Origin of the sequence: Mesorhizobium sp. WSM4884, assembly GCF_029625675.1 — a bacterium.
Lineage (GTDB): Bacteria > Pseudomonadota > Alphaproteobacteria > Rhizobiales > Rhizobiaceae > Mesorhizobium.
In genome coordinates this window covers 1-57,671 of the sequence record NZ_JARTVO010000008.1, presented here as the reverse complement: position 1 = coordinate 57,671, position 57,671 = coordinate 1, and the positions used below count along the sequence as shown (strand labels likewise).

Annotated in this window: 48 protein-coding genes and 1 tRNA gene (1 of these 49 running past the window's edge); 25 read left to right on the top strand and 24 right to left on the bottom strand. The window is 64.3% G+C overall.

Annotated elements, in window-relative coordinates; translation table 11 throughout:
• A protein-coding gene (locus tag P9236_RS14685; RefSeq protein WP_278075353.1) for an AsmA family protein crosses the window boundary here: on the bottom strand, positions 1-316 show its start. The gene continues 1,592 nt to the left of window position 1, outside the view; the window shows 316 of its 1,908 coding nt (coding positions 1-316); the start codon lies at positions 314-316; the stop codon falls past the left edge of the window.
• 264 nt (positions 317-580) lie between these two features.
• Between P9236_RS14685 and P9236_RS14680 the strand changes: the two genes are divergently transcribed.
• Positions 581-2,539, top strand: a complete 1,959-nt coding sequence (locus P9236_RS14680; RefSeq protein WP_278075352.1) for an acetoacetate--CoA ligase — start codon at positions 581-583, stop codon at positions 2,537-2,539.
• Between the two features lie 388 nt (positions 2,540-2,927).
• Here the strand turns inward: P9236_RS14680 and P9236_RS14675 are convergent, their stop codons facing one another.
• Positions 2,928-6,809 carry a PAS domain S-box protein gene (locus tag P9236_RS14675; RefSeq protein WP_278075351.1) on the bottom strand — a complete coding sequence of 1,294 codons (3,882 nt, stop codon included), beginning with the start codon at positions 6,807-6,809 and terminating at the stop codon, positions 2,928-2,930.
• Positions 6,810-7,055: 246 nt separating this feature from the next.
• Here P9236_RS14675 and P9236_RS14670 point away from each other — a divergent pair, with 246 nt between their 5' ends.
• Complete coding sequence (locus tag P9236_RS14670) at positions 7,056-7,517, top strand: phasin (protein WP_278075350.1); 462 nt, start codon at positions 7,056-7,058, stop codon at positions 7,515-7,517.
• Between the two features lie 336 nt (positions 7,518-7,853).
• Positions 7,854-7,930 (top strand) — tRNA-His (locus P9236_RS14665).
• Positions 7,931-7,996: 66 nt separating this feature from the next.
• Here the strand turns inward: P9236_RS14665 and P9236_RS14660 are convergent.
• The 6 genes from P9236_RS14660 to P9236_RS14635 all read right to left on the bottom strand — a co-directional run bounded on the left by P9236_RS14660 (position 7,997) and on the right by P9236_RS14635 (position 14,590).
• Positions 7,997-8,746, bottom strand: coding sequence for a ribonuclease activity regulator RraA (locus P9236_RS14660; RefSeq protein WP_278075349.1), 750 nt, complete (start codon positions 8,744-8,746; stop codon positions 7,997-7,999).
• 24 nt (positions 8,747-8,770) lie between these two features.
• Entirely contained in the window at positions 8,771-9,934 is a 1,164-nt protein-coding gene (locus P9236_RS14655; protein ID WP_278075348.1) for a mandelate racemase/muconate lactonizing enzyme family protein, read from the bottom strand.
• Positions 9,935-9,958: 24 nt separating this feature from the next.
• Positions 9,959-11,056: an ABC transporter ATP-binding protein gene (locus P9236_RS14650; protein ID WP_278075347.1), complete on the bottom strand. Its 1,098-nt coding sequence runs from the start codon at positions 11,054-11,056 to the stop codon at positions 9,959-9,961.
• 127 nt (positions 11,057-11,183) lie between these two features.
• Positions 11,184-12,074, bottom strand: coding sequence for a carbohydrate ABC transporter permease (locus tag P9236_RS14645; RefSeq protein WP_278075346.1), 891 nt, complete (start codon positions 12,072-12,074; stop codon positions 11,184-11,186).
• Positions 12,071-13,030, bottom strand: coding sequence for a sugar ABC transporter permease (locus P9236_RS14640; protein WP_278075345.1), 960 nt, complete (start codon positions 13,028-13,030; stop codon positions 12,071-12,073). The genes P9236_RS14645 and P9236_RS14640 overlap by 4 nt, the downstream gene beginning before the upstream one ends.
• Positions 13,031-13,108: 78 nt before the next feature.
• Positions 13,109-14,590, bottom strand: a complete 1,482-nt coding sequence (locus P9236_RS14635) for a sugar ABC transporter substrate-binding protein (RefSeq protein ID WP_278075344.1) — start codon at positions 14,588-14,590, stop codon at positions 13,109-13,111.
• A 213-nt stretch (positions 14,591-14,803) separates the two neighbouring features.
• Here P9236_RS14635 and P9236_RS14630 point away from each other — a divergent pair, with 213 nt between their 5' ends.
• From P9236_RS14630 to P9236_RS14580, 11 genes are all read left to right on the top strand, one after another.
• A complete protein-coding gene (locus P9236_RS14630) occupies positions 14,804-15,514 on the top strand; it encodes a GntR family transcriptional regulator (RefSeq protein ID WP_278075343.1) in 711 nt (236 codons plus the stop codon).
• Positions 15,515-15,539: 25 nt separating this feature from the next.
• On the top strand, positions 15,540-16,706 hold the full coding sequence (locus P9236_RS14625) for a mandelate racemase/muconate lactonizing enzyme family protein (protein WP_278075342.1): 1,167 nt from the start codon (positions 15,540-15,542) through the stop codon (positions 16,704-16,706).
• Positions 16,707-16,766: 60 nt separating this feature from the next.
• Complete coding sequence (locus tag P9236_RS14620) at positions 16,767-18,125, top strand: mandelate racemase/muconate lactonizing enzyme family protein (protein WP_278075341.1); 1,359 nt, start codon at positions 16,767-16,769, stop codon at positions 18,123-18,125.
• 100 nt (positions 18,126-18,225) lie between these two features.
• Positions 18,226-18,552, top strand: a complete 327-nt coding sequence (locus tag P9236_RS14615; protein WP_278075340.1) for an NIPSNAP family protein — start codon at positions 18,226-18,228, stop codon at positions 18,550-18,552.
• 9 nt (positions 18,553-18,561) lie between these two features.
• The gene (locus P9236_RS14610; protein WP_278075339.1) at positions 18,562-19,761 is read left to right on the top strand and encodes a mandelate racemase/muconate lactonizing enzyme family protein; all 1,200 of its coding nucleotides are present in this window, start codon (positions 18,562-18,564) and stop codon (positions 19,759-19,761) included.
• Between the two features lie 320 nt (positions 19,762-20,081).
• Positions 20,082-20,327, top strand: a complete 246-nt coding sequence (locus P9236_RS14605; protein WP_066997751.1) for an acyl carrier protein — start codon at positions 20,082-20,084, stop codon at positions 20,325-20,327.
• Positions 20,328-20,397: 70 nt separating this feature from the next.
• On the top strand, positions 20,398-21,537 hold the full coding sequence (locus P9236_RS14600; RefSeq protein ID WP_278075583.1) for an acyl-CoA dehydrogenase family protein: 1,140 nt from the start codon (positions 20,398-20,400) through the stop codon (positions 21,535-21,537).
• A gap of 1 nt (position 21,538) precedes the next feature.
• Positions 21,539-22,462, top strand: a complete 924-nt coding sequence (locus tag P9236_RS14595) for an amino acid--[acyl-carrier-protein] ligase (protein ID WP_278075338.1) — start codon at positions 21,539-21,541, stop codon at positions 22,460-22,462.
• Position 22,463: 1 nt separating this feature from the next.
• Positions 22,464-23,477: a DUF1839 family protein gene (locus P9236_RS14590; protein WP_278075337.1), complete on the top strand. Its 1,014-nt coding sequence runs from the start codon at positions 22,464-22,466 to the stop codon at positions 23,475-23,477.
• Positions 23,478-23,514: 37 nt separating this feature from the next.
• Entirely contained in the window at positions 23,515-26,055 is a 2,541-nt protein-coding gene (locus P9236_RS14585) for a glycoside hydrolase family 2 protein (protein ID WP_278075336.1), read from the top strand.
• Entirely contained in the window at positions 26,052-27,836 is a 1,785-nt protein-coding gene (locus P9236_RS14580) for an alpha/beta fold hydrolase (protein ID WP_278075335.1), read from the top strand. The genes P9236_RS14585 and P9236_RS14580 overlap by 4 nt, the downstream gene beginning before the upstream one ends.
• A gap of 58 nt (positions 27,837-27,894) precedes the next feature.
• On the opposite strand, the gene P9236_RS14575 is transcribed toward P9236_RS14580, so the two are convergent.
• The 3 genes from P9236_RS14575 to P9236_RS14565 form a co-directional block, all read right to left on the bottom strand.
• Positions 27,895-29,787, bottom strand: coding sequence for an ABC transporter ATP-binding protein (locus P9236_RS14575; RefSeq protein ID WP_278075334.1), 1,893 nt, complete (start codon positions 29,785-29,787; stop codon positions 27,895-27,897).
• Positions 29,787-31,637, bottom strand: coding sequence for an ABC transporter ATP-binding protein (locus tag P9236_RS14570; protein ID WP_278075333.1), 1,851 nt, complete (start codon positions 31,635-31,637; stop codon positions 29,787-29,789). Before P9236_RS14570 ends, P9236_RS14575 begins: the two co-directional genes overlap by 1 nt.
• 231 nt (positions 31,638-31,868) lie before the next feature.
• Entirely contained in the window at positions 31,869-32,210 is a 342-nt protein-coding gene (locus P9236_RS14565) for a hypothetical protein (RefSeq protein WP_278075332.1), read from the bottom strand.
• Between P9236_RS14565 and P9236_RS14560 the strand changes: the two genes are divergently transcribed.
• Positions 32,199-32,453, top strand: a complete 255-nt coding sequence (locus P9236_RS14560) for a hypothetical protein (protein ID WP_278075331.1) — start codon at positions 32,199-32,201, stop codon at positions 32,451-32,453. The two genes, P9236_RS14565 and P9236_RS14560, sit on opposite strands and share 12 nt — an antisense overlap.
• A 56-nt stretch (positions 32,454-32,509) precedes the next feature.
• On the opposite strand, the gene P9236_RS14555 is transcribed toward P9236_RS14560, so the two are convergent.
• Both P9236_RS14555 and xseA read right to left on the bottom strand, forming a co-directional pair.
• Positions 32,510-33,628 (bottom strand): P1 family peptidase, encoded by a 1,119-nt coding sequence (locus P9236_RS14555; RefSeq protein ID WP_278075330.1) that lies wholly within the window; start codon positions 33,626-33,628, stop codon positions 32,510-32,512.
• A 7-nt stretch (positions 33,629-33,635) separates the two neighbouring features.
• The gene (gene xseA / locus P9236_RS14550) at positions 33,636-35,201 is read right to left on the bottom strand and encodes an exodeoxyribonuclease VII large subunit (protein ID WP_278075329.1); all 1,566 of its coding nucleotides are present in this window, start codon (positions 35,199-35,201) and stop codon (positions 33,636-33,638) included.
• 121 nt (positions 35,202-35,322) lie between these two features.
• On the opposite strand from xseA, the gene P9236_RS14545 reads away from it, so the two are divergent.
• The gene (locus P9236_RS14545; protein WP_278075328.1) at positions 35,323-37,551 is read left to right on the top strand and encodes an EAL domain-containing protein; all 2,229 of its coding nucleotides are present in this window, start codon (positions 35,323-35,325) and stop codon (positions 37,549-37,551) included.
• 2 nt (positions 37,552-37,553) lie between these two features.
• Here the strand turns inward: P9236_RS14545 and P9236_RS14540 are convergent, their stop codons facing one another.
• On the bottom strand, positions 37,554-38,510 hold the full coding sequence (locus P9236_RS14540) for a LysR substrate-binding domain-containing protein (protein ID WP_278075327.1): 957 nt from the start codon (positions 38,508-38,510) through the stop codon (positions 37,554-37,556).
• Positions 38,511-38,690: 180 nt separating this feature from the next.
• Between P9236_RS14540 and P9236_RS14535 the strand changes: the two genes are divergently transcribed.
• Positions 38,691-38,954, top strand: coding sequence for a DUF1127 domain-containing protein (locus tag P9236_RS14535; RefSeq protein ID WP_278075326.1), 264 nt, complete (start codon positions 38,691-38,693; stop codon positions 38,952-38,954).
• Between the two features lie 264 nt (positions 38,955-39,218).
• On the opposite strand, the gene P9236_RS14530 is transcribed toward P9236_RS14535, so the two are convergent.
• The 5 genes from P9236_RS14530 to P9236_RS14510 all read right to left on the bottom strand — a co-directional run bounded on the left by P9236_RS14530 (position 39,219) and on the right by P9236_RS14510 (position 43,923).
• On the bottom strand, positions 39,219-39,569 hold the full coding sequence (locus P9236_RS14530; RefSeq protein ID WP_278075325.1) for a hypothetical protein: 351 nt from the start codon (positions 39,567-39,569) through the stop codon (positions 39,219-39,221).
• 141 nt (positions 39,570-39,710) lie between these two features.
• Positions 39,711-40,727, bottom strand: a complete 1,017-nt coding sequence (locus P9236_RS14525) for a DUF937 domain-containing protein (protein WP_278075324.1) — start codon at positions 40,725-40,727, stop codon at positions 39,711-39,713.
• A 98-nt stretch (positions 40,728-40,825) separates the two neighbouring features.
• Positions 40,826-42,199: a glutamate--cysteine ligase gene (locus P9236_RS14520; RefSeq protein ID WP_278075323.1), complete on the bottom strand. Its 1,374-nt coding sequence runs from the start codon at positions 42,197-42,199 to the stop codon at positions 40,826-40,828.
• A gap of 208 nt (positions 42,200-42,407) precedes the next feature.
• Positions 42,408-43,142: a 16S rRNA (uracil(1498)-N(3))-methyltransferase gene (locus P9236_RS14515; RefSeq protein ID WP_278075322.1), complete on the bottom strand. Its 735-nt coding sequence runs from the start codon at positions 43,140-43,142 to the stop codon at positions 42,408-42,410.
• 133 nt (positions 43,143-43,275) lie between these two features.
• Complete coding sequence (locus P9236_RS14510; protein WP_278075321.1) at positions 43,276-43,923, bottom strand: hypothetical protein; 648 nt, start codon at positions 43,921-43,923, stop codon at positions 43,276-43,278.
• An 87-nt stretch (positions 43,924-44,010) separates the two neighbouring features.
• On the opposite strand from P9236_RS14510, the gene P9236_RS14505 reads away from it, so the two are divergent.
• Together P9236_RS14505 and P9236_RS14500 are read left to right on the top strand one after the other, a co-directional pair.
• Positions 44,011-44,709: a type 1 glutamine amidotransferase gene (locus P9236_RS14505; protein ID WP_278075320.1), complete on the top strand. Its 699-nt coding sequence runs from the start codon at positions 44,011-44,013 to the stop codon at positions 44,707-44,709.
• A 295-nt stretch (positions 44,710-45,004) separates the two neighbouring features.
• Positions 45,005-45,136, top strand: a complete 132-nt coding sequence (locus P9236_RS14500; protein ID WP_275955501.1) for a hypothetical protein — start codon at positions 45,005-45,007, stop codon at positions 45,134-45,136.
• A gap of 46 nt (positions 45,137-45,182) precedes the next feature.
• On the opposite strand, the gene P9236_RS14495 is transcribed toward P9236_RS14500, so the two are convergent.
• Genes P9236_RS14495 through P9236_RS14485 form a run of 3 tightly spaced genes read right to left on the bottom strand, consistent with a single transcriptional unit; the run spans position 45,183 to position 47,976 of the window.
• Positions 45,183-45,953: a metallophosphoesterase gene (locus P9236_RS14495; RefSeq protein WP_278075319.1), complete on the bottom strand. Its 771-nt coding sequence runs from the start codon at positions 45,951-45,953 to the stop codon at positions 45,183-45,185.
• A 59-nt stretch (positions 45,954-46,012) separates the two neighbouring features.
• Positions 46,013-47,149 carry an alpha-hydroxy acid oxidase gene (locus P9236_RS14490; RefSeq protein ID WP_278075318.1) on the bottom strand — a complete coding sequence of 379 codons (1,137 nt, stop codon included), beginning with the start codon at positions 47,147-47,149 and terminating at the stop codon, positions 46,013-46,015.
• 23 nt (positions 47,150-47,172) lie between these two features.
• Entirely contained in the window at positions 47,173-47,976 is an 804-nt protein-coding gene (locus P9236_RS14485) for an FCD domain-containing protein (RefSeq protein ID WP_278075317.1), read from the bottom strand.
• A gap of 210 nt (positions 47,977-48,186) precedes the next feature.
• On the opposite strand from P9236_RS14485, the gene P9236_RS14480 reads away from it, so the two are divergent.
• The 5 genes from P9236_RS14480 (at position 48,187) to glcF (ending at position 54,391) form a co-directional block, all read left to right on the top strand.
• Positions 48,187-49,509, top strand: a complete 1,323-nt coding sequence (locus tag P9236_RS14480) for a DUF3422 family protein (protein WP_278075316.1) — start codon at positions 48,187-48,189, stop codon at positions 49,507-49,509.
• A 160-nt stretch (positions 49,510-49,669) separates the two neighbouring features.
• Positions 49,670-51,166, top strand: a complete 1,497-nt coding sequence (locus P9236_RS14475) for an FAD-linked oxidase C-terminal domain-containing protein (protein ID WP_278075315.1) — start codon at positions 49,670-49,672, stop codon at positions 51,164-51,166.
• A gap of 235 nt (positions 51,167-51,401) precedes the next feature.
• Positions 51,402-52,670: a glycolate oxidase subunit GlcE gene (gene glcE / locus P9236_RS14470; protein WP_278075314.1), complete on the top strand. Its 1,269-nt coding sequence runs from the start codon at positions 51,402-51,404 to the stop codon at positions 52,668-52,670.
• Positions 52,667-53,056, top strand: coding sequence for a DUF4870 domain-containing protein (locus P9236_RS14465; RefSeq protein ID WP_278075313.1), 390 nt, complete (start codon positions 52,667-52,669; stop codon positions 53,054-53,056). Before glcE ends, P9236_RS14465 begins: the two co-directional genes overlap by 4 nt.
• A gap of 9 nt (positions 53,057-53,065) precedes the next feature.
• On the top strand, positions 53,066-54,391 hold the full coding sequence (glcF, locus tag P9236_RS14460) for a glycolate oxidase subunit GlcF (protein ID WP_278075312.1): 1,326 nt from the start codon (positions 53,066-53,068) through the stop codon (positions 54,389-54,391).
• A 159-nt stretch (positions 54,392-54,550) separates the two neighbouring features.
• On the opposite strand, the gene P9236_RS14455 is transcribed toward glcF, so the two are convergent.
• Together P9236_RS14455 and P9236_RS14450 are read right to left on the bottom strand one after the other, a co-directional pair.
• Positions 54,551-55,471: a bifunctional 5,10-methylenetetrahydrofolate dehydrogenase/5,10-methenyltetrahydrofolate cyclohydrolase gene (locus P9236_RS14455; protein ID WP_278075311.1), complete on the bottom strand. Its 921-nt coding sequence runs from the start codon at positions 55,469-55,471 to the stop codon at positions 54,551-54,553.
• 336 nt (positions 55,472-55,807) lie between these two features.
• Positions 55,808-56,548, bottom strand: coding sequence for a L,D-transpeptidase (locus tag P9236_RS14450; RefSeq protein ID WP_278075310.1), 741 nt, complete (start codon positions 56,546-56,548; stop codon positions 55,808-55,810).
• A gap of 213 nt (positions 56,549-56,761) precedes the next feature.
• Between P9236_RS14450 and P9236_RS14445 the strand changes: the two genes are divergently transcribed.
• Entirely contained in the window at positions 56,762-57,400 is a 639-nt protein-coding gene (locus tag P9236_RS14445) for a DNA-3-methyladenine glycosylase I (protein ID WP_278075309.1), read from the top strand.
• The last annotated feature ends 271 nt before the right edge of the window (positions 57,401-57,671 follow it).

The window sequence follows — 57,671 nt, the reverse complement described above, 5'->3', positions numbered from 1 at the left end:
CGTCGCCCTGCAAGGCGGCCATGGCGGAGAGGTCGACCTCGACGCGCTCGGCTTCGACCACCGGCGGCGCGTCGGTCTCGGTCCATTGCGACAGCGTCACGTCGCTGAGGATTGCCCGGAATTTCGGCCACACCTCGATGCGCGGCGAGCCGTCTATGGTGACGCGAAAACCGCTCCAGGCGCTCAATTCCCAGGCGATGCGATCGCGCACGATGCGCGTCGAGGCAATCAGCGGCAGGGTGGCGACGGCAAGCGCGATGACCAGCACCGCAACGCCGATCACCCACACCCCGCGCCGGATCAAAGATGATGGCATTGCGCCCCGTATGCTTCCATTGCCGACAAATCGCCCGACGGGTGTAACCGAGAGCTGACGCTTTTCAAGTCTTTATGGCCCCGCGATGGCGTTTACGCCCTGTCCTTTGTCGGCCATTCCAACAAAATCTTGCTCCGCTGCGCCGCGGTATGCATAAGCGATGAACCCGTCCGGCCCGCAAACGCGACGCCGGTTTTGGGACAACGACGCGAGCGCGTTCAGGCTTAACTGCCGCAATCGCGACGCGCTTTGGGAGCAACGATGATGGCCGCCGACACCCCCTTGTGGACGCCGACGCAGAACCGGATCGCCTCCGCGCCCATGACCGCCTTCATGAAGGCCGCGGCGGCGAAATCAGCAGAGGCTTTCTCCAGCTACGCCGAACTGCACCGCTGGTCGATCGACGACCGCGAGGCGTTCTGGAGCCTGATCTGGGATTTTTGCGGGCTTGTCGGCGACAAGGGCGAGCGGGCGCTGGTCGATGGCGAGAAGATGCCGGGCGCTGTCTTCTTTCCGGACGCGAAGCTCAATTTCGCCGAGAACCTTCTGAAGAAGACAGGCGGCGGTCTGGCCATCGTCTTCCGCGGTGAGGACAAGGTCGAGCGCCGGCTGTCCTGGAACGAGCTTCATGCGCTCACCTCTCGCCTGCAGCAGCTTTTGCTCTCGCTTGGGGTCAAGCAGGGCGACCGCATCGCCGCCATGATGCCCAACATGCCCGAGACCGTCGCCGCCATGCTGGCGGCAAGCTCGATCGGCGCGGTCTGGTCTTCCTGTTCGCCCGATTTCGGCGAACAGGGCGTGCTCGACCGTTTCGGCCAGATCGAGCCGGTCGTCTTCATCGCGCCCGATGGCTATTGGTACAACGGCAAGGCGATCGAGGTCGCCGACAAGGTTCGTGCCGTGGTCGAGAAGCTCGCGAGCGTGCGCAAGGTGCTGATCGTCGACTATCTCGGCACATCCTCCGATGTCGCCGCCACCATCGACAAGGCAGCGGCGCTGGAAGACGCGCTCTCGCCCTTCGCCGCCAAGCCGCTCGCCTTCGAGCGACTGCCGTTCTCGCATCCGCTCTACATCCTCTTCTCCTCCGGCACGACCGGCATTCCGAAATGCATCGTGCACTCGGCCGGCGGCACGCTGATCCAGCACGTCAAGGAGCAGCGGCTCCATGCCGGCCTGCTTGACGGCGACCTTTTCTTCTACTTCACCACCTGCGGCTGGATGATGTGGAACTGGCTGGTTTCCGGTCTCGCCTCGGGCGCGACCTTGCTGCTCTACGACGGCTCGCCTTTCTATCCCGACGGCAATGTGCTGTTCGATTTCGCCGACGCCGAGAAGATGACCTATTTCGGCACCTCGGCGAAGTTCATCGATTCCGTGCGCAAGGCGGGGTTGAAGCCCATCAAGAGCCACGACCTCGGCAGCGTGCGCACCATCTCCTCCACCGGCTCGCCGCTGTCGCCGGAGGATTTCCGCTTCGTCTATGAGGGCATCAAGAAGGACGTGCACCTGGCCTCGATTTCCGGCGGCACCGACATCGTCTCCTGCTTCGTGCTCGGCGTTCCGACCGAGCCGGTCTGGAGCGGCGAGATCCAGGGACCGGGCCTTGGCCTGGCGGTCGACGTCTGGGACGACGACGGCAAGCCGGTCACGCAGGAGAAGGGCGAGCTCGTCTGCACCAAGGCATTCCCGTCGATGCCGATCGGCTTCTGGAACGACCCGGAAGGCAAGAAATATCGCGCCGCCTATTTCGAGCGCTTCGACAACGTCTGGTGCCATGGCGACTTCGCCGAGTGGACGGCGCATGGCGGCATGATCATCCATGGTCGCTCCGATGCCACGCTCAATCCGGGCGGGGTGAGGATCGGCACCGCCGAAATCTACAACCAGGTCGAGCAGATGCCGGAGATACTGGAGGCGCTCTGCATCGGCCAGGATTTCGACAATGACGTGCGCGTCGTGCTGTTCGTGCGGCTGGCCGCCGGGGTGAGCCTCGACGAGGATCTGGAAAAGCGCATCCGCGCTAGGATTCGCGCAGGCGCCAGCCCCCGCCACGTACCGGCCAAGATCGTTGCCGTCACCGATATCCCGCGCACCAAATCGGGCAAGATCACCGAGCTCGCCGTGCGTGACGTGGTCCATGGCCGTGCCGTCAAGAACAAGGAAGCGCTCGCCAACCCCGAGGCGCTGGAGCTGTTCAGGGACCTGCCGCAGCTGGCCGATTGATGCGTGCCGCCCAAAACTGTGCAGCGGTTTTGGGACACGGAATGCATCCCCAAAATGGCGCTGCGGCACGGTTAAAAAATTCTGTCGGTCGAATTTACCTAGATTTCACGAGTGGTACACATTCGTAAATTTTTTCGGCGCCCGGTAAGGACTTGTTAAGGGACGGCGCCGATAGTCGCGTGTAACTTGAGGGAGAGATCCCGTTCCTCGTCCCCCTGAGGATCAGATTCGCTCAAGTCCCCGTTGTGACAGCAATCCCATTTCAAGGCGTCCATTGGACGCCTTTTTTCTTTCCTGGCCGGGATCGCTGAGTAGTTTGGTTTTACGCAATTCCGGAAGGAAAACCGCTACGTACTTTTCCTGGAATTGCTCTGGCTGAAAAACGCGATTATTCGGCCAGCACGCGCGTCGAAGGGAAGGCGATCTCGACCAGTGTGCCTTCGCCGGGCGTCGAGGTGATGGTGAAGCGGGCGCGGTTCGCCTCCACCATCGCCTTGGTCAGCGGCAGTCCAAGGCCTGTGCCGTCGCCGCGGCCGCGTTTCAGCGCATTGATCTGCTTGAATGGCTTCAGCGCCTGCTCGATTTCGGCCTGCGTCATGCCGATGCCGGTGTCGCGCACCCGCATGACGACGTCGCCGGAGGCCTCGTAAGCGGTGGAGACGATCACTTGTCCGCCGGCCTGCGTGTAGCGGATGGCGTTGGACAGGATGTTGAGGGCAATCTGGCGCACGCTTCTCAGGTCCGCCACCACTTCCGGCAGCCGCGAGGCGAAGCTGGAGCGGATGATGACGCGCTCGCGGTTGGCCTGCGGCTGCATCATCGCCACCGTTTCGGCCAGCGTGTCGTTGAGCGACACCGCTTCGTACGCCATCTCCTGCTGGCCGGCCTCGATCTTGGAGATATCCAAGAGATCGTTGACTAGGTCGAGCACGTGATTGCCGGAACGGTTGATGTCGCGCAGATAGTCGCGGTAGCGGTCGTTGGCGACCGGACCGAACTTCTCGTCCACCATCAGTTCCGAAAAGCCGATGATGGCGTTGAGCGGCGTGCGGATCTCGTGGCTGATGCGGGCGAGGAAATCCGTCTTCTGCGAGGAGGCGCGCTCTGCCACGGCGCGCGCCTGGGTCAGGTCCTCCTCGGCACGCTTCCACTGGGTGATGTCGCGCACGACGGCGCAGAAACCGCTGTCGTTGGGCAGCCTGCCGATGGTCATGAACAGCGGGATGAAGCGCCCCTGCGCCTCGCGGCCGATGACCTCGCGCCCGTCGTTGAGCAGACTGGCCACACCCGGCTCGGAAAGGCCGGCGAGATAGTCGCGCGCCGCGCGCTGGCTCTCGATGGCGAACAGCGAAGCGAAGGGCTTGCCGGCGATCTCGTCGCTGTCGAAGCCGAACAGGGCTTCGGCCGGACGGCTGATCGAGCGGATATTGCCGTCGCGGCCGATCAGCACCACGCCGTCGGTGGCGGTGTCGATGATGGTGCGCATTTCGGCGATGCGCGACTTGAGCTCGGAAACGTCGGGCTGTTGGCTCGGCTCGTCGTTCGCCGCGCCGAAGTGCGCCGCCGGCGCTTCGTCCTCGCCGGAGCGGCGCACCACCAGCATCAGCGCCTTGCCGTCGCGCCACGGCACGGAGCGCAGGAGCGCATCGATCGGGAATTCCTGGCCCTGGCGGGTCGTGAGCTTCAGCGAACGGTCGCTTTCGGCGGCCTCGCCGTCGTTGGCGTAGTGGTCGGCGAACAGCGCGCCAAGCCCGCCGGCATCGGTAAGGTCCTCAAGCGCGTCATAGCCGGTGAGCTCGAGGAAGGCATCATTGGCGTAATGCAGCACATCGCCGGAATGGATGAGCAGCGGCACCGGCAGCCTGGCGACGATGGACGTGTCGGGCGCCCTCGCTTCCTCTCCGGTGGAGAAGGCCGACGGCACGAAGCCTTCGAGCTTGAGCGGCGGCACCGTGAGGCGCGGCCGCTCCGGAGGCGTCGCTTTCGCTTTGCCGGGCTGTTCAGCCGCGGGCAGGGCGCCGTCGGGTCCGGCCCAGTCCTCGCTGTCTTCCGCATCGCGAAAATCGTCGGCCGTCATGCTGTCGTCGTCAGCGCCGGCGTTAGAGGCCTCGGCCGGCCGTTCAGCCCTTGGCTCAGCCGCCTTTTCCGTCGCGGCGGTCTGGCGGGTTTCGGAACCCGGCGCTTCATCGGCGGCTTTCTCGCGTCCGGCATAGTCGAGCAGCGAACCGGACGCGGGTGAGGCTTCCTCGCCGGTTGCCTCGGAAGCATCGTCGGCGCCGTCGAGCCGAGCCAGATCCTTTTGATCTTCCGCTTCGGACTGTGCCTCGGCCGCCTCATCGGCATCGGCCTCTGGCGGGTTGTCTTCCTGCGCGGCGGGCTCATGGCTGGTCGCGACAGGCGCTGCCAGATCGGATTCGCCGGTCTTCCTCTCACCAGTCTTCGGTTGTTCGGCCGCTGGGCCGGCGGTGGTTGCATCGGGCCGCTTTTCAACTTCAGCCGTCAGCGGCTCGGCCGGGCCGGCACTGTCCTTCCGCAGCCGCTCGCCGATCTCGCGAAAGGCGCTGCGCTCGAGGATCGACAGGCCCCTCTCATGTCCCGGCTTGTCGCTTCCTGGCTTGTCAGGTCCTGGCTGCTTGTCGTTGGCCGGCTGCCTGTGCTCGGCCAGCCGGATCACCTTGTCGGCATAGCGCCGCTCCGGCTTCGGCACGATGGCCAGCGCGGGCACCTCACCCCGGAACGGATCGGCAGACTTCGGCGGCTCTGCCGCCGATGGCTCGGCGGCAGGTTCGGCTTCGGCTGGCGCGGCGCCATTGGGCACAAGCGCCATGCCCAGCGCTTCCGGATCGACGACGGCGTCGGCGCTGCGCGCGACGCCGAAGCCGCGGAAGCCCTCGAAGGCGCGGCTGCGGCCATAGACCGGCAGCGCCGCGAGATCGACGGGGATCTTCAGGTCCGTGCCCGCCACCGGCCAAAGCACCGAGCGTCCCGACCAGGTATCACGCCGCTCGAGCAGGGTGGCGATCTCGCCCGATGCGTCGAGCCCGAAAGTGGTGGCGACATCCTTGAAGCGGCGGCCGATCACATCCGCGGCCGGCTTGCCGACGATATCGGCGAATTCCGGCGACAGCGCGCTGAATTTGCCCTCGGCGTCGGTGCGCCAGACGAAACGCAGCGGCGACGCCGAACGGTCGATGTTGCGAGCCGCGGGCGGCCCTGCCTGAGCGGCGGTTTCGGCGGCATCCTGGCGGCTTTCGGCGACGGTATCCGTCGGTTCGACCCGCGCCGGCGCTTCCTGCTCAGGCACATCGTCGCCGCCGGCGTTGAAATACCAGTGGTCGTGCTGCGCGGGGCCGGCATCGACAGTCCGTTTGCCTGCCTTGGTGGCATCCGGCGCGTCGGCCGTGGTCTCTTGCGTTGGCTGGGCGTGATCAGCAGGCCCCGCCAGGGTTGCAACCGCCTCTCCACCCGAGGTCGCAGCCGGGGGCGAGATATCGTGCTCTCGGACCGACTCGGCTTCGGCGGCGATGCTCTTGTCTTCAGGGACGGCGGACGCGCTTTCCGGCGCTGCCGCCTGATCGCCGCCAGGCCGGTCGTCCTGCTGGCCGTCGAGCTGCTCCTCGTCGATCACCACCAGGAGATGGCGCTGGTCGGTAAGCCGCGCGAAGCCGGCCGGGTAGGAGGTGCTTGCGCCGGGAACAAGGCGCTTGACGACGCGGTCTCCGGCACTTGCCACGTCCGCGACAAGGGCAGCCAGGGTCTCCGGCTTGATGCCGAGCGCCGCAAAGCCTTCCGAAGCCGCCTCGACACGGCCGCGGGCGTCGACGAAGGCGATGAAATGTCCGGCCTCGGTGAAGCCGCCGATGGCGCGGCTGGCGATTTCGGCAATACTGCGCGAACCGGTCTGTGCCGCCGGTATCGCCAGCAGGATCGCCTTTTCGCCGTCCGGCATCGTCACCGTGCTGGCGAGCAAGCCGATGGCGCGGCTCACCATGCCGGTCGCCAGCCTGACGGTGATGGTGCGGTCGCTGCCGATGTCCGGAAAGCCGCTGGTCGCCATGATCTGCCGCCTGGCTATCAGCGGCAGCCGTGCCGAGGCGCCGATGATGGCTTCGATATCAGGATAGCCGAACACCGCGGCGCCGGGACCATTGGCCCAGATCACCTGCTCGAGGTCGGCAGACAATATGGCAAGCGCGTCTCCGGCAGCGAAGCGCTGGCGCACCGCATCGAGCACGGCGACATCGAGGAAGGAGTAGTTTTCAGGCGGCATGCGCTGGCGAACCCTCCGCAAGCGGGCATTTCGGTTAACGCTTTGTTAATAAAAGCGTACGGGGCGAAGGTCCACAAGCCATGCCGTGTATCGGCCGAAATCTCTGGGCGCGTGGTTAATGGTATGGCGATTTTTATGGTGCGCTGCAACAAAGATATTGCAATGCACAAAAGTTGCCTTTATATTGCCATCATACATGAACGAGACGGCTTTCTGTCAAAGCCGCTACCCCTGAAAGGTTGGAAAATGTCCAAGACTGGCAAGACCGCTGAGACCATCGAAAACGTTGAATTCCCGAGCTTTGACGCTTCCAAGGCCACCGACCAGATCCGCGCCTTCGCCGAGAAGGGCGTTGAGCAGTCGAAAGAGGCCTATGCCAAGTTGAAGAATGGCGCCGAGGAGACCCAGAAGGTTCTGGAGTCGACCTACGAGACCGCCAAGACCGTTTCCAGCGACCTATCGCTCAAGTCCATCGCCATCCTGCGCGCCAACGCCGAGGCCAGCTTCTCGCATCTCGAAGCCCTGGTCGGCGCCAAGACGCTTTCCGAGGTCGTCGAGCTGCAGACCTCCTTCCTGCGCAAGCGCGTCGAGATGGCCATCGAGCAGGCCAAGGACTTCCAGACCGTTGCCTCCAAGGCCGTCGAGGACGTCTCCAAGCCGGTCAAGACCGCTTTCGAGAAGGCGATCAAGGACGTCAAGGCGGCCTGATACGTGCTACGAACTGCATCAAAACGTCGCATTTTGTCAGACAAATAGATGTGCGATGGATTGAGCAGATGAATACCCGGAGAGGGAAACCTCCTCCCTTCGCTCTCCGGGGTGACCAGCCAGCTCCTCCTCCCGCTGGCTCGTAACAGGAAAAGGCCGGCACCTCCTCCCGCCGGCCTTTTCTTTTGCCCGGCTAAAACGGGTGCCGGTTCGCTGAACCGATCTTTGCCTTATCAAAGGCCTTGAATTAGACTCTGTTAGCCCGTAAGGGACGCATCGCCGACGACAGAGCGGACGCGGAGAATGATTTCTTCTCGATTGCGCTCAAGCGGACGTGCCGTTGTAGCTCAGTTGGTTAGAGCACCAGATTGTGGATCTGGGGGTCGCTGGTTCGAGCCCAGCCAACGGTACCACCGCCTTTTCGCGCAAACGGCTGATTTTCCTGGATCGCGCCACCCGCCGCAGGTGATCCCTGCGCGCTACCTTGGCTTCTCCAAGCGGTTTGTCTTGCGCCATGCCTCGTACTCCCCGCGGGCATCGTCATGCAGCGGATAGTAGCGCTGCAACGGCGCGCCCTGCATCAGCTTCTCCCGCGAAAACTCTTCCCAATCGTGATGCTTCTGTGCCTCTTCGATCACCTGCGGGGCCATTGAGACTGGAACCACCACCGCCCCGTCATCGTCGGCGACGATGATGTCGCCGGGGATCACCGTGACGCCGCCGCAGGCAATCGGAACGTTGACGGCGTTGGGATAGATGCTGGTTTGCACATGGTAGTTGGGCGTCCAGCCGCGCAACCAGAGGGGCAGATCGAGCTTTTCGACATTGGGCCGGTCGCGCATGCATCCGTCGATGACGATGCCCGCGCCGCCTCTGCCCTTGAAATAGGTCGACATCATATCGCCAAAGACGCCCGACCTCATGTCGCCGCGCGCGTCGACCACGACGACGTCGCCCTCCTGTGCATGATAGAGTACATGCCGGTGCAGCTGCGTTTCCGGATCCGCATATTCTCCCTCGTTGAACAGGTCCGGCCGCTGCGGCAGAAACTGCAGCGTCAGCGCCGGCCCAACGATCGACTTGCCATGGTTCTGCGCCACCGGACCGACCATGTGCGGACTGCGGAAACCCATATGGCCAAGCGTGCCGGCAACCGTCGCGGCGCCGATCTCCTTCAGCGCGTCGATCAGGTCCTTGGGCGGCCGCGTGATGTCGGGGATATGCGTCATTATCGGACTCCGATTGAGATGGAACTACCAGTTAGTGACGGAACCGTCGCGGCGCTTCAGATGAGGCGCTTCCCAGAAGCGGAAGCTCTGCGCCTGGATCGCCTTCTCATTGACCTCGACGCCGAGCCCCGGCAGATCGCCGACCGGATAGTCTGTGCCGTCGAGCCGTGGCTGCACGGGGAAGAACTCTGAATTGTCGAAGCCCAGCTTCCTTTCGGGCGCCCTTGTCTCCAGCCAGGCGAAGTTCGGCACCGCGGCGGCGAGGTGCATGGTCGCGGCCGTGCACACTGGGCCAAGCGGATTGTGCGGCATCAGGTCCACGTAATGCGCCTCGCTCCAGCCCGCGACCTTCATCGCCTCCGTAAGTCCGCCGACATTGCAGACATCGAGCCGGTTGAACTGATGGATGCCGCGCTCGATATAGGGCATGAACTGCCACTTGCTGGCGAATTCCTCGCCGATGGCAAAGGGAATGTCGGTCATCGTACGAAGAGATTCGTACGCCTCCGGCGTCTCGTCGCGTATCGGCTCCTCGAGGAAATCGAGCACGCCGCGGCCGAGCTTGTTGCAGAAGCTCGCCGCCTCGGCCACCGACAGCCGATGATGATAGTCGATGCCGAGGACGGCGTCGTCGCCAAGCGCTTCGCGCGCCTTGTTCAGCATACCCGCCGTGGCGCCTATCGACTCGCGCGGCTCGAAGATGTCCCTGCTGCTCTGCCCGATCGGGAAGAAGCGGATCGCCTTCCACCCCTGTTCGCGCAGTTCGCGGGCCCGTTCGATGGCAACATCGCCCTCGGCCTCGTCTCCGGTCGAGGCGAAGGTCGGGATGCGGTCGCGCTGCTTGCCGCCCAGCAGCTCGTAGACCGGCACCCCCAGCGCCTTGCCCTTGATGTCGTGAAGGGCGATGTCGATGGCCGAAATCGCAGCTTGCAGGACCCGCCCGCCTTCGAAATACTGGCTGCGATAGACTTCCTGCCAGATCCGGCCGATTTGCATGGCGTCACGGTCGATGAGAAACTCGCGATAGTGCTCGATCGCGCCGGCCACGGCCTTCTCGCGGCCGCTCAAGCCGCTCTCGCCCCAGCCGAAGATGCCCTGATCGGTCTCGACCTTAACGAGCATCTGGTTGCGGGTTCCCACCCACACCGGATAGGGCTTGATCGCGGTGATCTTAAGCTTTGTCGTCATCCACGCACACGTATCCGCCCCGTCTCAGTGGGCACCGAGAGCCATTTCAGTTTCGCCGTCGAAAAGGTGCATGCGCTCCTGATCGAACTCGAGCCAGATCTGCTCGTCAGGTGTGACGGTGATGTTGGGTGACACACTGATATTGACGATGGCGCCGGAGAGGAACGCTTGCACGAAGGTTAGGTCTCCGGTTGGTTCCACCGTATAGGCCTTGGCCGGAATGGCGCCGGGGACCGCGCTCTTGTGCAGCTTGATCGTCGAATGGCGCGCACCCAGCACGACCTTCCTGGTGGTCGCCGCCTGGACCTTGCGCGCATTGGGTTGCGACAGCGCGAGGCTCCAGCCCTCCGCGCTCGTTAGAACGGTATCGCCGTTCGCCGTCGACGCCTCCAGCGGAATGAGGCTCATCGCGGGGCTGCCGACGAAGCTAGCGACGAACATGTTTACGGGATGGGCGAAAACCTGCGCGGGCGAATCGTATTGCTGCAGGTAGCCGCCATTCATCACGGCCATCCTGTCCGCCATGGTCACGGCCTCGAGCTGGTCGTGCGTCACATAGATGATCGTCGCCTTCAGGTCCTGATGGAACCGTTTGATCTCGGACCGCATCTGCACGCGCAGCTTCGCGTCGAGATTGGAGAGCGGTTCGTCCATCAGGAATACCGCCGGATCCCGAACGAGAGCGCGGCCGAGCGCCACGCGCTGCTGCTGCCCGCCTGAAAGTTCGCGCGGCTTGCGCTCGAGCAGTTGCGTCATGTCGAGAACGCGCGCCGCTTCCCTGACCTTCTTGTCAATCTCGTCCCTGGGCAGCTTGCGCATCTGCAGCGGGAAGGCGAGGTTCATATAGACCGATTTTTGCGGATAGAGCGCGTAGTTCTGGAACACCATTGCGATGTCCCGGTCCTTCGGGTCGAGGTCGTTGACCACCCGGTCGCCGATGAAGATGTCGCCCGATGTGATCGGGGTCAGGCCCGCGACGAGATTAAGCGTGGTTGTCTTGCCGCAGCCCGAAGGGCCGACGAGCGCAACGAACTCGCCGTCATTGACCGTCAGCGAAACCTCGTTGACGGCTTTGAAGCCGCCATAGGTCTTGACGAGATCTTTGAGGACCACGTGGGCCATCTGCAAAAACTCCCTAGAGCATGATGCCGAAAAGTGTGAAGCGGTTTTCGGACGACATCATGCTCTATCTCCTTGATTTAGAGCCGGATTCAGATTTCAGGTCGTTTCGACGTGAAATCATCCGGCTCTAGTGCTTGACCGCGCCTTCTGTAAGGGCGCGTACGAAGTATCGTTGCAGGACGAGGAACAGCACCACGACGGGTACGCTCATCATGAAGCTGGCCGCCATCAGGCCCGGAAAGTCCGTCGTATTTTCCGAGAAGAAGCGCTGGATGCCGACCGGCAGCGTCAACTGTTCGTTCTTGGAGAGGAAAGTGTAGGCGTAGATGTATTCGTTCCACGCGCCGATGAAGGAATAGATCGCCGTGGCGATGATCCCAGGCGCCGAGAGCGGCATCACGATCAGGAGGAAGGCCTGGAACCGCGTCGCTCCGTCAATGCGCGCCGCCTGCTCGAGCTGCACCGGGATGTTGTCGTAGAAGCCCTTGAGTAGCCAGATCGCCAGCGGCAGGCCGAAGGTGAGGTAGGTGAGAACAAGCGAACCATGCGTGTTCACTAGCCCGATCGCGCGCATCAGGATAAAGAGCGGCACGAGAAAGATGACCGCCGGGAACATGTTGCGCAGCAATACGGCGAAGAACAGGAAGTTCCGGCCCGGGAAGGTGAAGCGCGAAAACGCATAGGCCGCGGGCACTGCCACGATCACCGACAGGATGGTCGTGGCGGTCGAGACGAAAAGGCTGTTCCAGAAGAAGCGGAGGAAATCCTGGCCGACGCTGTTCTGCGGATCGAGCAGCTTCTGGTAGCTGGCGAGGGTAGGTTGGTCAGGCCACCATTGCGGCGGGAATTGCATCGCCGCGAAGCCTGACTTGATCGAGGTGAGCAGCATCCAGATCATCGGCAACGCGGTGTAAAGCAGAATGAACACCAGGAAGATGCGCCCGCCCCACCGCCATCCGTCGATGCGCATGCGGCGACGGGTCCGGTCTCGAGGAGCTGTCTCGGCAATCGTGCTCATGCGCCGCGATCCTTCCGCTCGTTGCCGCTCAGCGCACGGACGTAGAAGTAGCCGAGCGTCATCAGGATGAGGAACAGAAGCACCGAATAGGCCGATGCCACCCCCCAGCGCTGGCGGCCGAAGGCGAGCTCGTAGATGTGGGTGATCCAGATATGCGATGCGTTCGACGGCCCGCCGCCGGTCATGATCCACGGGATGATGAAGGAATTGAAGTTGGCCACGGCCAGCAGCAGGATCGTCACCGTCGAGACGTTCCTCAAATGCGGGAAAGTTACGTGCCAGAAGCGCTGCCATGCATTGGCCCCGTCGACTTTCGCGGCCCGCAGCAACTGGTCGGGGACCGTCTGCAGGCCGGCCATCATCATGATCATGGCAAACGGAAACTCGCGCCAGATATTGACGACGATCAGGGAGGGCAGCACCGTGCTGACGCTGTCGATGAAATTCGGCGGCCGGTCAGCCCATCCGAGGCGGACCAGGATCGCGCCGATTATCCCAAAGTCCGAATGGTAGATCCACTTCCAGATATAGGAGGCGGCGACCGCGCTGATGACCCAGGGGATGATCAGGATAGCGCGCAGGACGCCGCGGCCGATGAAGTCGCGGTGGAGCGCCAGCGCGGCGCCAAACCCCAGGACAAAGGAGATGAAGGTGGATGCCACTGTCCAGACAAGCGTGTTCCAGGTAACTTTCCAGAATACCTCGCTTGTGAGGATGGCCGTGTAGTTGTCGAAGCCGACGAAGATCTTGTCCCGCAGCTGCAGGCCAGGCGGCGTATTGAAGAACGACAATTCGATCGTGTAGTAGATCGGGTAGGCGATGACGATCATCATCACGACGATCGCAGGGAGCACGTACGCGTAGTCAGCGCGATGCTCCCCAATCCTCCGCAACGCGCCCGGCCGGCCGGGTAGTAATCTTCGGCGAGCCTCGGTCCTGCTGTTCACGATCGTCACTTGTGGCGTGCCCTTGTTCTTCGGAACGAACCGGCTGCACGCTCGGCGCAGCCGGTTGGATCGCAGGTCAGGCTTGGACTAGAGTCCGCCGCCCATCAGGTCTTTTACCTTCTTGGCCGCATCGTCCGCCGCCTGGTCGACGGTCATTGCCCCGGTCAGGGCATTCTGCAGCATGTCCGGAACGATGATGTTCATGATCTCGGGAGACTGCGGCAGGGCTGGGAACGGGATGCCGTATGGCAACATCGACGTCGTGACATCGAGGAACTTGATGCTGTCCAGACGCTCCTTCATCCATTTGGTCTTGAAGCCGTTTAGGTTGCCCGGGTTCGAGCCGGCGTATGCCATCTTCAGCGACCATTCGGGGCTGGTCCACATGCAGATGATCGCCTTTGCGGCCGGCTCGTCCACCTTGCCGCCCTCGACATATTCGGGCTTCAGGATGTGAATGTTCGAGCCGCCGAACACGACTGCGCGCTTGCCGTCGGGCCCCGTCGGAATGAGGCCGTAGCGCATGTTGTCGATGACGGTCTGCGCCTTGTCCTTGTCGGTGCCGGTGGCCTTCTTCTGCAGGTCGAGCATGACGTTGTAGTCGGACGGGTGCGAGATCATCATGCCGAGCTGGCCGGCGAGGAACAGGGGCTGGTTGTCGGCCTGCTGGTTGGTCAGTGCCGAAACCGGAACCGACTTGTCGCGAACATACATGTCGTAGGAGGCCTGCAGCGCCGCCTTGCTCTGCGGGCTGTTAAGCTCGATGTCCTTATAGGTCGGGTTCGCCTTTGCTTCGTCGAAGACGCCGCCGCCATAGGCCCATAGCTGAGGCATGAAGCGGTACGGCGTATTGCCGGCATTCTTGCGGGCCACGAGGCCGTAACCGGCAATGCCGAGCTTGTCGTGGATCTGCTTGGAATATTTGACGACATCATCCCAGGTTGCCGGGGGCTTGTTAGGATCGAGGCCCGCGCGCTTGAAGATGTCGGCGTTCCAGATGAACGCCATCGTTTCGTTGTTGGTTGGAATGCCGTAGGTCACGCCGTCCCAGGTCACCGCCTTCATGGCGCCGGGCCAGAAATCCTCGGTCGAATACCCGACGTCCTCAGGCTTGAGCGGCTGCAGATAGCCCTTCGAGGCGAATTCGGTGCCGCCCAGGATCTGCAGGCGGACCGCCATCGGCGCTGCATTGCCGAGCAGCGCCGTGCGGAACTTGTCCAGGAGGTCGTTGTAGGTGAGGGCCTGTTCCTCGAGCTGGATGTTCGGATAGGTCTTGCGGAAGGTAGCGAAGAAATCCTTGTAGTACTGGCGCAGAAGATCGGGGTCGCCCTCGAACACGCCCTGATACCAGAAAGTCAGTCGCCCCTTGTAGTCGAGCGGGGTGACCTTGGCGCAATCGGCTGCCGTGTCAAAATCCTGTGTGCCCGCAATCGAGCGCACATATTCCGGCGACCACTTGCTCAGGTCCACCGGCGGCGCAGCCAGTGCCGGCGCCGACATCAACGATGCCATTAAAGCAGTGGAGACAGTGCCGCGCAGGACGGCACCGCCGAGTGTAATCCTCGTCATAGGGTATCCTCCAGGTTTCTCTCCCACGCCGCTTCGCTTCGAGGCAAGCGGTCCTTCCTCGTTCGGCCGCGGGACACTGTTCTGTGTATCCCGTCGGCCGTCTTGTACGTTTTCAGATCGTGAATTGTCTGTCAACGAGCTAGATCGTACATTGTTTATCGAAACTTTGCGTGATAATCGGATAGAATGTGTATTAGCCTAGGGGAGCGGGCTTTGGCCGAAACGAGCGATTTTAAAGCGAAGCCACCTGCGGGGATTGATCCTATAGGGGCTTCCAGCGAGGGCGCCTCGCTTTATGAACTGATCAGGGAAGACATCATCGAGGGGCGGCTGGCCGCCAACGAACGGCTCGTGGTCAGCGATCTCGCCCGGCGTCACGGCACCTCGACCAATCCCGTGCGCGAGGCCTTGCAGCTGTTGCGCGGCGAGGGCTTCGTCATCTTTGCCCCCAACCGCGGAGCGCGCGTGCGACCCATAGATCAGGATTTCGTGCGGGATATCTACGAGATCGGCGTTCTGATCGAGCCGGCCCTGACGCGATGGTTCGTGAACATGGCCACCGGCGAGGACATCGCGGAACTCGAACGTCTCCAGGGCCTGATCGAAGAGAACAATTTCGCCGATACATTTCGGCACAGTGAACTCGATACCGCCTTCCATACCGTGATGTACCAGCGGCACTACAACCGCCATGCCGCCGAGCTTTGGTGGAAGCATCGCGAAGTGCTGCGCGCCGTGAGCCGGCGTTTCGATTTCACCCTCGCGCGCCGTGCCGCGATCATTCGCGAGCACCGCGAGCTCATCGCGCTCGTAAAGGCGGGAGATGCCGACAAGGCGGCCGAACTCGTCGCCCGCCATGTCGAGGGCTCCGGACGGCACATCCTCGAACACATGCGTGCCCGCAACGCCGCGCGGGCCGGATAGAACAGTCTAGATAAAGGTAGTTGAGATGAAGATCACGAGTATCCGGCCATGGCTGATCAAGTCCGATGCTTCCTATTGGGGAGAGTACCTGTTCGTCGAAGTGACGACCGACGAGGGGGTGAGCGGCTGGGGAGAAATCACCACCACAACAAAACTCGCCAACCGCGCGCTGTGCACGATCCTGCGGCAGATCGGCGTCGCCGTGACAGGCGAGGACCCAGCGCGGATCGAGCATCTCTGGCACAAGATTTTCCGCAGCTTCACCTACATGGGCAGCCGCGGCGCTGCCGTCGAATGCGTTAGCGCCATCGACATAGCCCTCTGGGACATCCGCGGCAAAGTCCTCGGCAAGCCGATTTACGAGCTGCTGGGCGGACCGGTACGGGAGGAAATCGCCCTCTACACCCATCCCAACCAGGCCAAATTCACCAGCAAGGAGGCGGTGGTCCGCGAGATTCGGGACATCGTCGAATCCGGACACACCGGGCTTAAGTTCGATCCTTTCCCCCATCAGGGCCCAAGCGTCGAGGGCGTGCCCCGCGAACGGCGGGACGGCTATCTCGACGGCGGCATGACGCGCAAGGACGAGCGCGAAGCGGCCGAGCTCACGGCCCTGATCCGCGAAACGGCCGGACCCGATGTGGACATCCTCATCGATGCGCATGGCCGCTTCGATGTTCCCACCGCCATTCGCCTCTGTCGGAGCCTCGAGGAAGCGGGCCAGATCGACTGGTTCGAGGAGCCTTGCCCGCCCGAGAGCCTCAACGCGCTCAAGCAGGTGCGTGAGAAGGTCAGCGCCGCTATCTCGTGGGGCGAGCGCGGCCACACGAAATGGGATTTCGTGCCGGTGCTCGAGAACAAGCTCGCCGACTACATCATGCCCGACGTGACCTGGACCGGCGGGATTACCGAGCTGAAGAAGATTTCCGCCCTTTGCGAAGCGTACTACGTCCCCGTCTCGCCGCATGACGCCGCGGGACCAATCAACGTGGTTGCGGGCGCGCAGGTGATGATGACGGTTCCCAACTTCTACAAGCTCGAAACGTCGGAGTGGGATCTCTCTAAATACGATCACCTCATCGACAGACCGCTCAACGTTTCGAACGGCAGCCTCAAGCTGACGTCGAAGCCTGGTCTCGGCGTCGAGATGAACCGCGACTATCTGCAGGCCCACGAGATCGAGCTGGCCTAGCAACCCTCCATGCCCAGCACGCGGGGCAACAAGCCCCGCCAAACAAAGCGAGGATAGGCCATGCCAAAAACCGATGGAGCCGACGAGGCCCTCAATCGGGTCAACACGAATTCCAAGCCGTCCGACCTTCGCATCACCGACATGCGGGTGGCCGAGATCGTCGGCGCGCCGTTCACCTCGGCGCTGCTCAAGATCTACACCAACCAGGGCATCGTCGGGCTTGGCGAGGTACGCGACGGCGCCAGCGCCACCTACGCGCTGATGCTGAAGAGCCGGTTGCTCGGCGAGAACCCTTGCGACATCGACCGCCTGTTCCGCCGCATCAAGCAGTTCGGCGGGCACGGCCGCCAAGGCGGCGGCGTCTCGGCGGTCGAGATCGCGCTCTGGGATCTCGCCGGCAAGGCCTATAGCGTGCCCATCTACCAGATGCTCGGCGGCAAGTTTCGCGATCACGTGCGCGTATACTGCGATACCGACGCGGAGAAGCCGAGCGGCACCGAAACCGGCAAGCGCCTCAAGGCGCGCATGGAGCGCGGCTTCACCTTCCTCAAGATGGACCTGGGCTTGATGCAGATCGCCCATATTCCGGGCGCAGTGGTCGCGCCCGCCGGCGCGCTCGAAGGGTTTCACGCCAATCCACGCGGCCGCGGTGGCTCGTTGGAGGAACGCAAGGCACGCAACCTCGCCTATGATGCGCAGAACGTGCAGCACCCATTCACCGGCCTGCATTTCACCGAAAAAGGGATCGACCTGCTGGAGCAATATATCCACGAGGTTCGCGAGGTCATCGGCTACGAGATCCCGTTGGCCATTGATCATGTCGGCCACATCTCGCTGCAGGACGGCATACGCCTGTCGCGCCGTATCGAGAAATACGTGCCGGCCTGGCTAGAGGACGTGATTCCCTGGCAGTACACCGAGCAGTACCGGCGGTTGCAGGAGGCCACCGCGGTACCGATCTGCACCGGTGAGGACATCTACCTCAAGGAGGCCTTCGAGCCGCTGCTGAAGAGCGGCGGCCTCTCCGTCATCCACCCGGACCTGCTCACCAGCGGCGGCATCCTCGAGACCAAGAAGATCGGCGACATGGCTCAGGACCACGGCGTCGCCATGGCCATCCACATGGCCGAAAGTCCGATCGCCGCGATGGCCGCGGCGCATGTCGCGACCGCGACCGAGAACTTCATGGCGCTCGAATACCACTCCGCCGATGTCGAGTGGTGGGACGACATCGTCACAGGTCTTCCCAAGCCGCTGGTGAAGGACGGATTCATCACCGTTCCGGACAAGCCGGGGTTGGGCATAGACGATGTGGTCGACGAGGTGATCAGCCAGCATCTGCAGCCCGGTGTCACGGGGATATGGCAATCGACCGAGCATTGGGACAATGAATATAGCTGGGACCGGACCTGGAGTTAGCCCAGCCCCCCGCCTCATCCCCCAGATTCACGGGGCCGACGACCGACCATTCGTGTCGACCTCGCCCGAGGGAGAGGCGAAGAAAGAAACGGACGAAACCATGATCTACGAACTGCGCATCTATGACTGCCTGCCGGGCAGGCTGCCGGCTTTGCTCAAGCGCTTTTCCGACCAAACGCTGGCCATCTGGGAGAGGCATGGCATCCGCCAAGCCGGGTTTTTCACCACGGCGATCGGCGAAAACAGCAATCGCCTCACCTATTTCCTCGCCTGGGAATCGCTGGCCGAGCGTGAGGCGAAATGGGCGGCTTTCGTCACCGATCCGGCATGGCACAGGGCCCGGAACGAGTCCGAGCGCGACGGGCAGATCATTGCCAATATCAACAGCCAGCTGCTCACGCCGACAGCTTTCTCGTCTGTGAAATAGGACTGCGCCATGAAGATCACCGACCTGCGCTGCGCCGTCATCGGCAAGCATCCGATCGTCCGCATCGTCACTGACGAGGGTCTCTATGGCCTGGGCGAAGTCGAGTTTACAAAAACCTATCTCAAGCCCTTTGTGCTGCATTTCCGCGAGGCGCTGATCGGCGAGGACCCGACCGACGTCGAGCGCGTGATGCTGAAGATCCGCCAGCGTGGTTCGTTCAAGCCCTATGGCGCGGCGGTGAGCGCGATCGAGCATGCACTGTGGGACATTGCCGGCAAGGCCGCGGGCGTGCCGGTCTACAAACTGCTTGGCGGCAAGGTGCGCGACAAGGTGCGCGTCTACAACGGCTCGATCCGCCGCAAGCGCACGGGCGACCGGCCGGAGGATTATGCCGCCGACGTCAAATGGATGATGGAGCAGCCGCAGAACTTCTTCATGATCAAGCAGGGAATCTCGTTCCACTCCAACATGAAGGACACGATAGAAGGCTTCCACTACGGCGTGACGCAGAAGAAGGCGGGCTATCACGGCGCCATGGATCAGGGCGTGATCAGCGAGCGCGGTTTCAATCACATGCTCGACTGCGTGGCGGCGATGAAGGAAGTGCTGGGCGACAAGGTCAGCCTGGCGCTCGACTGCGGCCCGGGCTGGATGCTGCCCGACGCGATCAAGTTCGCCCGCGCGGTCGAGAAGTACAATCTGATGTGGCTCGAGGACATGCTGACCGGCGACTATGTGCCGTGGGTCAATCCGCAGGCCTATCGGGAACTGACCACCTCCACCTCGACGCCGATCCACACCGGCGAGCAGATCTACCTGAGGCACAATTTCAAGGAACTGATCGAGACGCAGGCGGTGCGCGTCATCGGCCCCGATCCTGCCGACATCGGCGGCATTGCCGAGCTCAAATGGGTCGCCGAGCACGCCTACATGCACTCGATCCTTATGGCGCCGCACGGCACCGCGAACGGCCTGCTCGGCCTCGGCGCGCTGATCAATGTCTGCGCAACCTTGCCGGCCAACTACATCGCCTTCGAGTACCCGAGCGCCTCCGACCCCTGGTGGGAGGATCTGGTGCTCGGCCTGCCGGCGCAGATCGTGAAGGACAGCATGGTGGATTTGCTGGAAGCGCCGGGGCTGGGACTCGATATCGACGCCGAAGCAGCCGGGAAGTATCTCAAGGAAGAGGATAGGGGCTTCTTCGACTGAGCCTTCCTCCGCCTCCTGCCTGACGCAGGTCTCCCGAAAGTGGGAACCAGTTTCGCGACAAAGACATGCGCAAGATCAAACCCAAAGCGTACGGAGCGAATCTGAAAGGTCGCGACGCGCTTTAAGACCCGGGCGGCATCGTCGCGGTCGACGGCTCCATTCTCTTTTTCCTGCCGTGCCCGAAGCTTTAAAATTGTACTGCGATCCGTTACCGATCCTTAGGCATGGTTGAAACTGACCGGCAGCGTTAACGCCACGGTTGCGCTGCCTCTGCAATATTGCCGCCCGCACAAACATGCAAACGCAAGGGTGGGGCCTCCATGATCGACCAGATTCGCTCGCTGCTCGAGCAGCATCCGATGATTCCGCTCAATTTCGGCGCGCTCGCCGACGACGCCAATCTCTACGACGCGGGGCTGACCTCCTTCGCCTCGGTGCAGATGATGCTGGCGCTCGAAGAGGAATTCGACATCGAATTCCCAGAGACGATGCTGACGCGGCGCACCTTCTCTTCGCTCGCCAGCATCGCGGACGCCGTTTCGCAATTGACCCGCAAGGCGGCATAGAGTCATGAACGTGTTGAGAAAGATCGAGGCGGCTTCGCTCGCGCAGGCGCCGGAAGCCGCAACCGAACGCATGCGCCGCGTCGCCGAGATCGCCGCCGGCCATGCCGACCCCGTGGATAGGGAAGGCCGTTTCCCGGTAGAGACGATCGAGGCGCTGAAGCGCGAGCGGCTGCTCGGCGTGGCGATCCCGGTCGAGCTTGGCGGCGAGGGGCTCGGCACGATGCAGATCGCCGATCTCATCGTCCAGCTCGGCCAGGCCTGCGGCTCGAGCGCGATGATCTATGCCATGCACCAGATCAAGACGTCGAGCTTCGTCACTCATGGCGGCGCCAGCGACTGGCACCGCGCCTATATGCGGCGCATCGCCGACGAGCAGCTTCTGATGGCTTCCGCGACGACGGAGGCCGGCATCGGCGGCAACTTGCGCAATTCGATCTGCGCGGTCGAGGTTGTCGGCGGGCGCTTCGCGCTGACCAAGGAAGCCACCGTCATCTCCTATGGCAACTATGCCGACGCCATCCTCGCCACGGCGCGTCGCGCCCCCGATGCGGCAAGCTCCGATCAGGTGATGGTGGTGATCCCGGCCGATGGCAACCGCACTCTGGAACGCACGTCGGTGTGGGATACGCTCGGCATGCGCGGCACCTGCTCCGACGGTTTTCATCTCGTCGCCACGGGTGAGGCGGCGCAGATATTCCCGAAGCCGTTTTCCGAGATCGCGGCGCAGTCGATGCTGGCCAGCTCGCACATCTTCTGGGCGGCGACCTGGTTCGGCATCGCCGCCGACGCCTTCAATCGGGCGCAGGCCTTCGTCAAGGCGGCGGCGCGCAAGCAGCCCGACGCCATGCCGCCGGGCGCGCTGAGGCTGGCCGAGGCGGCCGCCCTTTTGCAGGAGATGAAAGGGCACCTGACGGCCGCCATCCATCGCTTCGAGGCGGCCAAGGGCGACGCCGACGCGCTGTCTTCGATCGGCTTCGCTGCCGAGATCAACGCGCTGAAGGTCGCGGCCAGCGAGAAGGCCGGCGCCGTGGTGCGTCTGGCCATGCTGGTCAACGGCATCCTTGGCTACAAGAACGGCACCCCGTTCAGCGTCGGCAGGCATTTGCGCGACGTGACCTCGGCGCCGGTGATGATCTCCAACGACCGCATCCTTTCCAACACCGCGACGCTCATGCTGATGAGCCGCTTCGACACCGGCCTGGGGGGCTGAGATGGACGCCAAGACATTCGACTCCAAGTCGCTGCTCGACAGCCTGTTCGAGAACGGCATCCTGTTCGAATCCGGCATCGACGGCCTCTACGGCCGTTCGGGCGCGTTCGAGGAAGTGATCGAGCGGTTCGAGCGTCTCGTCAACCGGCTCGGCGCGCCCGACAAGGCCACCCGCATCCATTTTCCGCCGGGCATGAGCCGTGCGACGCTGGAGAAGAGCGGCTACATGAAGAGCTTCCCGCAGCTTGCCGGCTGTGTGCATTCCTTCATGGGAGGCGAACGGGAGCATGCGCAACTGCTCGGCATGATGGCCGATGGCGGGGACTGGACGGAGCTGCAGAAGGCGACGGACGTCGCGCTGACACCGGCCGCCTGCTACCCGCTCTATCCCACCGTCGCCGCGCGCGGCCCCGTGCCAGCGCAGGGCCTGCTTTTCGAGCTCTCGTCCTATTGCTTCCGCCACGAGCCGTCGAAGGACCCGGCGCGCATGCAGCTCTTCCGCATGCGCGAGTTCGTCAAGATCGGCACGGCCGAGCAGGTGCGCTCGTTCCGCGAAAGCTGGCTGAAGCGCGGCAAGGCGATGATCGAGTCGCTCGATCTGCCCTGCGAGGTCGATCTTGCCAACGATCCGTTCTTCGGCCGCGGCGGCAAGATGATGGCCAACAACCAGCGCGACCAGGGCCTGAAATTCGAGCTGCTGATCCCGGTGACCAGCATCGAGAAGCCGACCGCCTGTTTGAGCTTCAATTATCACCAGGATCATTTTGGCCGGACCTGGGGCCTGAAGTTCGCCGACGGGGAGTTCTGCCATTCGGCCTGCGTCGGCTTTGGGCTGGAGCGTGTGGCGCTGGCGCTGTTCCGCCATCACGGGCCGGACGCGGACGCCTGGCCGGCGGCGGTCCGCGACGTGCTGTGGAGCGTGTGATATGCCGAGAGCTATCGCGGGCCTCGATCCGGCCAGCTACCGGCCGCACCGGCTGCACGATCCGAACAGGCGCTGGCCGCAGACCAACTGCTATGTCGATCTCCTGATCGAGGTGCTGCACGCGACCGGCCACGATCCGGTCGCGGCGCTCGGCTTCACCGTGGCGCAGGATTTCGAGGGCGATCAGTTCACCTTCTTCAAGTTCCCGACCGCCGACCTGCAGAGGCTGGCGGGGCTGGACATCCAGGAACTGGCGGTCTTCGACCGGCTGGAGACGCATGTGCTTGCGCAAGTCGAACTCGGCCGGCTGCCGCTGGTCGAGGTCGACGCCTTCTACCTGCCCGACACCAAGGGCATCACCTATCGCAGCGGCCATTCCAAGACCACGGTCGGCATCAATGCGCTCGATCCCGAGCGGCGGCAGATGCGCTACTTCCACAATGACGGCTACTTCGCGCTCGAGGGCGAAAACTATGACGGCATTTTCGGCCAATGGGATGATACGTCGGGGGACGGTGTGTCGGCCGGCGGCCTGCCGCTGTTTCCTTATGCGGAATTCGTGAAGCTCGACGCCACGCGCCCGGCCCGTGATCCGGTCGGGACCGCGGCGGCGCTGCTTGCGCATCACCTGAAGCGGCGGCCGAAGCGCAATCCGCTCGACGCCTATGCGGCCGCGTTCGGCCGCCACGCTGAAACGCTGGCGACGCGCTCGCCGGACTATTTCCACACCTATGCCTTCAACACGCTGCGGCAGGTCGGCGCGAATTTCGAACTCCTCGGCAGCCATCTCGAATGGCTGGGGCAGCACGGCGAAACCTGCCTCACCGAGGCGGCGCAAGCCGCCGGCGACATTGCCGATGGCGCCAAGGTCATGCAGTTCAAGCTCGCCCGCGCGATGGCGCGGCAGCGCTTCGACGGGTTGGCCGAGGCGATCGCGCCGATGGCACAGGCCTACGACACGGTGATGGACGTGCTGGACGCCCGCATGGCGGGTGTCGCCTCCAAGGCGGCCTAGCGGACCGGCCGAGGCGCATTTGAGCATAGGTGGGGGAATGGACGCCACGGTGTCGATCGCCGGCTCTGCCGAGTTGCTGGACCGGGATTGGCGGATGGCCGTCTCGGCGGCCGGCGCCTGGGCGTTGCCGCATGATATCGACGCAAACGCCGAATGGCTGGACGCAGTCTGTCCCGGCACGGCTGCGGGCACACTGGAAAAGCATGGCCGCTGGGACCGCAAGCAGCCGACCCCGCTGCATGACCGCGATGTCTGGTACAGCCGCAGGCTCGATGCGACTGGTCCGGTGCGGCTTGTGTTCGAGGGTCTGGCGACTATAGCCGAGGTCTGGCTTGACGACCGGCTGCTGCTCACCTCGACCTCGATGTTCGAGCGCCATGAGGCAGCGGTAGTCCTTTCAGGCGGCGAGCGTCTCGCCATCGCCTTGCGCAGCCTCGACCGCCATCTGGAAACGGCGACCGGTCCACGCGCCCGCTGGCGTCCTCGCATGATCGACGATCAGCGGCTTCGGTTGGTGCGCACGACCCTGATCGGCCATATGCCGGGCTGGTGTCCGAACTTCGATATCGTCGGGCCGTGGCGTCCCGTCAGGTTGATCCGCGAGAATGGCGGGCAGCGCGTCCTCGATGCCGACATGCGCGCCAGGCTCGACGGTACGACCGGGCATCTTGCCGTTGCGATCACTCTCGCTGAACCCTTCGACGATACGCAAACGGCGCATGTCAGTTGCGCTGGAGTGCGCGCGCGCCTCAAGATCGAGGCACCCACCCGGCTGACGGCGGAATTGGCCATTGCCGATGTCGCCCCATGGTGGCCGAACAGTCATGGCGAGCCGGCGCTGCACGAAGTGATGGCGACGCTCGGCACTGTGCGCAGCCGGCTCGGCCGGATCGGGTTTCGCCGCATCGAGATCGATCGCGGTGCCGACGGGCGTGATTTCCGCCTGGTCGCCAACGGGGTGCCGGTGTTCTGCCGAGGCGCGGTCTGGACGCCGTCCGATCCTGTGCGGCTGCCCTGCGAACGGGCTGAAATCGCGCCCGACCTCGACCTCGCGCGCCGAGCCGGCGTCAACATGCTGCGGGTCGGCGGCACCTTCGCCTACGAGGGCGATGCCTTCCACGAGCTGTGCGACGAGATGGGCATTCTCGTCTGGCAGGACCTGATGCTCGCCAATTTCGACTATCCGGCGAAAAGCGAGGCCTGGCGGGCGGCGCTCTCGCGCGAGGTGGACAACCTGTTGAAGCGGCTTCGGCATTCGCCGTCGCTGGCGGTGCTATGCGGCGGCAGCGAGGTGGCGCAACAGGCTGCGATGCTCGGCATGCCGGCGGCGATGGATCCGACACCCTGGTTCGACGATGTCGTGCGTCCGGTCGCGCAGGCGATCCTGCCCGATCTGGCGCTGGTGTCCTCGTCGCCTTCCGGCGGCAGCTTGCCCTTCGCCGCGGATGGCGGCCCGACGCATTACTATGGCGTCGGCGCCTATTGCCGGCCGCTGGAGGACGCACGCCGCTCGGAAGTGCGTTTCGCCAGCGAATGCCTCGCCTTCGCCAACGTGCCGGAACAGGCGACGCTGGATGAGCATCTGCCCGTTCCGCCCAGCCACGATCCGCGCTGGAAGGCCGGCGTGCCGCGCGACGCAGGTGCGTCCTGGGATTTCGAGGATGTGCGCGAGCATTATCTGGAGACACTGTTCGGCGTCGATGCGCGCCGGCTGCGCATGGAGGATCCGGCGCGCTATCTCGACCTCTCGCGCGCCGTCACCGCCGAATTGGTCGAGCGCACGATCGATGAATGGCGCAGACCAGCCTCGCCGACGGCGGGTGCGCTGCTGTTCTTCTGGAAGGATCTGCGCCCGGGCGCAGGGTGGGGCGCCGTCGATTCCACCGGTCGGCCGAAATCGGTCTGGCATGCGCTGAGGCGCGCCTTCGCGCCGCTCAGGCTGACGCTGAGCGACGAGGGCGTCAACGGGCTGGGCGTGCATCTCGTCAATGACGGGGCGAAGGCCGTCGAGGCGACGCTGTCGCTTGCTTGTCTGCGCGATGGCGTCACCCCTGTGGTGAGCGCGCGCCAGCCGGTCACCCTGCAGGCGCGAGAGGCGCGATCCCTGTCGGCGTTCTCGCTGCTCGGCGCCTTCTTCGATCTGTCTTATGCCTATCGCTTCGGCCCGGCGGGCCACGAGGTAACCGTGGCAAGACTTGAAGGCCGTGACGGCGAGATCCTGGCCGAAGCCTTTCATGTGCTTCCCGGTGCCATGATCGCGCGACGCGATGTCGGCCTGTCGGCGCGGTTGGTGCGCGCGAAAGACGGCTGGCGCATGCGGCTCGCCTGCAGGCGGGCCGCCTATCACATCGCCATCAAGGATGGGCTGTTCCTCCCGCGCGAGAACGGCTTCCACCTTATGCCCGGTGCGGTGAAGGAAATTGGCCTTGACGGGCCGGCCTCGTCCACGCCGGCCGGCATCGTGACGGCGCTGAATAGCGATCGCGAGGTGGCCTACGATGCGCCGCAAGCGGCCGACAATTCAGAAATTGGGGCGGGGATCACGCGGGCGTTGGAGCCCACCGGGAGCATGGCATGAGGGGGATAGTCTTCGCCGGCACGATCGGCTGGCTTCATGAAGGCAAGGGCAGCGAACGGCGTGGCCGGGGCGTCGTCATCGCCGGGGCGCATGGCCACGAGGACCTGTGCAGCCGGCGTTTCCTGAGGCTGCTGGCCGACAAGTCGGCCGAAAACGATCTGCCGGCGCTGCAGTTCGACTATCCCGGCTGCGGCAATGCCGCCGGGGATCATTCAACGCCTGGTCAGGTGCAACGGTGGACGGAGAGCATAGGCGCCGCGATCGATCGGCTGAAACGGGATTGCGGCGTGGCGGACGTCATTTTGGTCGGCTTCCGGCTCGGCGCTCTGCTGGCGCCGCTGGCGGCGGCCGGACGAGACGACGTGGCCGGTCTCGTGTTGCTCGCGCCGCCGTCCTCCGGCAAGGCCTATGTCCGCGAGATCACGGCCATGTCGCGCATGATCGACGCTCCGCTGGCCAGCCGTTCGGCGGACGAAGGGGTTTTCACCGAGGGGCGCGAGGCCGCCGGCTTCCGGATGTCGCATGAGACGCTGGCCGATCTTTCGGCGCTCGACTGGCGGCAGGCTGCGGCAAGCCTTCAATCCCTGCCGATGCTGGTGCTTACAAACGGCAAGCCGCTTGCCGCCGACGAAATTCATGGGGGAGGGGCAGGGGCTGCGGATATCACCACCTCCGAGTTCGATGGCTATCCTCTCTTGATGTGCGACCCGACCGCCAACCGGATTCCGGCCGCCGTTCTTGATCGCTGCGCAGCCTGGATGGCCGGCCATGCAGGCGAAGCGGTCGCGGCAAGGCCTGTGCCGCAGGCTGGGTCGGAGACACTAGACGGTCCGCACTACACGGAAAAGCCGGTCCTGATCGGACCGGAGCCGATGATCTGCGGCGTGCTTTGCCGGCCGCGCCGACGCCAAACTGGGGCCGAGCCGGTGATCTTTCTCAATGCCGGCGGTGTGCCGCATGTCGGCTGGGCGCGTGGCACGGTGGAAGCGGCGCGAGACTTGGCGGCGGAAGGCGTCGCTTCGCTGCGCGTCGACCTGCCCGGACTTGGCCTCAGCGATCAGACCGAGGAAGGGCGCCTGTTCCTCTATGACGGGCGTACGCGCCATGACGTAAGCCGCGCGATCGACTGGATGGAACGAGCCGGCTACCCTGCCGTCGGCTTGGTCGGCACCTGCGCGGGCGCATACCAGGCTTTTCACGCCGCACGGGCCGATCGGCGGGTGCGGACGCTGACCATGATCAACCCGCTCTGCTTCGCCTGGAACAGTTCCTACGCGCTGGAGATGGCGGTCTGGAAGACTTACGAGACGTCCAAGGCCGTGCGCGGGCAGAACGCCGCCATGCAGGAGAGCGGCAAGCCGGACGCCTCGACATGGCGCGGGATCGCTTCTCGCCGCGCCCGGCTGATTGTCCGGCGCGGGCTGGAGGCGATCAAGTCGACATTGTCGATGCTGCATCCGGCCGCGCTGCTGGGACAGCACCGGGTGGAACGCTGGATGCGCGACCTTTGCGGCCGGGGCGTGCGGGTTCTCATGGTGACCTCGGAAGGCGACCTGAGCCTAAAGGAGATCGCCCGCCATTTCGGGTCGGAGGAAGAGCGGCTCGACAGCATTCGTGGCGTGACCAGGGTCTCGCTGCCGAATGCCGACCACACGCTGACGCCGTATCACGCGCGGCGCGCCGTGATCGCCCGCCTGATCGATCATGGGGTCAGGCGTGACGGCTACGCTCGTTCCGAGCTGATGCACGCGATGGCCAGCCCGTCCTTCCAGGCACCATAGGACGTACTGAATTGTGCGATGAGGTGATCCCAGCCAAGGCCATCGATTTTCCTGGAGATCACGTCGCCTTGCCGACCACCGCGTCCATTCCCATCTCCTCCTCGGAAATGTCGTCGAACGAGGCGTAGTTCATGTTGTAGAGCCGGGCGTAGAGGCCTTTTCGCTCCATCAATTGCTCGTGGTTGCCGCTTTCGACGATCTCGCCGTTCTGCAGCACGATGATGCGGTCGGCGCCGCGGATGGTGGCCAGCCGGTGGGCGATGACGAGCCCGGTTCGCCCTTCCAGCAGTTTTGTCAGCGCCTTCTGGATCAGCATCTCGGTGTAGGAATCGATGCTGGCCGTGGCCTCGTCGAGCACCAGGATCTTGGCGTCGGCCACCAGTGCTCGCGCGAAGCTGATCAGCTGGCGCTGGCCGAGCGATAGATTGCCGCCGCGCTGCTCCAGCTCGGTGTCGTAGCCGTCGGGCAGGTGCTCGATGAAATCATGCGCGCCAACGGCCTTCGCCGCGCGGACCACCTCCTCGCGGGTCGCTCCGGTCTTGTGATAGCGGATGTTCTCCAGCACCGTTCCGGAAAACAGGAAGGGCTCCTGCAGGACCATTGCCATCTGTTCGCCAAGCGAATCCTGCGTCAGGTCGCGCACGTCGTGCCCGCCGACCAGAACCTGGCCCGACCACACGTCGTAGAACCGGTGCGCCAGCGCCATGGAGCTCGACTTGCCCGATCCGGTCGGACCGACCAGCGCGACCGTCTCGCCAGGATTGACGCGGAAGCTGACATTCTTCAGCACCGGCTGGTTCCGCCGATAGCCGAAGGTGACGTTCCTGAACTCGACAGAGCCATCCATGTCGCGCGACAGCGCCACCGCGCCTTGCCTGTCGCTGACGTCCACCGGCACGTCGAGCACTTCGGAGATGCGTTGCCCCGAGGCCATGGCGCGTTGCATGACGCTGTACTGCATGGTGAGCGAGCGGATGGGGTCGAAGAAGCGCTGGATGTAGAACAGGAACGCCACCATGACGCCGACATCGAGGCCGTGCGACAGCACCATCGAGCCGCCAACGACGATGACCGTTGCCATGGCGATCCCGGTCAGCGTGTCGACGATCGGCACCATCACCTGCGCGTATTTGGCCGACCTCAGATGGGCCTTGAGATTGGCCAGAACCTTCTCGTCATAGAGGTCGAAATTGACGTGCTGGCGCTCGAGGCTTTGCACGGTGCGCACGCCGTGAATGCCTTCGGCCAGCGCCCCGTTGGCGATCGAGTTGGTCTCATGCGCAGCCATGAAGGCGACCTTGGCGCGCGGCAGCCAGAACAGGCGAACGATGAACAACATCGGCATGGTCGACAGCGTCAGCAGGCCGAGCCGAAAATCCAGCCACAAAAGGACGCTGACGATCCCGAACAGAAGCGCGATGTCGCCCACCGACATGACCGACGTTTCGAGGAACTCCTGCATCGAATTGACGTCGCCCTGCAGGCGCGACATCAGCCTTCCGACCTCGGTCTTGTCCATGAAACTCAGCGAGACCCGCTGCAGATGGCCGAACATGGCGCGGCGCAGGTCGGAAAGCACGTTCTCGGCCACCTTGCCGACGACGCTCTCCTGCATATAGCTGGCTGCATAGTTCACAAGGATGACCGCCGCGAAAGCGCCGGTCGCCCACGCCATCACCGACCTGTCGAGCCTGCCCGCCGCCATGCCGTGATCGATGGCGTAGCGGATGACCAGCGGGATCGTCAATTGCGTCAGCGTGAACACCAGCACCGCCGCGACCGAGATGAAGATCCGGGTCCGGTACGGTCTGACGAAGCCCCAGATGCGCCGCACGACGCGCGGATCGTAGGCCTTGCCGAAGACCTCTTCCTCGTCACGGTGCGAGCCGACGACCGCCTTTGCCGGCCGGCCGCTTGTGTCTTCCTTCTCGTCGTCGCGCGGGTCCGACATCACGCTGCTCCTTGTGCGGTATCGTCGGGCCGCAGCTGCAGGTCGTAGAGCGCGCGGTAGCGCCCGCCGAGCGCCAGCAGTTCCTCATGCGTGCCGCGCTCGACGATCCTGCCGCCCTCGACGAACAGAATCTGGTCGGCATGCATCAGCGAGCTCAGCCGGTGCGAGATGATGAGCGTCACGCGGTCCTTGGCGAAGCGCTTCATTGCCGCCCGGATCCGCTGTTCGGTGCCGGCATCGATGGCCGCGGTGGAATCGTCGAAGACCAGCACCGAAGGCCTGAGCATGAGGCTGCGGGCGATGGTCAGGCGCTGCCGCTGGCCTCCCGAAAGCGACGCGCCGCGTTCGCCGACGACCGTGGTGTAGCCGGCCGGAAGTCCGATGATGTAGTTGTGCAGCTGTGCGGACTCGGCCGCTCTCTCGATGCGGGTCTCGCGCGCCCACGGATTGCCGTAGGCGATGTTGTTCTCGATCGAGGTCGTGAACAGGAACGCGTCCTGCTGCACGACGCCGACCGCCTTGCGCAACGACTGCAGCGTGACCTGGCGGATGTCCTGGCCATCGATGGTGATGGTGCCCGAGCTCACATCGTAGAAGCGCGGGATCAAATGGGCGATGGTCGACTTGCCGCTGCCCGGCGGGCCGACGATGCCGATGGTCTGGCCGGGCCTGGCCTCGAAAGAAATGCCGGTCAATGTCGGGCGTCCCGAGCCCGGATAATGGAAGCCGACATCGTCGAAGCGCAGCACGCCTTCGGTGACGACGAGGTCGCTGGCGCCGGGCGCGTCCCTGATGTCGAGCTCGGTATCGAGCAGCTCGAACAGCCGCGTGCCGCAGGTCGAGGCGCGGGCGAACGAGTTGACCATCAGGCCGAGCTGGCGCACCGGCATCTGCAGGATGGTCATGAAGGTGAGGAACTGTGCCAGCGTGCCGACGCTGATTTGACCCGATATCACCTTCTGCCCGCCGAACCAGAGCACGAGGCCCATCGCCGCCAGGAACGAGAAGTTCATGGCGCTGGTGTTGCTGACGCGGATATCGACGCGCTGGTTGGCGAGATCGAGCGCATCCTGCTTGGCGCGGTCGAATTTTTCCAGCTCGTGCCGCTGCGCCGCGAAAGCGCGCACGACACGGATGCCGCCGAGATTCTCGTCCATGACCCGGCTTAGCACCGACAGGCGCTGCTGCAGGGTCAGCCAGGTGCTGCGTAGTCTGAGCTGGGTGACGGAGGATCGCCAGGCGACGAACGGAACGAAGCTCAGGCTGAGCAGCCCGAGCACGAGATCGGTGCTGATCAAGAGATAGGCGCCGACGCCGATCAGCACGCCGAGCAGGACCACGCGCAAGACGCCGGTGGAAAAGAACATGCGCACGCCGTCGAGATCGAGCAGGCCGAGCGTTATCAGATCGCCGGTATGGACCCTGTCGTGGAAGGCAAAGCTCAGGCGCTGGATCTTTTCATAGAAGGCCAGGCGCAATTCATAGCCGGTCTGATGGCCGACGGCCTCGCCATAGTAGTTCTGCGCCATGGTGAAGAGACCGCGCAGGACGCTGACGACCAAAAGTGTCAGGGCGGTGTTCCAAAGCGCGTGCTGCGCGGCGGTGCCGGCGCCTTCGGCCATCACGCCTTGCGCCTGATCGATGGCGCGCCCCAGCAGGCGCGGAATGAGAAGCTGCAGCGTCGCGGCGATGAAGGTCGAAACGATGGTGATCGCAACTTGCCAGGGATGGCGTAGCGTCATGCGCATGATGCGCAGCAGGGTGCTGAGACCCTTTCCCCAGGAGGCTTCCGCCACATGGGCAAACGATCTGCCGCGCTCCGGCGCGCTGCTTTTTGCTTCCGTGTGCAAAGGAAAATACCCAAACAAATCCGAACATTAGCCCGGGCGAATGAAGCAGACTCAGCTGAAGCAGCGCGATGTTACGCGTGCCCGACTTGACCGTTCAAGGGCCAATGGCGACGTCCCATCTGTGCCTGGCGAACGCGGCCATAGGCGTGTGACCCGATGGTTGCTCCGCCCACGTGGCGCGGCGGAAAGAAGCAGGACCGCGAGCGGAGTCGACATTGTGTGAGGATATCACTATATACCGGCGGCTTTCGGTTTCTCGCCCTCTGGGTACGCCTGCGAGATCGCCGTGAATGCGATGCGTGTTGTGACGGAATCGGTCGAAAAACCGGGAAAAAGCAAACAGAAACAATAGCGCGGATTTTTGACGATCCTGGCCAAAGCATCATCATCCTCAACGATCTGAACGTGCGCCTCGAACCTTTCCAATCCTTCGGCTGTGTGAACCTTGGGCAAGACGTCTTGCCGGTCGAGGCCGACTCGGTTCGAATGCAGTATGTATCCCTTGGCGGGATGTGGGCGTTCATGACTACCAACCGGCATTGCCGTTAGGGAAGAAGCAGTATGAGTGAACATGCCATCGAGTTCTTGCGCGGGTGGATTGGCGAGAAGGTCCAGTGCCAGCATTCGCCGCTCAGGATCGAGAAGCAGGCCGAAACCCTCGCCAAGGAGTGCTGCGCCAAGGCCGCCGAGGAAGGCATTCTGCTGGAAGACATCCAGGAAGAAGTCGGCGACATCCAGGAACTGATCGCCTCGCGGCTCGAGGAAGTCGCCGAAGAGAACGCGCCCGAGGCGAAGTCGGACAAGCCGTCCGAGTAAGACACTGGCCGGCCTGCCGGAAATCTTCCGCAAATGATCTGAGCCGGGCGTCCGGCTTAGCCGAAATTGTCCTTGAGCCACTCCTTTGGCAGCGCCGGCACGAAATTGCCGTCGCGCCCCATCATGTCCTCGTTGGCGACCAGCGCGTTGAGGATTGCTTCCTCCACCCCTCGCACCACGGCATCGAAGAACGGGTCGATATCGACGTCCGGGATGAAATCCGCATGGGCAATGCTGCCCGAAGCCGTCAGCGCCGCCTCGGGATTGGCGGTCGAGAAGGCGAGAAAGATGTCGCCCGAGCTGTGGTAGCCATAACCGCCGGTCAGAGCGATGCCGAGCGGCACACGCCGGGCCAGGCGCTTCATCTGATGCGGCAGGAACGGTGCGTCGGTGGCGACGATGGCAATGATCGAGCCCTTTTCGGCGCGAGGCGTGGCTTCGCGGACCGCCGGCTCGCTGAGTTCCGCTCCGGCGCGCCGGCCGCGAATGGTGAAATTATGCCGCCTGCCGAAATTGGCCTGCACGAAAACGCCGAGCGTGTAGCTTCTGTCCTGCCATTCGACGATGCGGGAGGCGGTGCCGGATCCGGCCTTGAAGCCGAAGGAAATCATGCCGGTGCCACCGCCGACGCTGCCTTCCTCGATGGCGCCGCCTGTTGCGCCGTCGAGTGCCGAGGCGACATGGTCGAAGCTCACATGGTGGCCGTTGATGTCGTTGAGGAAACCGTCATAGGTCTCCGCCGCCACCGGCAGGCCCCAGGCGCTGTCGAGCGCCGCCGGCAGCACCCGGCCCATCCAGCGCAGCGTGCCGTCGCGGGTGATGCCGCAGGAATGGGTGTTGGTGATGGTGATCGGCAGGTTGAAGGCGCCGGTTTCCTCGATGATGTGCGTGCCGGTCAGCTCGCCATTGCCGTTCTGGCTGAATACGCCGGCAAACACTGGGGTCCCAAGCTCGCCTCGCGGCCTTGGCAGGATCGCCGTCACGCCGGTGCGCACCGGTCCTGTCCCGACTTGCAGCGGGCCGTTGCCGGCAATCAGCGTCGTGTAGCCGACGGTGACGCCCGGCACGTCGGTGATAGCGTTGGAGCGGCCGGGCGTGCCGTCCAATGCGATGTTGAACGAGCGCAGGCGCGGCTTGCCCGATGGCGTACGAAGATGCGGGTCGTCGGTGCTCATCCTGTCCTCAGAACAACGAGCCTTGGTTGCCGGGCTCCTTGCCCTTGCCGGACGGCTTGGCGGCGAGCTTCGGCCGCGCCCCCCCGCTGGTAGCGATGGCCTCGGCTTTGCCGTCGGCGAATTCCAGCTGCAGCGCAGCACCCGGGGCCAGCTCCGCGACACGCTTGATGACGGCGCCGTCGGCGTCCTTGACCAGCGCGAAGCCGCGCGCCAGCACGGCCTTGTGCGAGAGGGTGGAGAGAAGCCGGTCGGCCTGGGTGAGGGCGGCGCGCAGACGGTCCAGCCGCCGCTCTATCGCCTGCTCCTGACGGCGGGTCAGCCCGGCCAGCGTGTCGGCCTGCAGCTTTTGTCGCCGGACGATCGGCGCCGGCGATAGTCTGAGCGATGTGCGCTCGAAGCGCGCCCGGCCTTGGCGCACGATGGCGAAGAAGGCGGCGCGAGCACGCGCAATGTCGCGGCCGGTCAGCGTGCGCGTCTCGTTGAGGCGGCGCGACAAGGTGGCAGGCGTCAGCCGCTGCCGATCCAGCCTCGCGCGCTTGCGCTCGATGCTCACCGTCAAGCCACGACCGAGCCGGCTGGTCGCCTCGTCGAAGCGGCGGCGCGGCAGCGCCAGCAGCTGGTCGGGCGAGGGGAGAGCCCGCGCCGCGGCGCGCACCGCCTGGCGCTTGCGATCCAGGTGCCGCGAGGTGCAGGCATTGAGCCGCGCGCCGAGGCTCGCCAGCGTCGCTTCGAGCTCGGCCTTGACGGGCACGGCGATCTCTGCGGCGCCTGTCGGCGTCGGCGCGCGCATGTCGGCGGTGAAATCGATCAACGTCCAATCGGTCTCGTGGCCGACGGCCGAGACGATTGGGATGCGCGAGGCCGCGACGGCGCGCGCCAGCCCTTCGTCGTTGAAACCCCAGAGGTCCTCGAGACTGCCGCCGCCGCGCGCCACGATCAAGAGATCGGGCTGGCGGATGGGTCCGTCCCAGGTGAGCGCGTTGAAGCCATTGACGGCGGCGGTCACCTCCTTGGCGGTCGTATCGCCCTGGACTCTCACCGGCCACACCAGCACGGTGAGCGGGAACCGGTCCTTGATGCGATGGATGATGTCGCGGATCACCGAGCCTGTCGGCGAGGTGATGACGCCGATGACCTGAGGCATGAACGGCAGTCGCCGCTTGCGGCCGGAATCGAACAGGCCTTCGGCCTGCAGCCGCCGCTTGCGCTCCTCCAGCAGCGCCATCAGCGCGCCGGCGCCGGCCGGCTCGAGATTGTCGATGACGATCTGGTAGTTGGATTTGCCGGGATAGGTCGTCAGCCTGCCGCTGGCGATCACCTCCATGCCTTCCTCGGGGCGGAATTTCAGCCGCGCCATCGTCGTCTTCCAGACCACGGCGTCGATCCGCGCGCGGTCGTCCTTCAGCGCGAAATAGGCGTGGCCGGAGGAATGCGGGCCGCGATAGCCGGAAATCTCGCCGCGCACCCGCACATTGCCGAATGCGTCCTCGACCGTGCGCTTCAGTGCGCCGGAAATCTCGCTCACCGTATATTCGGTGGCGTTGCTGCGTGATTCGGTTGCTGCTTCACTCATCGCGTGATTGGGGAACGCTTATCGGCCTGCGTCAAGCCGCGGAGCAATCCTCGCTAATATTATAACCCGATCTTAAGCCCGATTTGCTTTGACTGGCGGCGGGAGAGCCGGCCGGGGACGCATGAGCGCGCGCAACAACAGCAGCCCGTTGACGCATCAAGTCACGCTGACCGTGCTGACGCTTGCCGCTTTCGCGCTGGCCATGGTCGTCGGCTTCGGCTTTTACGCCGCTTCTCAGGCCGACAATGCCTCGCTCGTACATCAGAAAATGTTCATCGCCGATGGCCTCGAGGATCAGATCGCGGCAGTCGAGCGGGAGCAGGAAAGCGTAACCGTCTGGGACGATTCCGTCACCAATGTGAGGGCGGGCAATCAGAGCTGGATTGAAGAGAACCTCAGCGTCTGGATGTATACCTATTACGGTCACAACCGCGTCTACATTCTCGATGCCGCTGACCGTCCCATCCACGCCATGCAGGAAGGCAAGGTGGTCGATCCGTCCGCCTTTGGCGATGACGAGCCTGCCTTGCAGCCATCCATCGAGAAGCTGCGCCGCATGCTGGCTGAGCCGCCGAAGGCCGATGCGTCCGGTCAGACGGCCAAGATGGTCGCGCAGGACCTGGTGTCGCTTGCCGGCAAGCCGGCGATCCTGAGCGTCATGCCGCTGGTGCCGAGCACGGACAGGGTCACGCAGGCGCCTGGCACCGAATATCTGCATGTGTCGGTGGAGTTCATCAACGACGCCGTCATCAACAAGATCGCCGAAAAATACCTGCTCGACGGCGCGCACCTCATGCCGTTATCGCAACCGGTCGGCGCGGCCGCCGTTCCGCTGGTCGATTCCCGCGGCGTCATTCTCAGCTATATCGGCTGGGACCAGGAACGGCCCGGCCTCACCCTGGTGCGCAAGATGGCGCCGGCGCTGGGCTTGGCGCTGCTGGTGGCGGCCGGCGTTCTGACTTTCCTGCTGCGCAGGCTCCGCCGCGCCTCGTCGGCGCTGCAGACCAGCCAGGATGAGGCGCAATATCTCGCCTTCCACGACACGCTCACCGGTCTGCCCAACCGGGCCTTGTTCGAGGACCGCTTGCGGCGGGCTCTGCTCAGGGCCAGCCAGGACATGACGGTTCACGACGTAGGAAGGGTGGCGTTGCTCTATCTCGATCTCGACCGCTTCAAGCATATCAATGACACGCTCGGCCATCCTGCGGGGGATGAGCTGGTGCGTCAGACGGCGGCCAGGCTCCAGCACACCGTTCGCGAGGTGGATACCGTGGCGCGGCTGGGTGGCGACGAGTTCGCGCTGATCCTCGTCGACATCCGCGATGTCCGTGCCGCCGAGGATGTCGCCGAGCGGCTGTTGCAGAGGTTGCAGGAGCCGTTCAAGCTGATGGAGGATCAGGTCTTCGTCAGCGCCTCGATCGGCATCGCGCTATCGGCCGGCGGCGAAACCGATGCCGACGATCTGCTGCGCAAGGCCGACATCGCGCTCTACGAAGCCAAGAAGAATGGCCGAGGCCGGCATCAGATCTTCGCCGGCGACATGGATGACTTGCTCTTGCGCAAGCGCAAGGTCGAGACCGAGCTTCGCAAGGCCCTCGACGGCGGGACCGGCATCAGGCTCGCCTACCAGCCGGTGTTCGCGGCGAACGGCAAGACGATCCTCGGCGCGGAGGCGCTGATCCGCTGGGGGCATGAGGTGCATGGCGCATTGCCGGCGGCACAGTTCATCGCCATCGCCGAGGAGCGCGGCATGATCGGCCAACTCGGCGCATGGGTGCTGCAGGAGGCCTGCCGCTTCGCCGTGCGGACCGACTTGCCGTGGCTCGCCGTCAACGTGTCGCCGCTGCAGTTGCGCGACGCTGGCTTTCCCGAGCAGGTCGCTTTGATCCTCGCCGACACCGGGCTGGCGCCGCAGCGCCTCCAGTTCGAGATCACCGAAAGCGTGCTTCTGGACAACAGCGATGCTTCGAGGACGGCTCTGGCCAGCTTGCGTCAGTTGGGCGTCGGCATCGTTCTGGACGATTTCGGTACCGGCTATTCGTCGCTGAGCTACCTGCGCCGCCACGCCATCGACAAGCTCAAGATAGACCGTTCCTTCGTGCGGCTTCTCGATGGCGACGGCAACTCGGCGGCGATCGTCAAGGCGCTGATCGATCTCGCCGTCGCGCTCGGGGTCGACGTCACCGCCGAGGGCGTGGAAACCGAGGCGCAGAAGATGCTGCTGGTCGCCATGGGCTGCCGGCAACTGCAGGGTTATTTCCTGTCGCCTCCACTTGATCCGGTGCAACTGCTAGGCCTCTCCGGTCTGGCTTCGCCGGACGAGGTCGAGCCGGCCGCCGCCCGCGCTTGACCCTACCAGCCGGGCAGGATCTGGCTGGGCTTGGACCGCTTCATCTTGGCATAGGCGAGGGCGGCGAAGTCGAAGCTTCCCGTCTCTTCGCTGACCGGCACGGAAATGTTGTCGAGGCTTTCCGCGATGTGGCGGGCCAGCGCGTCGACGATCTCGGGCTGCGAGGTCTGGCCGCGCATGATGCCGATCCGGCAATCGGGCAACGTGTCGAACCCGTCGGCTTCGCCGAGCACGCGCATGCCGGGCCTGAGCGCGCATTCCGGCAGCACCGAGATGGCGAGGCCGGACAGCACGGCGGCGGTGATCACGGTGGCCGAGAAGCTGGAGAACAGCACGCGATATTCGCGATTTTGCCGGTCGAGCACGTCGACGGCCGCGCGTCGCCAGATGCAGTTCGGCCGGCCGAATGCCATCGGCAGGATTTCCTGCTCATGCGTGGCGTGGTTGGCCGAGGTGACCCACAAAAGCGGTTCGCGCCGCACCACTTCCGACTGGCCGCGCGTGTCGTTGTGCGTCACCAGCGCGAGATCGAGATTGCCGCGCTTGATGTGCTCGGCCAGTCCCGGCGTCGGCTCGCAGATGACTGTGAGCTCCACACGCGGATTGGAGCGCGAGAAGCGCGCCATGATCTCGGGCAGGAAGCGGTCGGCATAGTCGTCCGGCGTGCCGATACGGATGGTACCTTCGAGCCGCTGGTCGTCGAAGGCCGCGAGCGTCTCGCGGTTGAGGTAGATCAGCCGCCTCGCATAGGAAAGCAGCCTGTCGCCTTCCTCGGTCAGCTTGTTGGTGCGCCCGTCCTTTTCGAACAGCGGCTTGCCGATCCGCTCCTCCAGCCGGCGCATCTGCATCGACACCGCCGACTGCGTCCGGTGCACCTCTTCGGCTGCCCGCGTGAAGCTTCCGGTGTCGGCGATCGAGATGAAGGTCTGCAACTGATCGAGATCGAGAGGCGCTTTCATCGGTCAAACCCATCATTGATGTTGATGGTACAGATTAAAAACATTCGTTGGATTAATCAATCACGTGATGGCAAATTGGCATCGTCCACATGAAAGCATGTGAATGGAATCCGGAACGGCGCTCCTCCCAGGCGCCGTTTGGCCGGTTTCGTCCGCTCGACTCCTGAAGGAGAGACTGACATGACCACGATCGAATTCGCCTCCGAGACCCCGCGCATCACCACGCGTCCGGCCGTTGCGACGCGCGTGCTCAATGCAGTCGTCGACGCCTGTCGCGCCTGGAAAAACCGCCGCGCCTTCTATCGCCTCGGGGAGATGTCGGATGCCGAGCTTGCCGATATCGGCCTGACCCGCGCCGATCTCCATGTCGCCGTCGGCGTGCCTTTCGGCCGCGATCCGACGGTGAAGCTGCGCGCGATCACAGAAGAGCGTGCCGACACATAGAGGATCTCGCCCGCAAGGTTGCCTGACAGGTTTAGGCCTCAGGCTTTTCGGTCGCCTTGAACCTTTTGAAGGCTAAGCGCGACCAAGTTTCATGCAGGCTCCCACACTCCCAGCCGGTTCCCCGCCGGCCAGCCTGCAGATTGCCCGGTTCTCCTCCAGGACCGGGCATTTTTTATAGGCTTCGACTCATGACCGGGAGAATTGGTTGCCGTCAGCCGCACTTAAATTAATGAAAACAGTAAAAGCCATCTATGGATGCGGGCTCTAATCTGGCGCCATCTGGCAATCGGGACCGACCCACTTACCCGTCGTAATATCCAACTCAGCATCCATGTTCGCGGCGCTGCATACGGGATAACGATCGTCACCCTGTCGGGCCTTGCTGCGGCTTCTGTATTGATTGACAAGGGTGTCGTGGTCTTGCTGCTGCGGGCCCCCCTGCCGCAGTGAAAGCTGCATCATGCAGTTAGCGAAAGCATCCGTACCTTTTTCAAAGCCGAAGCCAACGCATTGCGCCTCGTTCTTCGAGCTTTGACCAGCGTTTCCGTGGCTTGTTGTGCAGCCCATCAACGATGCGGCAAGCATCAGTAGCAACATAGAGGACGAAGGGCGCATCCCGCTTTTCCTTATAATTCACAATACTCGATGGTGAAGTTGTAATTGATAAACTCCAACCGGCAACCAGTCACCGCGAGGGTTGCGGCGCATTTGCTCGAGTCTCTTGCTTACGGAATGTTGCTCCGAGGCATCCGATATTCAACGCCGGTCCATGCCGCGCTTGAACTGGTCGAAGATGCTCTCCATGCCCTTCTGATACTCGTCGCGCTGCTGCGCGCCGGTCTCGAACATTCTGCCGAAGATATCGTCGAACGGGTTCCGAGGCCGGCCGCTCGGATTGGTTTGCGGCTGCGGCGGCTGACTCTGTTGGGGTTGGCGTTGCGGCGTCTGTGGCGCCGGCTGTCCGCCCGGCGTGCCGAAGCCGCTGCCTTGGCGCAGCATCTCCTCGAAGATCTTGCCGAGCGGACTATCGCCATAGGGGCCTTGCGTTTGCGGAGATCGGGTTTGCTGCGGCTGCTGCGCGCCGCCGCCGAACATGTCTTGCAGCACCTTGCCGAGCGGATTGTCGCCGTAAGGATTGGGCGTCTGTTGCGGTTGGCTTTGCGGTTGTTGCGCGCCGCCGCCGAACATGTCCTGCAACACCTTGCCGAGCGGGTTGTCGCCATAAGGATTGGGCGGCGGCGCCTGACGCGGCTGCGGCGCCTGCGCGCCGCCGCCTGCCTGCCGCATCATCTCCTCGATGATTTCGCCGAGCGGATTGCCGCTACCGCCAAAGCCGCCGGCGGCCTGCATCTGGTTGTTGGTCTGCTTGAACAGCCCGCCCATCATCATCGAGGCCATCGCCGGCAGCATCTGCTGCAGCACCTGCTGGCTGAGCCCGGTCGCCTGCGCGGCCTGGGCGGCGACGGCGCGCGACAAATCCTTCGAGCCGAACAAATGGCCGAGGATGCCGTTGCCTTCGTCTATGCCTTGCGGCGTGAAGGCCCGGCTGGCGTCCTCGAAATATTTGGCGTGCTGGCCGCTCGCCATCGCCGTCATGAAGGCGCCCATTCCATAGGGGTCGGCCGTGTTGCGCTGAAGCCCCTGCGAGAAGGCCGGCAGCAACGCCTGCACCGCGGCCTGGGTCTGCTGCATCGACAGGCCATACTGCTGGGCCAGCGCCTGCATGGCGGCGCCGTTCTGGGCTTGCGAAAACATATCGAACAGGGAAGGCATGGGATCTCCTCCGCAATTCCTCGCGCAGGAGCCTAGTTCGTTTCCATCCCCGATTGAAGCAGCTTTTGCCGCGCCACCGTCAGGCGGAAGCCCGACGGTTAATAGGCATATTCCATGAACACCGGCTCGATCGAGCCGCCCCAGCGCGTGTGATAGGCCGAAAGCATCTCCTCGGCGCTGGTGGTGCCGCGCGCCACGACTTCATCGAGCGTGTTGAGGAAAGACGTCTCGTCATAGCCGTCGCGGTTCTTCTTGCCGCGGTTCTTCAGCCCCATGCGAGCGATGGCGAGCACGTCGCGGGCGACCTCGCGCAAGGTGGCGTTGCGGAACGGCGCCGAAATGCCGTGTTCCGGAACCGCATTGCGCATCGCCAGCGCCTCCTCGTAGGTCCAGCTCGATGTCAGCGTCTCGGCGGCGTCCAGCGCCTGCTCGTCATAGAGCAGTCCGACCCAGAAGGCCGGCAGCGCGCAGATGCGCCGCCACGGCCCGCCATCGGCGCCGCGCATTTCAAGGAAACGCTTCAGCCGCACATCGGGGAAGAGGGTCGACAAGTGGTTCGCCCAGTCGCCCATTGTCGGCAGCCCATCAGGCACTTGCGCGCGCGCGGCCCCTGCCATGAACTGGCGGAACGTGTAGCGCGTCATGTCGTGATAGTGGCCGTCGCGGATGACGAAATACATCGGTACGTCGAGCGCCCATTCGACATAATCGGCGAAGCCGAAGTCGGGCGCGAAGCAGAATTCCAGCATGCCGGAACGCTGGTTGTCGGTGTCGCGCCAGATGTCGCCGCGCCAGCTCTGCAGCCCGTTCGGCTGGCTCTCCGTGAACGGCGAATTGGCGAACAGCGCCGTCGACAGCGGCTGCAGCTTCAGCGACACCTGCATCTTGCGGCGCATGTCGGTCTCGCTCTCGAAGTCGAGATTCACCTGGATCGTGCAGGTGCGGTACATCATGTCGAGGCCCTTGGAGCCGACCTTCGGCATGTAGCGGGTCATGATTTCGTAGCGCGACTTCGGCATCTTTGGCGTTTCGGCCAGCGACCATTTCGGGCTGCCGCCGAGGCCGAGGAAGCGGATGCCGAGCGGCTCGGCGATCTCGCGCACCTGCGCCAGATGCGCATTGCCCTCCCGGCAGGTCTGGTGGATCGACTCCAGCGGCGCGCCGGAAAGCTCGAACTGCCCGCCGGGCTCCAGCGAGATCGCGCCCTGGCCGGTCGGCTCGACCAGGCCGATGATGCGGCCGGCATCCATGATCGGATCCCAGCCGAGCTTTTCCTGCATGCCTTCGAGTATGGCGCGGATGCCGCGTTCGCCGCCATAGGGCACCGGCGCGTTGCCGTCGACATAGAAGGGGAATTTCTCGTGTTCGGTGCCGATCCGCCATTTGTCGCGCGGCTTGTTGCCCGCGGCCAGGTAGCCGACGAGTTCGTCGATGCCTTCGATGGGACTGGTATCGGTTGTGTCGCGCGCCATTAGAAAGCCCTCCCGCCGCGTGACCCCGAAAATCGGCTTCGATTTTCGGAAAGGATCATGCGCCAAATCAAAGTGCTACAGCGTCCTCTGCGCGTCCGAAAGGACGCGCGGCGCTGTAGTAGGTCGGTCGACCGCCGGGCGCTAGATGGACGAAATGTCAGTAGCCGATCAAGCGAAAAATCCTGAGCCACGGCTCAACTGGATTTGATCACCAGTCCCCGATCGCGGCCTGCATCACGGCAAGCGCCGCCACCGCCGCCGTATCGGCGCGCAGGATGCGCGGTCCAAGCGGGATGGCGGTGACGAAGGGCAGCGCCCTCAGCATCTTGCGCTCATCGTCGGAAAATCCGCCCTCGGGTCCGACCAGCAGCGCAAATTTTTTCTCTTGCACCTTCTGCAAGGCCGGCAGCGGATTGTTGGTCGAGGCATCCTCGTCGCAGAAGATCAGCCGCCGTCCCTTGTCCCAGCCGCCGAGCAGCCGCTCCAGCTTCTCCGCCTCGCGCACTTCCGGCACGGCCAGGATGCCGCATTGCTCTGCCGCCTCGACGACGTTGGCGCGCAGTCGATCGATGCCGGGCTTCGCCACTTGCGTATGCTGGGTGATGACAGGCTGCAGGATGCCGGCGCCCATCTCCACCGCCTTCTGCACCAGATAGTCGAGCCGGCCTTGCTTCAGCGGGGCGAAGCAATAGACGAGATCGGGTAGCGGCGGCTGCGGCCGCTGCAGGGAAAGCACCTTGAGCCGCACCGCCTTCTTGGATTTGGCGGCGATCGAAGCCGACCACTCGCCGTCGCGGCCGTTGAAGAGCAGGACCTCCGCGCCTTCGCCGAGCCGCAGCACATGCGCGAGATAATGGCTTTGCTGTTGTCCGGCATCGAATTCGACGCCCGGTCCGAGATCGTCCGGCACGAACAGTCGCTGCATTTTGTAGTTGGCGCGCATAGCCCAAGCAGGTTCCGCAAAAGTGTCCTGCGGTTTTGCGATCAGAACCTGCGAAAAACAAGGGAATCTAAGCAGATATTCGTGGGACATCCCTCGAATATCTGCTTGGGAATGGGCGAGGCGCGGGGTGGCGTCAAGTATCGGCGGAGGGATGCCAGACCGGCACGTAGCCCTGTCTGAGTACTGAGACGTTCGTGGCGGGCGTGATCAGCCGCAGCAGCTTCCCGGCAAGGCCGTCGAATGCGATTGGATCATCGTAGCCTGCAAACGACCATCTTAGCGCCGTGCCGTCGCGGAGCGCATAAGCAGTGCTGCCATCCGCCACCACCGTCCCATTCGGGAAGGCGCCAAGCTCTTCCACGGCGACAGCCGGAGGCCGCCCACCCGAAGCCAGTCGCTCCTTGTGCAGCCGCTTGTCGACCATCGGTGCGCGCGGCACGGCAATGCCGAAGGCCTCGCCGAAACGGCTGACGAAATCGGTCGCCCGTTCGCGCCGGCAGAAGAAGCAGGGCCGGTGGCCGGCGGCCAGTGCCGTCACCTCGTCGAGGAAGAACAGTTCGGTCCAGCCGGCCTTGCCGCCCGGCCTGTTGCGGCCCATCGCCTCGCGCCGCACGTTGCGGAATTCGCAGACGCAGATGATCCAGGCCGGCAAGGCCCAGCGCTTCTTCAGCAGCGTCTTCGTCTCCGGATCATGGATGATGCCGCGATTGCCCATGAACAGCCCGCGCTGGGGTACGGCGTGGATGATGCCGAACGGATCGACCCGGTTCTGCAGTGGCATAGCTTTCTCTCCGGCACGCAGCTTGGCTGAAATGCGGTCGCCATGATATCGCTCGACCCAGCATTTTCATGTCAGCAGGATTTCTAGATGCGGGTGCTGGTGGTCCAGAACTACGACAATACCGGCCTCGGCCAGGTCGGCGCCGCGCTTGCGGAGGCCGGAGCCGAGCTCGACCTGCGCCGCCCCTACCAGGGCGACCCGCTGCCGCAGGACGCAAACGGTCACGATGCCATGGTGGTGCTGGGTGGCGGGCAGAATGCGCTGGACGATCATGACTATCCCTATTTTCCAGCCCTGCTCGAACTGACGCGCGATTTCGCCGGCAAGGACCGGTCGGTGCTCGGCATCTGTCTTGGCAGCCAGCTCGTCGCCCGCGCCTTTGGCGCCGAGAACCACATCGGCGGCGCAGTCGAATTCGGCTGGTGTGGCGTGTCGCTGACAACGTCAGCCAAGGCCGATCCGGTGCTCGGCGCCTTGCCGGAAAAATTCCCGATCTTCCAATGGCACGACGACACGTTCGACCTGCCTGAGGAGGCCGTGTGGCTCGCCGGCAACGATGTCGCCCAGAACCAGGCCTTTCGCATCGGTCGCGCCGTCTACGGCTTCCAGTTCCATTTCGAGGCGGATCGCCCGCTGGTGCGCGACTGGAGCACCTCCTTCGCGACGTTGATCGCCGAGCGCCATCCCGACTGGGCCGGCAAGCTCGACGACGAAATGGCCCGCAACGGGCCCGACGCCGACGCCGCCGGGCTCGCCATTGCCCGCGCCTGGGTGGCGACGATCTGATCATCTCGCCGACCGCCGCGCCAAGCGTGACATAATTGGCACGCGACGGCGGTTCCGCTTGGGGAAAACCTGCTTCGTCCTTGGCTTGTGCTCGCCCGCCACTCTAGAAGGCGCGCGCCCTGTATCGCCTGTGCAACCGCGATGAACCTTCTGTGTGATCCAAGCGACACACCGGCGATACAGAATCTGCCTAAAAGCGCGAAATCGTCGAAACATTGAGACGCATTTTATCGTTTCAACGCATTGGTAACCGCCTCGTGCACAGATGCAGAAACCTTAACCAGAGATGACGTCCGTGAAAGCAGCGCTTTTGTCCTTTGTCATGCTGTCTGCCATCGTCGTGTGCGGCCTCGGCATTTATTCCGCCGACGCGGCCAACAATCATCAGGCCGTCGACGGCTACGGCGTCACCGCCGCGCTTCGCTAAAGCCTGATCCCTCCCCAGAGGCGGAAAGCCGATCCCACAGTCGGGATCAGAGCGCCTTTCCCTCGACCGCCAGGACACGCTTTTCGGCGCCGTCGACGGCGAACGCGCTCAGCGTTCCCGATTGCCAGGCGAGCGTGTCGACATTGACGCGGTTGGCCATCACTTCTGCCTCGGGGACCGGTGTGTGCCCGTGCACGATCACCTTAGGATAAAGGCCGGGGTGGTCGTGGAAGGCGTCGCGGATCCAGATCAGGTCCTGCGGACTCTGGCTTTCGAGCGGGATGCCGGGCCTGATGCCGGCGTGACAGAAGAAGAAGTCGCCGAAGGTCACCGAAAAGGACAGCGAGCGCAGGAAGTCGACATGGGCTTGCGGCACCGCTTCGACCAAGGCTGCGTGCCCGTGCGCCAGTGCCTCGTCCGGCCTGCCGAACCAGCTGCTGCCGGTCGAGAGCTTGACCCCGTACGACGCCGCGGTCTGAACGCCGCCATAGCGCATGAATAGCCCGTCCGGGTCCGGGCGGTCGAGAAAATCGAGGAAGCCGATATCGTGATTGCCGGCGAGCATCAGGTTGCGCGGATCGCGCTCTCGTGCCGCGATCAGGAAATCGATGACGCTTTTGGAGTCCGGGCCCCGGTCCGTATAGTCGCCGAGATGGATGATGCGCCAGTCGGATGCCGCCGCGTGTTCCAGCTCGGTCTCGATCCGGTGGTGCATGGCGGCAAGCAGGTCGTGACGGCCATGCACGTCGCCGATGGCATAGAGCCGCATGCCGTCCGGCCCGCGCGCGTCGAGAAAATGAATGCCGGTCTCAGTCAATGCGTACGTCTTCCCGTATCGTTCATTACGGGAAACTAAGGCGGATCGGTGAACAAGGCCTAGCGCCGCAGCTGGTCCTTGCCCATGTCGGTTACCAAACGCTTACCGCACAGCGCCAGCGTGATGTCCATCTCCTTGCGGATGATCTCCAGCGCCTTGGTGACGCCCGCCTTGCCCATCGCGCCGAGCCCGTAGAGGAACGGTCGGCCGATATAGGTGCCCTTGGCGCCGAGGCAGAGCGCCTTGAGCACGTCCTGGCCCGAGCGGATGCCGCCATCCATATGCACCTCGATCCGGTCGCCGACGGCATCGGCGATTTCTTCAAGCACCGAGATCGAGGAGGCGGCGCCGTCGAGCTGCCGGCCGCCATGGTTGGAGACCACGATCGCGTCCGCTCCGGTCTCGGCGGCCATCAGCGCGTCCTCCTTGTCGAGGATGCCTTTCAGAATAAGCTTGCCGCCCCAGCGCTCCTTGATCCAGGCGACGTCCTTCCACGACAGCTGCGGATCGAACTGCTCCGTCGTCCAGGACGACAGGGAAGAGACGTCGCCGACGCTCTTGGCGTGGCCGACGATGTTGCGGAAGGTGCGGCGCGGCGTGCCGACCATTCCCAGGCACCAGCGTGGCTTGATGGCCAGGTCGATGATGTTGGCGAGCGTCATCTTGGGCGGCGCCGAGAGCCCGTTGCGCACGTCCTTGTGGCGCTGGCCGAGAATCTGCAGGTCGAGCGTCAGCACCAGCGCCGAGCATTTCGCCGCCTTGGCGCGGTCGATGAGATCGAGCACGAAATCCTTGTCGCGCAGCACGTAAAGCTGGAACCAGAACGGCTTCTTGGTCACCGAGGCGACATCCTCGATCGAGCAGATGCTCATGGTCGACAGCGTGAACGGCACACCGAACTCTTCCGCCGCCTGCGCCGCCAGCATCTCGCCGTCGGCATGCTGCATGCCGGTCAGCCCGGTCGGGGCCAGCGCCACCGGCATCGCCACCTTCTGGCCGATCATGGTCGATTCCAGCGAGCGGTTGCTCATGTCGACCAGCACGCGCTGGCGGAACTTGATCTTGCCGAAATCCTCTTCGTTAGCCCGGTAGGTGCTCTCGGTCCAGGCGCCGGAATCGGCGTAGTCGAAGAACATCTTCGGCACCTTGCGGCGCGCCATGTCCTTGAGGTCGGCGATGGTCAGGATGTCGCTCATGGTGGTCCCCGCTTGATCAGTGCTTAGGAGCGTTTGCGTGTAGGTTCGATGTCGCCGGCTTCCGAGCGTTGTCTCAGCCTCAGCCGCGAGACGCGCTGCCAGTCGCCGCTGCGCTCGGCTTCCGCCATGGAGCGCTCGACATAGGTGATGTGGTCCATCGCCGCCTTGCGCGCCGCGATCGGGTCCGCCGCCTTGATCGCGGCGTGGATTGCCCGGTGTTGCCCGAGCAGCGCCTCGCGCGCGCCGGGCACGGTGAACACCAGAAGCCGGTTCTGGAACACGCCATCGGAGAGCAGTCGGTAGCAGGAGCGCAACGTGTGCAGGAGGATGATGTTGTGCGCGCATTCGCAGACGGCGTGATGGAATTCGACGTCGATCTCCGCCTCGTCGTCGAAGTCGCCGGTCCGGTGCGCCTCGTCCATGCGCGCCATGATGCGGTCGAGCAGGGCAAGGTCCTCGGGCGTCGCGCGCCGCGCCGCGTATTCGGCCGCGATCGCCTCGATCTCGCGCCGGTATTCCAGATAATCGGTCACCGCCTTGCGGTGCATCGAGATCAGATCGGTCACCGGCTTGGTGAAAAGCTGGCCGATGACGTCGGCGACATGCGTGCCGCCGCCCGGCCTTGTGGTCAGCAGCCCGCGCGCTTCCAGTGCCTTCAGCGCATCGCGCAGGATGGGCCGCGACACGTCGAACTGCCGCGCCAGCTCGCGCTCGCCCGGTAGCCGGTCGCCGGTACGCAGCACGCCTTCGAGGATCAGGCTCTCGATCTGCTGCACCACCTCGTCGGCGGTGCGCGAATGCTCGATCCTGGAGAAGATGTCGCTCAACGGAGGGGCGCCTGGGAACGGGATGGACGTCGCGCAGATTAAAGCCTCTGTCGCCAATCTGGTCAAATTATTTATCCAATTCACCGGATCCGATCGGTTCTGGCGCCGCGCCGTTGCATCGACGGCTGCTCAAATTTGCTGTTTACGTGCCTTGCCGATTGCCGCAAGACAACCCGATTGCACGAAGGGTCGAAACCAGGGGGCCAACCCGTGTCGGACGAGACGTCCAACCTCGAATTCCAGCCACGCGCCCAGGGCAGCGTCATGGGCTTTCCGGCGTATGAGGGGCGCCCCGGCGCGCTGGGCGAGGTCCATGCCCGTCCGCATCCGTTGATCGAGAAGCCGCGCGTGCTTGTCCAGCTTTCCTTCATGACCGAGGGCGGCGCGGCCGTCGATCATGCCGTACTGTCCGAATTGTCGCGGCGCCTCGGCATCGCCGCGCCCGAGCGTTACGCCCGCCATCACGCCATGAAGTGGGGCAAGGGCACGCTGCGCTGGGAACGGCACACGGAATTTTCGACTTACCTTTGGGAGGGGCCGCTGGCCGAAAACGGCCGGGGCCAGGAGGATTCGCCCTTCGGCAACGGCTTCTCGCCGCCGGGAACGGTGATCTCCGGCATCCGGCTCGAGATCCGCAAATGGACGCAGGCGAGCGAGGAGCTGATCGCCGATTTCGACCCGACCAGCCTTTGTCATTCGCTGGTCGAGCGCGGTGCCGCGGCCATCGTCACCGATTTCCGCCAGGATGGCGATGGGCTGACCCGCATTCTGGTGCTCGATCGCAGCCTGACGCCTGCCAGCACCGGCGCGCTGTCGCAGCGGCTGATCGACATTGAAACCTACCGGACGCTTGCCATGCTTGGCCTGCCGCTGGCGTTGACATTGTCCGGCCGCGCCCGCCGCATCGAAGACCGGCTGGCGCAGACGACGCTGGAAATGAAGGCGGCCGAGACCCGCGACAGCCAGACGCTGCTCGCCGACCTCACCGAACTCGCCGCCGAACTGGAGGCCGATGCCGCCTCCAGCCTCTACCGTTTCGGCGCCAGCCGCGCCTATGACGGCATCGTCACCGAGAGGCTGGGGGCGCTTGAGGAGGAGCCCGTGCAGGGCTACGACACTTGGGCGGGCTTCCTGCAGCGGCGCATGGCGCCGGCCATGCGAACCTGCCGCTCGGTGGAGGAGCGCCAGGCCAATCTTTCGCGAAAACTCACCCGCACCACCACGCTGCTGCGCACCTGGGTCGATGTCGAGGTCGAGAAGCAGAACCGCGACCTGCTGGCCTCGATGAACAACCGCGCCCGGCTGCAACTGCGCCTGCAGCAGACCGTCGAAGGCCTCTCGGTCGCCGCCGTCTCCTATTATGTCGTCGGCCTCATCGGCTATGTCGCCAAGGGCGCGTCGGTCTTCGGTCACGCTTTCACGCCGGAAGTCGTCACCGCGGCTTCGGTGCCGGTCGCCATCCTGCTCGTCTGGTGGGGCGTGCGCCGCGTGCGGCGGCTGCACTCCGAGCCGGCCAAGCATCCGGGCGAATAGTCCGCGAAGCTCCTCAAACCGCGATGGATGCGCAGCGGCAGATTGCCGCTGCGGAAGCGCGCACCTATGGTCGACGCCCGATCCCGACCAAAGCAGGGTTTGCAACGACCGCGCTTCATCGGTAAAAGATTTTGACCAGTCAAGCCAGATGAGGCGGCCCATGTCCGGCCTTGCCATGCCCGAGCCAGATGCCGAGACGTTGCGCCGGCGCGCCGAGATCGTCGCCGACATGCGCATCATCGTGCCGGGCGAGGGCGTCGTCGATACGGCGAACGAAATGCGCGCCTTCGAGAGCGACGGCCTCACCGCCTACCGCCAATTGCCGCTGGTGGTGGTGCTGCCGGAGACGGTGGCGCAGGTATCGCGCGTGCTGAAATACTGCAACGAGCGTAACATCCGCGTCGTGCCGCGCGGCTCCGGCACCTCGCTCTCCGGCGGCGCGCTGCCGCTCGAGGATGCAGTGCTTCTCGTGATGAGCCGCTTCAACCGAATCCTGGCGATCGACTACCCCAACCGCATCGTCGTCGCCCAGCCGGGCGTCACCAATCTCGGCATCACCACCGCCGTCGAGCACGAGGGCTTTTATTACGCCCCCGATCCATCCTCCCAGATCGCCTGCTCGATCGGCGGCAACGTCGCGGAGAACTCCGGCGGCGTGCACTGCCTGAAATACGGCCTCACCGCCAACAATGTGCTGGGCATCGAGATGGTGCTGATGAATGGCGAGGTGGTGCGGCTCGGCGGCAGCCATCTCGACCAGGAAGGCTACGACCTGCTCGGCGTCATGACCGGCTCGGAAGGCCTGCTCGGCGTCGTCACCGAGGTCACCGTGCGCATCCTGAAGAAGCCGGAGACGGCGCGCGCGCTGTTGATCGGCTTCCCGACCAGCGAAGAGGGCGGCCAGTGCGTCGCCGACATCATCGGCGCCGGCATCATCCCGGGCGGCATGGAAATGATGGATCGCCCGGCGATCCATGCGGCCGAGGACTTCGTGCACGCCGGCTATCCGCTCGATGTCGAGGCGCTGCTTATCGTCGAGCTCGACGGACCGAGCGTCGAGGTCGATCATCTGATCGGTCTCGTCGAGGCGATCGCCTACCGCAACGGCTCGACCACCTGCCGCATTTCGCAATCGGAGCAGGAGCGGCTGAGTTTTTGGGCCGGCCGCAAGGCGGCCTTCCCTGCGGTCGGCCGCATCTCGCCCGACTATTACTGCATGGACGGCACCATCCCGCGCAAGGAATTGCCGCGCGTGCTCGCCGGCATGCGCGACCTTTCCGAGAAATATGGGTTGGGCGTCGCCAATGTCTTCCACGCCGGCGACGGCAATCTGCATCCGCTGATCCTCTACGACGCCAATGTGCCGGGCGAACTCGACAAGGCCGAGAGTTTCGGCGCCGACATCCTGCGCCTCTGCGTCGAGGTCGGCGGCGTCTTGACCGGCGAGCATGGCGTCGGCGTCGAGAAGCGCGACCTGATGCCGGAGATGTTCAACCAGATCGACCTCGACCAGCAGATGCGGGTCAAATGCGCCTTCGACCCCAACCATCTGCTCAACCCCGGCAAGGTCTTCCCGCAGCTCCGCCGCTGCGCCGAGCTCGGCCGCATGCATGTGCATCGGGGGCAAGTGGCGTTCCCGGACATTCCGAGGTTTTGATGAGGGCTCAAATTCGCACGTGGGCGTTCTGTCGCGCCCCCCTCTGTCCTGCCGGACATCTCCCCCACTTGGGGGGAGATCGGCTGTCATCGCGGCTTTCGCCAATTGTCGACGTTGCAGGATTGAGCGGGGCGCCGGAGCCGCTAATCTCCCCCCTTGTGGGGGAGATGTCCGGCAGGACAGAGGGGGGCGCGAAGGAACTCGACGTATCCACTTTCGAGATGGCTGCGTCGCCGTGACCACCTTCACCCCATCCACTTCCGCCGAAGTCCTCTCCACCATCCAATGGGCGGCCGCCGAAGAAGCGCCACTGGAAATCCTTGGCCACGGTTCCAAGCGCGGCATCGGCCGTCCGCTGCAGACCGAACACACGCTCGAGCTGTCGAAGCTCACCGGCGTCACCCTCTACGAACCGGCCGAGCTGGTGTTGTCGGCCAAGGCCGGCACGCCGCTCGCCGAAATCGAAAAGCTGCTCGCAGAAAACGGCCAGCAATTCGCTTTCGAGCCGATGGACTACGGCCCGCTGCTCGGCGGCGAGCCGGGCCAAGGAGGCAAGAACGGCACCATCGGCGGCGTGCTGGCTTCCAACCTGTCCGGCCCGCGGCGTCTCAAGGCGGGTGCGGCGCGCGACCATATCCTCGGCATATCGGCGGTTTCGGGCCGCGGCGAGGCCTTCAAGTCGGGCGGCCGCGTCGTCAAGAATGTCACCGGCTACGATCTTTCCAAGCTGATGGCGGGAAGCTGGGGCACGCTCGCCGTGCTGACCGATGTCACCTTTAAGGTCCTGCCTGCTGCCGAAACCGAGATGACTTTGGCAATCCGCGGTTTGCTCGACGATGCCGCCGTCGCCGCCATGGCGCTGGCGCTGGGCTCCAGCGCCGAAGTCTCGAGCGCGGCCCATCTGCCGGAGCGGATCGCGGCACGCGTCGCCGCCGGCCATCTCGGCAGCGATGCCGCGACGCTGCTGCGCGTCGAAGGCTTTGGCCCATCGGTCGTCTATCGCACCGAGGCCTTGCGGACGCTGCTCGGCAAGGCCGGTCCGCTGCAGGAAATTGCCGGCGAGGCTTCGAAAACCATCTGGCGCGACATACGCGATTGCGCGCCTTTCGCCGATGGTGGCGCGAGGCCGGTCTGGCGCGTCTCGATGGCACCGTCGCATGCGCATCACATGGTGATGGCGCTGCGCATGCATGCGGCCGTCGACGCCTTCTATGATTGGCAGGGCGGGCTGGTGTGGCTCTCGATGCGCGAGGACGATCCGGAGGCCGAGCTGCTGCGCAGACTTGTCCGCAAACATGGCGGCGGCCACGCGACGCTGGTGCGCGCTGCCGCCTCGCATCGCGCCGCTTTGCCGGTGTTCGAGCCGCAGCCGCCGCATCTGGCGGCACTGTCGGCCAGGCTCAGGGCCGAGTTCGATCCGAAGCATATTCTCAACCCCGGCCGCATGGCGCCGGATGCCGGCTCTGCTACTCTTCCTCGGTCAACGGAGGAAGCAGCACCATGAGCAATACCGATCCAGGCCCGGACACAGGCCCGCGTCAGACCGACCGCTGGCTGGAGCCGGGCCAGACCAACGCGCTGGTCATCTACATTCTCTACCTCGCCAGCTTCGTCATCGGCGTGACCGGCATTGTCGGCATCGTGCTTGCCTACATAAACCGCGGCAAGGCGGGCGGCTTCGTCGAAAGCCACTACACATTCCTGATCAGGACGTTCTGGATCGGCCTTCTTTATGCGCTGATCTCCGTAGTCCTGATGATGCTTGTGATCGGCTTCCTGCTCATGTTCGCCGTCGCCGTCTGGTTCATCGCCCGCTGCATTCTCGGCATCCAGGCGCTGCAGCGCGGCGAGCCGGTCAAGAACCCGCAAAGCTGGCTCCTCGGACAGTAAGGATTTTGTGTGCAGACCAATTTCTCAGCCGCGCAGCTTGCCGATCCGCATGTCGCGGAATCGGAGAAGATCCTGCGCAAATGCGTGCATTGCGGCTTTTGCACCGCCACCTGTCCGACCTATGTGACGCTCGGCAACGAGCTCGATTCGCCGCGTGGCCGCATCTACCTCATCAAGGACATGCTGGAGAACGGACGGCCGGCGGACAAGGAGATCGTCACCCATATCGACCGCTGCCTGTCCTGCCTTGCCTGCATGACCACGTGCCCCTCGGGCGTCAACTACATGCATCTCGTCGATTACGCCCGAGGCCATATCCACAAGACCTACAAGCGGCCGCTGCTCGACCGGCTGACGCGCGCCATGCTGGCTTTCGTGCTGCCTTATCCGGGCCGCTTCCGGGCCGCTCTGAAGCTCGCCCGGCTCGGGCGGCCATTCATCGGCCTGTTCGAAAAGCTGCCGGCATTGAAGCCGGTCGGCGCCATGCTGAAGCTCGCACCCGCGTCGATCCCGCCGGCATCAGCGATGGCGAAACCGGGCAAGCACGCCGGGCAGGGCGCTAAACGCGGCCGCGTCGCCATCCTAACCGGCTGCGCCCAGTCGGTGCTCGATCCGGCCATCAACGAGGCGACGATCTCGCTGCTGACAAGGCTCGGCGTCGAGGTCGTGGTGCCGGAAGGCGAGGGCTGCTGCGGCGCGCTCGTTCATCACATGGGCCGCGAGGATCAGGCCCTTGCCTCAGCCAAGCGCAATGTCGATGCCTGGACCCGCGCCATCGAGCAAGGCGGGCTCGACGCCATCATCGTCACGGCGTCAGGCTGCGGCACCACGATCAAGGATTACGGCTTCATGCTGCGCCTCGATCCGGCCTATGCGGAAAAGGCCGCGCGCGTCTCGACGCTCGCCAAGGACATCACCGAATATCTCGCCGATCTCGACCTGCCCGAACCTGTACGCAAACCGGGCACGATCGTCGCCTATCATTCGGCCTGCTCGATGCAGCATGGCCAGAAGATCACCCACCAGCCGAAGGAACTGCTGGCCAAGGCGGGCTTTATCGTGCGCGAGCCGCGCGAAGGGCATCTCTGCTGCGGCTCGGCCGGCACCTACAACATCCTGCAGTCCGAGATTTCGGCGAAGCTTCGCGACCGCAAGGTCCAGAATATCGAGGCGACGGGTGCTTCAGTTGTCGCCACCGGCAATATCGGCTGCATCACCCAGATCGCGTCCGCCGCCAGGCTGCCCGTGGTGCATACGATAAAACTGCTCGACTGGGCCTATGGCGGCCCGAAGCCCGAAGGCGTTGCCGAGGAAGGCCAGGTCGCGGCAGAGTGAACTTCGCTGCCGCAGCCCTCTCATCCGGCCGCTTCGCGGCCACCTTCTCCCCGAGGGGGAGAAGAGGTCGGCGCCGGCGCCGACAAACTCCTATCCCCTCGGGGAGAGGTCAGCCGAGCGAAGCGGAGGCCGGATGAGGGCGCGCGCCACGCGCCACGCCTACTCCGCCGCGAGTTGGTCCGCCACGCCATAGGTCGCGCGGTAAAGCGCCCGCTGGCGGTTGAGCGCCACCATGGTGTTGCGCAGCAGGATCGCGACCGTGAGCGGGCCGACGCCGCCCGGCACCGGCGTGATCCAGGAGGCGACCTCCTTGACGCTCTCGGTGTCGACGTCGCCGACGATGCGGCTTTCGCCGTCCGGGCCGATTTCCGAATTGATGCCTATGTCGATGACGCAGGCTCCTGGCTTGACCATCTCGGCCTTGATCAGTCGCGGCCTGCCGACGGCGACGAACAGGGCGTCCGCACGCCGCGCATGTGCCGCCACCGAACGCGTCATGTGATGGCAGACCGTCACCGTCGCGCCCTCGCTCATCAAAAGGAAGGCGATCGGCTTGCCGACGATCTCGGAATGGCCGACGACCACCACCTCGAGGCCTTTGAGATCGAGGCCGGTCTCCTTCAGCAGCTCGACCGAGGCGGCCGCCGTGCAGGGCGCCAGATCGAGCTGGTTGTAGACGATGTTGCCGATCGAGGCCGGATGCATGCCCTCGACGTCCTTCAGTGGATGCACCGCCGCCTGCAGCGTCTTGATCGGGATATGCGCGGGCACGGGCCGCTGGATGATGATGCCGGTGACGCGCGGATCCGCGTTGAGGCCGTGGATGGCGGCTTCCAGCTCGCCCGCCGTGGTGTCGGCGGCAAAACGCCTTTCCTCGAAGCCGATGCCGGCAAGTTCGGCCTTGGCACGCTGATTGCGCACATAGACATCGACCGCGGCAATGTCGCCGACGGTGATCGAGACAAGCTTCGGCGGAAAACCTTCCGCGGCGGCGATTGCCGCGTCATCGCGCACGGAAGCGATGATGCGCTGGGCGACCGGACCGCCTCTCAAATAGCGGCTGTCGTCGGACCGGGTCATGGCTGGCACCTCTGCCCTCTGGAGCAATTCCAGGAAAGGCCGTTTTCCGTCCGGAACTGCGTGAAACCAAGATTTGTGCGCTGCAATAGCAGAGGACCGCCGGGAAATCAGCCCCGAAAGCGAAACGTGCTGCTTCCGGGGCGACTCGGTGCGGAAACGAAAAGGGCAGCGCGGTCTCCCGCGCTGCCCTTTCGTGACTGGCCGTATCCCCACACGGCCCGTCCCCCGTTAACTCGCTGCCAGTCTAAGCACGTTCCCCAAAAGCGCGCTATGGCCTGAGGGCAACAGCATCCGCCAAAAATACGCGGCGCTGCCTAACCGGCTGATTCGTAGTTACTATATCACCTCGACGGTCGTTCCGACATTCACGCGCTCGTAGAGGTCGACGACGTCCTCGTTGCGCATGCGGATGCAGCCCGACGAGACCGCGCCGCCGATCGTCCAGGGCTGGTTGGTGCCGTGGATGCGGTATTCGGTGGTGCCGAGATAGAGCGCACGCGCGCCAAGCGGATTCTCGATGCCGCCGGCGAGATAGGTCGGCAGGTAGCGGCCCTTCGCCGCCTCGCGGGCGATCATCGCCGCCGGCGGGCGCCAGTCCGGCCACACCCTCTTGTCGGTGATCTTGTGCGTGCCCGACCATTCGAAACCGGGCTTGCCGGTGCCGACGCCGTAGCGCCGCGCCTTGCCGTCCTTTTCGATCAGGAAGAGGAAGTTCTGCTTGGTGTCGATGACGATGGTGCCGGGCTTCTGCGGTCCGTCATAGGCCACTTCCTGCGGCAGGTAGATCGGGTTGATCTGCGGCCGCATCACCATGCGCTTGGCCGGCTGCTGCACGGCCGCGGTGCGTTGCCGGTCGGGCTGCGCCTGGAAAAGCCGCCGCAGCGGCTGTTGCGTCGCCTGCCGGATCGGACGCACGATGCCCGGCGCATGGCCGAGCTGCAGCACCCAGGGTGCCGAAAGGTCGGGGCTCACCATCACCGGAGGCCTGTCGGCATAACGGTCATTGGCGAAAGAGGTCGTCGCGCCGGCGGCAAGCACCGCGGCCGCGCCGAGCACGAAAGTGAACGCTGTCTTCATCGGAACGCACCTTGATCGTCGAACTCGTCCGAGGGCGGGGAGGCCCTCGGCGTGACGATCCTTGGCGCGGAGCGGCAAGCAAAACATGAATCGGAATGCGTAAAATGCCGACTTGTCAGTAAACCTTTTGGTGTGGTTACCGGCCGGTTCAGGAATCTGGTAAAGCCACGGTAAAATGGGCGCTTGTGCGCATTAACGAACGGATTTGTGGCGATGGGACAAGAAAATGCCGGCCTGCTCGACGGCCCCGACGGTATCGCACGCTGCTTCTGGCACGGCAATCTGCCGGACTACCTGCACTATCACGATCATGAGTGGGGCCGGCCGGTGGCGGACGATCGCCGCCTGTTCGAGAAGATCTGCCTGGAGGGCTTCCAATCGGGTCTGTCATGGCTCACCATCCTGCGCAAGCGCGAGAATTTCCGCGAGGCTTTCGCCAATTTCGACTTCGACAAGGTGGCGCGCTTCACCGACCAGGACGTCGAACGCCTGCTCGGCAACGCCGGCATCATCCGCCATCGCGGCAAGATCGTCTCGACCATCAACAACGCCAAGCGCGCCCGCGAGCTTGCCGACGAGGCCGGCTCGCTGGCCGCGTGGTTCTGGAAGTTCGAACCGGGTGCGGGCGAGCGGCCCGAAATCATCGACCTTGCGCATCTGCGCGCCAATCCGACGACCGCGGTTTCGGTCAGGATCTCGAAAGAGCTGAAGAAGCGCGGCTGGAGCTTTGTCGGCCCGACCACCGTCTACGCCTTCATGCAGGCGATGGGGCTGGTCAACGACCATCTCGAAGGCTGTGTGTGCCGGGCAGAGGTGGAGAAGGAAAGGAGGCGGTTTAAAAGACCGAAGTAGCGTCACGTCTACCTCTCTCTTGTCGGGAGGTCGCGCCGAAGGCGCGGGTGGGGATAAAAGGACGTCTTAGCGACCCCCACCCCGACGCTGCGCGTCGACCCTCCCCTGTGGGGTAGGGCTATCGCATATGAGTGAAGATGCGGAGCAGATCTTGGTCAGCCCATCGTGCCTTGAGACGTTTGTGGCTGAGAGGAATGGTTTCGGGATCGGCTCTAAGAACATTGAGGGCGAGGCGCCGAAGTATGGCGTGGTTGGCGGCTGTGTTGTTCTT

Excerpts from the sequence above, each read along its gene's own strand:
- P9236_RS14680 (WP_278075352.1), top strand. The coding sequence starts at position 581 with ATGGCCGCCGACACCCCCTTGTGGACGCCGACGCAGAACCGGATCGCC.
- P9236_RS14675 (WP_278075351.1), bottom strand. The coding sequence starts at position 6,809 with ATGCCGCCTGAAAACTACTCCTTCCTCGATGTCGCCGTGCTCGATGCG.
- P9236_RS14670 (WP_278075350.1), top strand. The coding sequence starts at position 7,056 with ATGTCCAAGACTGGCAAGACCGCTGAGACCATCGAAAACGTTGAATTC.
- P9236_RS14660 (WP_278075349.1), bottom strand. The coding sequence starts at position 8,746 with ATGACGCATATCCCCGACATCACGCGGCCGCCCAAGGACCTGATCGAC.
- P9236_RS14655 (WP_278075348.1), bottom strand. The coding sequence starts at position 9,934 with ATGACGACAAAGCTTAAGATCACCGCGATCAAGCCCTATCCGGTGTGG.
- P9236_RS14650 (WP_278075347.1), bottom strand. The coding sequence starts at position 11,056 with ATGGCCCACGTGGTCCTCAAAGATCTCGTCAAGACCTATGGCGGCTTC.
- P9236_RS14645 (WP_278075346.1), bottom strand. The coding sequence starts at position 12,074 with ATGAGCACGATTGCCGAGACAGCTCCTCGAGACCGGACCCGTCGCCGC.
- P9236_RS14635 (WP_278075344.1), bottom strand. The coding sequence starts at position 14,590 with ATGACGAGGATTACACTCGGCGGTGCCGTCCTGCGCGGCACTGTCTCC.
- P9236_RS14625 (WP_278075342.1), top strand. The coding sequence starts at position 15,540 with ATGAAGATCACGAGTATCCGGCCATGGCTGATCAAGTCCGATGCTTCC.
- P9236_RS14620 (WP_278075341.1), top strand. The coding sequence starts at position 16,767 with ATGCCAAAAACCGATGGAGCCGACGAGGCCCTCAATCGGGTCAACACG.
- P9236_RS14615 (WP_278075340.1), top strand. The coding sequence starts at position 18,226 with ATGATCTACGAACTGCGCATCTATGACTGCCTGCCGGGCAGGCTGCCG.
- P9236_RS14610 (WP_278075339.1), top strand. The coding sequence starts at position 18,562 with ATGAAGATCACCGACCTGCGCTGCGCCGTCATCGGCAAGCATCCGATC.
- P9236_RS14605 (WP_066997751.1), top strand. The coding sequence starts at position 20,082 with ATGATCGACCAGATTCGCTCGCTGCTCGAGCAGCATCCGATGATTCCG.
- P9236_RS14600 (WP_278075583.1), top strand. The coding sequence starts at position 20,398 with ATGCGCCGCGTCGCCGAGATCGCCGCCGGCCATGCCGACCCCGTGGAT.
- P9236_RS14595 (WP_278075338.1), top strand. The coding sequence starts at position 21,539 with ATGGACGCCAAGACATTCGACTCCAAGTCGCTGCTCGACAGCCTGTTC.
- P9236_RS14590 (WP_278075337.1), top strand. The coding sequence starts at position 22,464 with ATGCCGAGAGCTATCGCGGGCCTCGATCCGGCCAGCTACCGGCCGCAC.
- P9236_RS14585 (WP_278075336.1), top strand. The coding sequence starts at position 23,515 with ATGGACGCCACGGTGTCGATCGCCGGCTCTGCCGAGTTGCTGGACCGG.
- P9236_RS14580 (WP_278075335.1), top strand. The coding sequence starts at position 26,052 with ATGAGGGGGATAGTCTTCGCCGGCACGATCGGCTGGCTTCATGAAGGC.
- P9236_RS14575 (WP_278075334.1), bottom strand. The coding sequence starts at position 29,787 with ATGTCGGACCCGCGCGACGACGAGAAGGAAGACACAAGCGGCCGGCCG.
- P9236_RS14560 (WP_278075331.1), top strand. The coding sequence starts at position 32,199 with ATGAGTGAACATGCCATCGAGTTCTTGCGCGGGTGGATTGGCGAGAAG.
- P9236_RS14565 (WP_278075332.1), bottom strand. The coding sequence starts at position 32,210 with ATGTTCACTCATACTGCTTCTTCCCTAACGGCAATGCCGGTTGGTAGT.
- P9236_RS14555 (WP_278075330.1), bottom strand. The coding sequence starts at position 33,628 with ATGAGCACCGACGACCCGCATCTTCGTACGCCATCGGGCAAGCCGCGC.
- xseA (WP_278075329.1), bottom strand. The coding sequence starts at position 35,201 with ATGAGTGAAGCAGCAACCGAATCACGCAGCAACGCCACCGAATATACG.
- P9236_RS14545 (WP_278075328.1), top strand. The coding sequence starts at position 35,323 with ATGAGCGCGCGCAACAACAGCAGCCCGTTGACGCATCAAGTCACGCTG.
- P9236_RS14540 (WP_278075327.1), bottom strand. The coding sequence starts at position 38,510 with ATGAAAGCGCCTCTCGATCTCGATCAGTTGCAGACCTTCATCTCGATC.
- P9236_RS14535 (WP_278075326.1), top strand. The coding sequence starts at position 38,691 with ATGACCACGATCGAATTCGCCTCCGAGACCCCGCGCATCACCACGCGT.
- P9236_RS14530 (WP_278075325.1), bottom strand. The coding sequence starts at position 39,569 with ATGCGCCCTTCGTCCTCTATGTTGCTACTGATGCTTGCCGCATCGTTG.
- P9236_RS14525 (WP_278075324.1), bottom strand. The coding sequence starts at position 40,727 with ATGCCTTCCCTGTTCGATATGTTTTCGCAAGCCCAGAACGGCGCCGCC.
- P9236_RS14520 (WP_278075323.1), bottom strand. The coding sequence starts at position 42,199 with ATGGCGCGCGACACAACCGATACCAGTCCCATCGAAGGCATCGACGAA.
- P9236_RS14515 (WP_278075322.1), bottom strand. The coding sequence starts at position 43,142 with ATGCGCGCCAACTACAAAATGCAGCGACTGTTCGTGCCGGACGATCTC.
- P9236_RS14510 (WP_278075321.1), bottom strand. The coding sequence starts at position 43,923 with ATGCCACTGCAGAACCGGGTCGATCCGTTCGGCATCATCCACGCCGTA.
- P9236_RS14505 (WP_278075320.1), top strand. The coding sequence starts at position 44,011 with ATGCGGGTGCTGGTGGTCCAGAACTACGACAATACCGGCCTCGGCCAG.
- P9236_RS14490 (WP_278075318.1), bottom strand. The coding sequence starts at position 47,149 with ATGAGCGACATCCTGACCATCGCCGACCTCAAGGACATGGCGCGCCGC.
- P9236_RS14475 (WP_278075315.1), top strand. The coding sequence starts at position 49,670 with ATGTCCGGCCTTGCCATGCCCGAGCCAGATGCCGAGACGTTGCGCCGG.
- P9236_RS14465 (WP_278075313.1), top strand. The coding sequence starts at position 52,667 with ATGAGCAATACCGATCCAGGCCCGGACACAGGCCCGCGTCAGACCGAC.
- P9236_RS14455 (WP_278075311.1), bottom strand. The coding sequence starts at position 55,471 with ATGACCCGGTCCGACGACAGCCGCTATTTGAGAGGCGGTCCGGTCGCC.
- P9236_RS14450 (WP_278075310.1), bottom strand. The coding sequence starts at position 56,548 with ATGAAGACAGCGTTCACTTTCGTGCTCGGCGCGGCCGCGGTGCTTGCC.
- P9236_RS14445 (WP_278075309.1), top strand. The coding sequence starts at position 56,762 with ATGGGACAAGAAAATGCCGGCCTGCTCGACGGCCCCGACGGTATCGCA.